The 57,525-nt window shown below is 31.4% G+C and carries 63 protein-coding genes (1 of these 63 running past the window's edge); 41 read left to right on the top strand and 22 right to left on the bottom strand.

Annotated elements, in window-relative coordinates; all coding sequences use genetic code 11:
• The 8 genes from Q9969_RS06125 to Q9969_RS06090 form a co-directional block, all read left to right on the top strand.
• On the top strand, positions 1 to 25 hold the end of the coding sequence (locus tag Q9969_RS06125; RefSeq protein WP_305514920.1) for an NTP transferase domain-containing protein. The gene continues 584 nt to the left of window position 1, outside the view; only the last 25 of its 609 coding nucleotides appear in the window; the start codon falls outside the window, past its left edge; the stop codon is at positions 23 to 25.
• A gap of 55 nt (positions 26 to 80) precedes the next feature.
• Entirely contained in the window at positions 81 to 347 is a 267-nt protein-coding gene (locus tag Q9969_RS06120; protein WP_305514918.1) for a PRC-barrel domain-containing protein, read from the top strand.
• A gap of 118 nt (positions 348 to 465) precedes the next feature.
• On the top strand, positions 466 to 1,221 hold the full coding sequence (gene sufC / locus Q9969_RS06115) for a Fe-S cluster assembly ATPase SufC (RefSeq protein WP_305514916.1): 756 nt from the start codon (positions 466 to 468) through the stop codon (positions 1,219 to 1,221).
• Positions 1,181 to 2,440, top strand: coding sequence for a SufD family Fe-S cluster assembly protein (locus Q9969_RS06110; protein WP_305514915.1), 1,260 nt, complete (start codon positions 1,181 to 1,183; stop codon positions 2,438 to 2,440). Before sufC ends, Q9969_RS06110 begins: the two co-directional genes overlap by 41 nt.
• Before the next feature lie 309 nt (positions 2,441 to 2,749).
• On the top strand, positions 2,750 to 3,175 hold the full coding sequence (locus Q9969_RS06105; RefSeq protein ID WP_305514913.1) for a hydrogenase iron-sulfur subunit: 426 nt from the start codon (positions 2,750 to 2,752) through the stop codon (positions 3,173 to 3,175).
• A 15-nt stretch (positions 3,176 to 3,190) separates the two neighbouring features.
• Positions 3,191 to 4,117: a F420-nonreducing hydrogenase gene (locus tag Q9969_RS06100; RefSeq protein ID WP_305514911.1), complete on the top strand. Its 927-nt coding sequence runs from the start codon at positions 3,191 to 3,193 to the stop codon at positions 4,115 to 4,117.
• Between the two features lies 1 nt (position 4,118).
• Positions 4,119 to 5,546, top strand: a complete 1,428-nt coding sequence (locus Q9969_RS06095; protein ID WP_305514909.1) for a Ni/Fe hydrogenase subunit alpha — start codon at positions 4,119 to 4,121, stop codon at positions 5,544 to 5,546.
• A 19-nt stretch (positions 5,547 to 5,565) separates the two neighbouring features.
• Positions 5,566 to 6,801, top strand: a complete 1,236-nt coding sequence (locus tag Q9969_RS06090) for a 4Fe-4S binding protein (RefSeq protein ID WP_305514908.1) — start codon at positions 5,566 to 5,568, stop codon at positions 6,799 to 6,801.
• A gap of 41 nt (positions 6,802 to 6,842) precedes the next feature.
• Here Q9969_RS06090 and Q9969_RS06085 read toward each other — a convergent pair whose 3' ends face one another.
• On the bottom strand, positions 6,843 to 8,099 hold the full coding sequence (locus tag Q9969_RS06085) for a dihydroorotase family protein (protein WP_305555506.1): 1,257 nt from the start codon (positions 8,097 to 8,099) through the stop codon (positions 6,843 to 6,845).
• Positions 8,100 to 8,180: 81 nt separating this feature from the next.
• Here Q9969_RS06085 and Q9969_RS06080 point away from each other — a divergent pair, with 81 nt between their 5' ends.
• A complete protein-coding gene (locus Q9969_RS06080) occupies positions 8,181 to 9,263 on the top strand; it encodes a nucleotidyltransferase family protein (RefSeq protein ID WP_305514904.1) in 1,083 nt (360 codons plus the stop codon).
• Here Q9969_RS06080 and Q9969_RS06075 read toward each other — a convergent pair.
• Positions 9,257 to 10,276 (bottom strand): ATPase, encoded by a 1,020-nt coding sequence (locus Q9969_RS06075; RefSeq protein ID WP_305555503.1) that lies wholly within the window; start codon positions 10,274 to 10,276, stop codon positions 9,257 to 9,259. The two genes, Q9969_RS06080 and Q9969_RS06075, sit on opposite strands and share 7 nt — an antisense overlap.
• A 72-nt stretch (positions 10,277 to 10,348) precedes the next feature.
• A complete protein-coding gene (locus Q9969_RS06070; protein ID WP_305555500.1) occupies positions 10,349 to 10,576 on the bottom strand; it encodes a KEOPS complex subunit Pcc1 in 228 nt (75 codons plus the stop codon).
• 204 nt (positions 10,577 to 10,780) lie between these two features.
• Between Q9969_RS06070 and rplJ the strand changes: the two genes are divergently transcribed.
• The 3 genes from rplJ to mfnA all read left to right on the top strand — a co-directional run bounded on the left by rplJ (position 10,781) and on the right by mfnA (position 14,923).
• Positions 10,781 to 11,263 carry a 50S ribosomal protein L16 gene (rplJ, locus tag Q9969_RS06065; protein WP_305555497.1) on the top strand — a complete coding sequence of 161 codons (483 nt, stop codon included), beginning with the start codon at positions 10,781 to 10,783 and terminating at the stop codon, positions 11,261 to 11,263.
• 165 nt (positions 11,264 to 11,428) lie between these two features.
• Positions 11,429 to 13,711, top strand: a complete 2,283-nt coding sequence (gene ppsA, locus Q9969_RS06060; protein WP_305555494.1) for a phosphoenolpyruvate synthase — start codon at positions 11,429 to 11,431, stop codon at positions 13,709 to 13,711.
• Between the two features lie 54 nt (positions 13,712 to 13,765).
• Positions 13,766 to 14,923 carry a tyrosine decarboxylase MfnA gene (gene mfnA, locus Q9969_RS06055; RefSeq protein ID WP_305513453.1) on the top strand — a complete coding sequence of 386 codons (1,158 nt, stop codon included), beginning with the start codon at positions 13,766 to 13,768 and terminating at the stop codon, positions 14,921 to 14,923.
• Here the strand turns inward: mfnA and Q9969_RS06050 are convergent.
• The 4 genes from Q9969_RS06050 to Q9969_RS06035 are packed head-to-tail and all read right to left on the bottom strand — an operon-like array spanning position 14,920 to position 17,976.
• A complete protein-coding gene (locus Q9969_RS06050; protein ID WP_305513709.1) occupies positions 14,920 to 15,291 on the bottom strand; it encodes a dihydroneopterin aldolase family protein in 372 nt (123 codons plus the stop codon). The genes mfnA and Q9969_RS06050 overlap by 4 nt on opposite strands.
• Positions 15,291 to 16,010: a sortase gene (locus tag Q9969_RS06045; protein ID WP_305513455.1), complete on the bottom strand. Its 720-nt coding sequence runs from the start codon at positions 16,008 to 16,010 to the stop codon at positions 15,291 to 15,293. The genes Q9969_RS06050 and Q9969_RS06045 overlap by 1 nt, the downstream gene beginning before the upstream one ends.
• A 36-nt stretch (positions 16,011 to 16,046) precedes the next feature.
• Complete coding sequence (locus Q9969_RS06040) at positions 16,047 to 17,222, bottom strand: DUF515 domain-containing protein (RefSeq protein ID WP_305555491.1); 1,176 nt, start codon at positions 17,220 to 17,222, stop codon at positions 16,047 to 16,049.
• Between the two features lie 58 nt (positions 17,223 to 17,280).
• Positions 17,281 to 17,976: an archaetidylserine synthase gene (locus tag Q9969_RS06035; protein ID WP_305555488.1), complete on the bottom strand. Its 696-nt coding sequence runs from the start codon at positions 17,974 to 17,976 to the stop codon at positions 17,281 to 17,283.
• A 385-nt stretch (positions 17,977 to 18,361) separates the two neighbouring features.
• Between Q9969_RS06035 and Q9969_RS06030 the strand changes: the two genes are divergently transcribed.
• From Q9969_RS06030 to atwA, 11 genes are all read left to right on the top strand, one after another.
• Positions 18,362 to 19,000, top strand: a complete 639-nt coding sequence (locus tag Q9969_RS06030; RefSeq protein WP_305513461.1) for a hypothetical protein — start codon at positions 18,362 to 18,364, stop codon at positions 18,998 to 19,000.
• A gap of 2 nt (positions 19,001 to 19,002) precedes the next feature.
• Positions 19,003 to 20,076, top strand: coding sequence for a rod shape-determining protein (locus tag Q9969_RS06025; protein ID WP_305513463.1), 1,074 nt, complete (start codon positions 19,003 to 19,005; stop codon positions 20,074 to 20,076).
• Positions 20,077 to 20,122: 46 nt separating this feature from the next.
• Positions 20,123 to 20,737 carry a ribonuclease HII gene (gene rnhB / locus Q9969_RS06020; protein WP_305513711.1) on the top strand — a complete coding sequence of 205 codons (615 nt, stop codon included), beginning with the start codon at positions 20,123 to 20,125 and terminating at the stop codon, positions 20,735 to 20,737.
• A 136-nt stretch (positions 20,738 to 20,873) separates the two neighbouring features.
• On the top strand, positions 20,874 to 21,713 hold the full coding sequence (locus Q9969_RS06015) for a MotA/TolQ/ExbB proton channel family protein (protein WP_305513465.1): 840 nt from the start codon (positions 20,874 to 20,876) through the stop codon (positions 21,711 to 21,713).
• An 8-nt stretch (positions 21,714 to 21,721) separates the two neighbouring features.
• On the top strand, positions 21,722 to 22,135 hold the full coding sequence (locus Q9969_RS06010; RefSeq protein WP_305513467.1) for a biopolymer transporter ExbD: 414 nt from the start codon (positions 21,722 to 21,724) through the stop codon (positions 22,133 to 22,135).
• A gap of 13 nt (positions 22,136 to 22,148) precedes the next feature.
• Positions 22,149 to 22,775: an IMP cyclohydrolase gene (locus tag Q9969_RS06005; RefSeq protein WP_305513469.1), complete on the top strand. Its 627-nt coding sequence runs from the start codon at positions 22,149 to 22,151 to the stop codon at positions 22,773 to 22,775.
• 26 nt (positions 22,776 to 22,801) lie between these two features.
• Positions 22,802 to 23,575, top strand: coding sequence for a coenzyme F420-0:L-glutamate ligase (locus tag Q9969_RS06000; protein ID WP_305513474.1), 774 nt, complete (start codon positions 22,802 to 22,804; stop codon positions 23,573 to 23,575).
• Between the two features lie 8 nt (positions 23,576 to 23,583).
• On the top strand, positions 23,584 to 24,489 hold the full coding sequence (cofD, locus tag Q9969_RS05995) for a 2-phospho-L-lactate transferase (protein ID WP_305513476.1): 906 nt from the start codon (positions 23,584 to 23,586) through the stop codon (positions 24,487 to 24,489).
• A gap of 17 nt (positions 24,490 to 24,506) precedes the next feature.
• Positions 24,507 to 25,268 carry a GTP cyclohydrolase III gene (locus Q9969_RS05990; protein ID WP_305513478.1) on the top strand — a complete coding sequence of 254 codons (762 nt, stop codon included), beginning with the start codon at positions 24,507 to 24,509 and terminating at the stop codon, positions 25,266 to 25,268.
• Positions 25,269 to 25,299: 31 nt separating this feature from the next.
• Entirely contained in the window at positions 25,300 to 26,010 is a 711-nt protein-coding gene (locus Q9969_RS05985; protein WP_342765943.1) for a tRNA-dihydrouridine synthase, read from the top strand.
• Positions 26,011 to 26,083: 73 nt separating this feature from the next.
• The gene (gene atwA / locus Q9969_RS05980) at positions 26,084 to 27,682 is read left to right on the top strand and encodes a methyl coenzyme M reductase system, component A2 (protein WP_305555485.1); all 1,599 of its coding nucleotides are present in this window, start codon (positions 26,084 to 26,086) and stop codon (positions 27,680 to 27,682) included.
• Positions 27,683 to 27,687: 5 nt separating this feature from the next.
• On the opposite strand, the gene Q9969_RS05975 is transcribed toward atwA, so the two are convergent.
• A complete protein-coding gene (locus Q9969_RS05975; RefSeq protein ID WP_305555482.1) occupies positions 27,688 to 28,362 on the bottom strand; it encodes a SprT family zinc-dependent metalloprotease in 675 nt (224 codons plus the stop codon).
• A 231-nt stretch (positions 28,363 to 28,593) separates the two neighbouring features.
• Here Q9969_RS05975 and Q9969_RS05970 point away from each other — a divergent pair, with 231 nt between their 5' ends.
• The 5 genes from Q9969_RS05970 to Q9969_RS05950 all read left to right on the top strand — a co-directional run bounded on the left by Q9969_RS05970 (position 28,594) and on the right by Q9969_RS05950 (position 33,728).
• The gene (locus Q9969_RS05970) at positions 28,594 to 30,192 is read left to right on the top strand and encodes an ABC transporter substrate-binding protein (protein WP_305555479.1); all 1,599 of its coding nucleotides are present in this window, start codon (positions 28,594 to 28,596) and stop codon (positions 30,190 to 30,192) included.
• 108 nt (positions 30,193 to 30,300) lie between these two features.
• Positions 30,301 to 31,293, top strand: a complete 993-nt coding sequence (locus Q9969_RS05965) for an ABC transporter permease (protein ID WP_305555476.1) — start codon at positions 30,301 to 30,303, stop codon at positions 31,291 to 31,293.
• Entirely contained in the window at positions 31,283 to 32,128 is an 846-nt protein-coding gene (locus Q9969_RS05960; RefSeq protein WP_305514455.1) for an ABC transporter permease, read from the top strand. The genes Q9969_RS05965 and Q9969_RS05960 overlap by 11 nt, the downstream gene beginning before the upstream one ends.
• 10 nt (positions 32,129 to 32,138) lie before the next feature.
• Positions 32,139 to 33,095: an ABC transporter ATP-binding protein gene (locus Q9969_RS05955; RefSeq protein WP_305555473.1), complete on the top strand. Its 957-nt coding sequence runs from the start codon at positions 32,139 to 32,141 to the stop codon at positions 33,093 to 33,095.
• Between the two features lie 12 nt (positions 33,096 to 33,107).
• Complete coding sequence (locus Q9969_RS05950; RefSeq protein ID WP_305555470.1) at positions 33,108 to 33,728, top strand: ATP-binding cassette domain-containing protein; 621 nt, start codon at positions 33,108 to 33,110, stop codon at positions 33,726 to 33,728.
• A gap of 197 nt (positions 33,729 to 33,925) precedes the next feature.
• On the opposite strand, the gene Q9969_RS05945 is transcribed toward Q9969_RS05950, so the two are convergent.
• Complete coding sequence (locus tag Q9969_RS05945) at positions 33,926 to 34,231, bottom strand: hypothetical protein (RefSeq protein ID WP_305555467.1); 306 nt, start codon at positions 34,229 to 34,231, stop codon at positions 33,926 to 33,928.
• Positions 34,232 to 34,437: 206 nt separating this feature from the next.
• Between Q9969_RS05945 and Q9969_RS05940 the strand changes: the two genes are divergently transcribed.
• The 3 genes from Q9969_RS05940 to hemA are packed head-to-tail and all read left to right on the top strand — an operon-like array spanning position 34,438 to position 36,741.
• Positions 34,438 to 34,923 carry a methanogenesis marker 9 domain-containing protein gene (locus Q9969_RS05940; RefSeq protein WP_305555464.1) on the top strand — a complete coding sequence of 162 codons (486 nt, stop codon included), beginning with the start codon at positions 34,438 to 34,440 and terminating at the stop codon, positions 34,921 to 34,923.
• A 1-nt stretch (position 34,924) separates the two neighbouring features.
• Positions 34,925 to 35,545: a bifunctional precorrin-2 dehydrogenase/sirohydrochlorin ferrochelatase gene (locus tag Q9969_RS05935; protein WP_305555461.1), complete on the top strand. Its 621-nt coding sequence runs from the start codon at positions 34,925 to 34,927 to the stop codon at positions 35,543 to 35,545.
• Positions 35,542 to 36,741, top strand: coding sequence for a glutamyl-tRNA reductase (gene hemA, locus Q9969_RS05930; RefSeq protein WP_305555458.1), 1,200 nt, complete (start codon positions 35,542 to 35,544; stop codon positions 36,739 to 36,741). Before Q9969_RS05935 ends, hemA begins: the two co-directional genes overlap by 4 nt.
• A 4-nt stretch (positions 36,742 to 36,745) precedes the next feature.
• On the opposite strand, the gene Q9969_RS05925 is transcribed toward hemA, so the two are convergent.
• Positions 36,746 to 37,867 (bottom strand): AAA family ATPase, encoded by a 1,122-nt coding sequence (locus Q9969_RS05925; RefSeq protein ID WP_305555455.1) that lies wholly within the window; start codon positions 37,865 to 37,867, stop codon positions 36,746 to 36,748.
• A 79-nt stretch (positions 37,868 to 37,946) separates the two neighbouring features.
• On the opposite strand from Q9969_RS05925, the gene Q9969_RS05920 reads away from it, so the two are divergent.
• From Q9969_RS05920 to Q9969_RS05905, 4 genes are all read left to right on the top strand, one after another.
• Positions 37,947 to 38,447, top strand: coding sequence for a hypothetical protein (locus Q9969_RS05920; RefSeq protein ID WP_305514580.1), 501 nt, complete (start codon positions 37,947 to 37,949; stop codon positions 38,445 to 38,447).
• The gene (locus Q9969_RS05915) at positions 38,414 to 38,710 is read left to right on the top strand and encodes a hypothetical protein (protein ID WP_305555452.1); all 297 of its coding nucleotides are present in this window, start codon (positions 38,414 to 38,416) and stop codon (positions 38,708 to 38,710) included. The genes Q9969_RS05920 and Q9969_RS05915 overlap by 34 nt, the downstream gene beginning before the upstream one ends.
• A gap of 105 nt (positions 38,711 to 38,815) precedes the next feature.
• A complete protein-coding gene (locus tag Q9969_RS05910; RefSeq protein ID WP_305514583.1) occupies positions 38,816 to 39,082 on the top strand; it encodes a transcriptional regulator in 267 nt (88 codons plus the stop codon).
• 62 nt (positions 39,083 to 39,144) lie between these two features.
• The gene (locus Q9969_RS05905; protein WP_305514585.1) at positions 39,145 to 39,654 is read left to right on the top strand and encodes a zinc ribbon domain-containing protein; all 510 of its coding nucleotides are present in this window, start codon (positions 39,145 to 39,147) and stop codon (positions 39,652 to 39,654) included.
• On the opposite strand, the gene Q9969_RS05900 is transcribed toward Q9969_RS05905, so the two are convergent.
• From Q9969_RS05900 to Q9969_RS05865, 8 genes are all read right to left on the bottom strand, one after another.
• Entirely contained in the window at positions 39,651 to 40,487 is an 837-nt protein-coding gene (locus tag Q9969_RS05900; RefSeq protein ID WP_305555450.1) for a TIM barrel protein, read from the bottom strand. The two genes, Q9969_RS05905 and Q9969_RS05900, sit on opposite strands and share 4 nt — an antisense overlap.
• Positions 40,488 to 40,522: 35 nt before the next feature.
• Positions 40,523 to 41,539 carry a phosphorylating glyceraldehyde-3-phosphate dehydrogenase gene (locus Q9969_RS05895; RefSeq protein ID WP_305555448.1) on the bottom strand — a complete coding sequence of 339 codons (1,017 nt, stop codon included), beginning with the start codon at positions 41,537 to 41,539 and terminating at the stop codon, positions 40,523 to 40,525.
• Positions 41,540 to 42,186: 647 nt separating this feature from the next.
• The gene (locus Q9969_RS05890) at positions 42,187 to 42,390 is read right to left on the bottom strand and encodes a heavy metal-associated domain-containing protein (RefSeq protein ID WP_305514591.1); all 204 of its coding nucleotides are present in this window, start codon (positions 42,388 to 42,390) and stop codon (positions 42,187 to 42,189) included.
• A 32-nt stretch (positions 42,391 to 42,422) separates the two neighbouring features.
• Positions 42,423 to 44,096, bottom strand: a complete 1,674-nt coding sequence (locus tag Q9969_RS05885; protein ID WP_305555445.1) for a cation-translocating P-type ATPase — start codon at positions 44,094 to 44,096, stop codon at positions 42,423 to 42,425.
• Positions 44,097 to 44,344: 248 nt separating this feature from the next.
• On the bottom strand, positions 44,345 to 44,617 hold the full coding sequence (locus Q9969_RS05880; protein WP_305514595.1) for a metal-sensing transcriptional repressor: 273 nt from the start codon (positions 44,615 to 44,617) through the stop codon (positions 44,345 to 44,347).
• A gap of 223 nt (positions 44,618 to 44,840) precedes the next feature.
• The gene (locus tag Q9969_RS05875) at positions 44,841 to 45,938 is read right to left on the bottom strand and encodes a DNA topoisomerase IV subunit A (RefSeq protein WP_305514597.1); all 1,098 of its coding nucleotides are present in this window, start codon (positions 45,936 to 45,938) and stop codon (positions 44,841 to 44,843) included.
• A gap of 9 nt (positions 45,939 to 45,947) precedes the next feature.
• Positions 45,948 to 47,654, bottom strand: coding sequence for a DNA topoisomerase VI subunit B (top6B, locus tag Q9969_RS05870; RefSeq protein WP_305555442.1), 1,707 nt, complete (start codon positions 47,652 to 47,654; stop codon positions 45,948 to 45,950).
• Positions 47,655 to 47,991: 337 nt separating this feature from the next.
• On the bottom strand, positions 47,992 to 48,609 hold the full coding sequence (locus Q9969_RS05865; RefSeq protein WP_305514599.1) for a KH domain-containing protein: 618 nt from the start codon (positions 48,607 to 48,609) through the stop codon (positions 47,992 to 47,994).
• 482 nt (positions 48,610 to 49,091) lie between these two features.
• On the opposite strand from Q9969_RS05865, the gene Q9969_RS05860 reads away from it, so the two are divergent.
• Positions 49,092 to 49,574: a helix-turn-helix domain-containing protein gene (locus tag Q9969_RS05860; RefSeq protein WP_305555439.1), complete on the top strand. Its 483-nt coding sequence runs from the start codon at positions 49,092 to 49,094 to the stop codon at positions 49,572 to 49,574.
• Between the two features lie 73 nt (positions 49,575 to 49,647).
• Here the strand turns inward: Q9969_RS05860 and Q9969_RS05855 are convergent, their stop codons facing one another.
• Positions 49,648 to 49,833, bottom strand: a complete 186-nt coding sequence (locus Q9969_RS05855) for a hypothetical protein (protein WP_305555436.1) — start codon at positions 49,831 to 49,833, stop codon at positions 49,648 to 49,650.
• A gap of 73 nt (positions 49,834 to 49,906) precedes the next feature.
• On the opposite strand from Q9969_RS05855, the gene Q9969_RS05850 reads away from it, so the two are divergent.
• Complete coding sequence (locus Q9969_RS05850) at positions 49,907 to 50,335, top strand: hypothetical protein (RefSeq protein WP_305555433.1); 429 nt, start codon at positions 49,907 to 49,909, stop codon at positions 50,333 to 50,335.
• A gap of 260 nt (positions 50,336 to 50,595) precedes the next feature.
• Here the strand turns inward: Q9969_RS05850 and Q9969_RS05845 are convergent, their stop codons facing one another.
• Together Q9969_RS05845 and eif1A are read right to left on the bottom strand one after the other, a co-directional pair.
• Positions 50,596 to 51,366, bottom strand: a complete 771-nt coding sequence (locus Q9969_RS05845; RefSeq protein ID WP_305514448.1) for a serine protein kinase RIO — start codon at positions 51,364 to 51,366, stop codon at positions 50,596 to 50,598.
• Positions 51,367 to 51,392: 26 nt separating this feature from the next.
• On the bottom strand, positions 51,393 to 51,698 hold the full coding sequence (gene eif1A / locus Q9969_RS05840) for a translation initiation factor eIF-1A (RefSeq protein WP_305514446.1): 306 nt from the start codon (positions 51,696 to 51,698) through the stop codon (positions 51,393 to 51,395).
• A 114-nt stretch (positions 51,699 to 51,812) separates the two neighbouring features.
• On the opposite strand from eif1A, the gene glp reads away from it, so the two are divergent.
• Both glp and Q9969_RS05830 read left to right on the top strand, forming a co-directional pair.
• Positions 51,813 to 53,036 carry a gephyrin-like molybdotransferase Glp gene (glp, locus tag Q9969_RS05835; protein ID WP_305555430.1) on the top strand — a complete coding sequence of 408 codons (1,224 nt, stop codon included), beginning with the start codon at positions 51,813 to 51,815 and terminating at the stop codon, positions 53,034 to 53,036.
• Between the two features lie 71 nt (positions 53,037 to 53,107).
• Positions 53,108 to 54,481 carry a hypothetical protein gene (locus Q9969_RS05830; RefSeq protein WP_305555427.1) on the top strand — a complete coding sequence of 458 codons (1,374 nt, stop codon included), beginning with the start codon at positions 53,108 to 53,110 and terminating at the stop codon, positions 54,479 to 54,481.
• 27 nt (positions 54,482 to 54,508) lie between these two features.
• On the opposite strand, the gene Q9969_RS05825 is transcribed toward Q9969_RS05830, so the two are convergent.
• Entirely contained in the window at positions 54,509 to 55,126 is a 618-nt protein-coding gene (locus Q9969_RS05825) for a hypothetical protein (protein ID WP_305555424.1), read from the bottom strand.
• Between the two features lie 494 nt (positions 55,127 to 55,620).
• Here Q9969_RS05825 and Q9969_RS05820 point away from each other — a divergent pair, with 494 nt between their 5' ends.
• Complete coding sequence (locus Q9969_RS05820; protein ID WP_305555421.1) at positions 55,621 to 56,775, top strand: ImmA/IrrE family metallo-endopeptidase; 1,155 nt, start codon at positions 55,621 to 55,623, stop codon at positions 56,773 to 56,775.
• Between the two features lie 6 nt (positions 56,776 to 56,781).
• Positions 56,782 to 57,273 carry a DUF4411 family protein gene (locus Q9969_RS05815; protein ID WP_305555419.1) on the top strand — a complete coding sequence of 164 codons (492 nt, stop codon included), beginning with the start codon at positions 56,782 to 56,784 and terminating at the stop codon, positions 57,271 to 57,273.
• Positions 57,274 to 57,525: the final 252 nt, after the last annotated feature.

Genomic DNA, 57,525 nt, shown 5'->3' with positions numbered 1-57,525 from the left:
ATTATATTATGAATATTATATTTAAATATAATGAAGTTTAATAGTTTATATAACTAGAATTATTTTAATCAGGTGATTTAATGGATAATAAACAAATTCCTAAAAGAGAAGAAAAATTATGGAGCGAAATTAAGAACTACCAAGTAGCTACTAACAATGCACGTATCCTTGGCGTATTGGATGAGTTAATCATTAATGAAAAAACTGGTAAAATTGTCGATATTGCTATTAGGATTGAAAATGATCGTAATATCCATGTTAAAGGTGCTAAAAGAAACGGTGACTTGCTATTAGTTCCTTTCGCTAAAGTTGAAAAAGTTGGCGAATTCATTATTGTAACTGAATAATTTCAGTTATCTTCTTTTTTTATTTTTATTTTATAAATTGTGATAACTATTTATATTTAGTAAATTAATAGTTACTATTGTGTAAAACAAATTCATATTTATTCATAAAGGTGATTATATGTTACTTGAAATTGAAAATTTGGCTGTTGAAGTAGCTGGAAAAGAAGTTTTAAAGAACATCAATCTTTCAATTGAGGAAGGGGAAACCCATGTTCTTTTAGGACCTAATGGTGCAGGTAAAAGTACTTTATTTTTAACAATTTTAGGTTTTCCACAGTATGACATTGTTCAGGGTTCTATTAAATTCAAAGGTCAGGATATTACTGATTTGGATACTGCAGATAGAGTAAAACTAGGTATTGGGGTAAGTTTCCAATCTCCACCTTCTATTAGGGGGGTGTCTGTTAGAGATTTAATTAAGATAATTTCTAATCAAGATATAAAAGAGGATTTAAATCCAAGAATGCAAGAATTGGCTGAACAATTAAAATTCAGTGACGAATTTTTAAGTAGGGATGTTAATTATGGGTTCTCAGGAGGGGAAGTAAAGCGTTCCGAAATATTACAATTACTTGCACAAATGCCGGATTTCACAATGTTTGATGAACCTGATTCTGGTGTGGATATTGAAAATGTAGAATTATTAGCTTCAGAAATTAGAACTTTACTTGATAAAGAGAAACCACAAGGTACAAGAAAAAGAAGCGGTCTTTTAATTACTCATTTAGGTTATATTTTAAACTTTGTAAATGCTGATAAAGCCCATGTTTTAATGAATGGTGTTATTGCTTGTTCAGGTAATCCTCTAGAAATTCTCGAAGATATTAGGCAAAATGGTTTTGAAGGATGTGTTGAGTGTGCGCAATGTTTATGAGGATGCTGCAAGGGCAAAAGATAAAAAAGCAGCTATTGGTGTGGATATTAATATTGAAAATTTCACTGAAGAAACAGTTAATGCTATTGATATGATAGATGCATTAGACGATGTTAATAAAAGCACTAAAAATGATTTATTGAAAGTTGGTGTAGATACCGAGGAGGAGAACAGGGCAGGTTCTTATTTCCAGGTGGATCAAAGTAATGTATTTACAAATAATTCCATGTCTAAATCAATCGAACTTATGAACATTGGAATTGCTTTAGAAAAGTATAATTGGTTGGAGGATTATCTCTGGCAAGTTGTAAAACCTGATGCTGATAAATATACTGCAAAAACTGCTTTGGTTGAACAGGAAAAAGGAGTTAATAGCGGATACTTTATTAGATCACTTCCAGGAACCAAAGAGGTCATGCCTGTTCAAGCATGCATGTTTATTAGTGACCAGGATGTTATGCAAACTGTTCATAATGTAATTATTGCTGAAGAAAATTCTGAATTGCATTTAATCACTGGCTGTGCTACTAGTCATGATGTAAGTTCCGCATTGCATATAGGTATTTCTGAAATTTATTTAAAACCTGGGTCTAAAATTACTTTCACCATGGTTCATGATTGGGCTGAGGATGTTGAAGTTAGACCTAGAACTGGTATAAACTTAGCAGATAATTCAACTTATATTAACAACTATATTCTAACAAGTCCTGTTAGAACTATCCAGTCTTATCCTACTGCATACTGTAATGGTGAAAATTCAAGAGCCATTTTCCAAAGTATTCAGGGGGGCAAAAAGAATTCTATTATTGACGTAGGTTCCAGAGCACTTTTAAATGCTAAAGGAGCTCGTGCTGAAGTTATTTCAAGGGCCGTGTCCCAAGATCAATCTCATATTTATTCAAGAGGTCACCTAGCAGGTTTTGTTCCTGATGTTAGAGGACACTTAGAATGCCATGGATTAGTTTTAGATGATGAAAGTTTCATTTATGCGGTTCCTGAGCTTGAAGCCAGTTCTGCAAATCTTGAAATGTCTCATGAAGCTGCGGTTGGTAAAATTTCTGAAGATGAAATTAACTATCTAACTTCCAGAGGTATTACAGAAGAAGATGCTGAATCAATGATTGTTCGAGGATTTTTAAACATGGATATTACTGGCCTTCCTGATGAATTAGCTGAGCAAACTCAAAAAATGATTGATATGAGTGTTGAGGGAATGTAATTTCCCTTTTATTTTCTTTTTTTATCTTAATTTTCTTTTTTTTCAAAATTTTGTTTTATAGTATATAAACTTTTTGACTTTAATTTCTAAGTAACCTTTATATTAATTATTAATATAATATATTAACCAGTACATAATGTATTGCTGAGCTAGCTCATTACGTACGCAAAATTGTGTTTTTAAGGTGTACCTAAACGGTATTTCTTAAAAGAATTTTAAAATATTTTAAAAAACTTTAAAATTAGATTTTTGAAAGACATAAGTTTTCATAAAATCGGAAATAAATATTTGTAGAGGAGGAGAAACTCTATGGCTGATGATGTAAAAATTGTAATGTTTTGTTGCAACTGGTGTTCCTATGGAGGAGCAGACACAGCAGGTACTGCACGTATGCAATACCCACCGAATATTAGAGTTATTCGTGTAATGTGTTCTGGAAGAATTGACCCACAATTTGTTTTAAAAGCATTTAAAGAAGGTGCTGACGGTGTATTTGTAGCTGGGTGTCACATGGGTGACTGCCACTATGATGCAGGTAACTACAAATTAGATCGTAGGATGAGATTAATCTATAAATTAGTTGAAGATATGGGAATTGGAAAAGAAAGAGTTCACCATGATTGGATTTCCGCATCTGAAGGTGAAAAATTCTCTGAAGCTGTTAAAATGATGGTTAACAGAATCAAGGAATTAGGTCCAGCTCCATTAAAACAACAATTAGATGCTGAAAGATAAATTGGAGGAATGAATATGGCAGATAAAGTAAAAATAGGAACTATGTGGTTTGGCGGATGTTCCGGTTGCCACTTATCCATTGCGGATTTCCATGAATCCTTAATTGATATTATGGAATTTGCGGATTTCGAATTTTCCCCTGTACTCATGGATACTAAATATGATGAAGTGCCAGAGTTGGATATTATTATCGTAGAAGGTGGAGTAAGAAACGATGAAAACAGAGAATTAGCTGAAATGTTAAATGAAAAAGCTAAAATGGTAATTGCTTACGGAACTTGTTCTTGTTACGGCGGTATTCCAGGTCTTGGAAACTTATGGACTGTAGAAGAATTAGAAGAAGAAGCATACATTAATTCCGTATCCACTGTAAACCCTGAAGGCATTATTCCTAATGAAGATGTACCTCATCTCGAAAGCAGAGTAAGACCTATCAGTGAATCTATGGATATTGATTTAATGATTCCAGGTTGCCCACCTCGTTCTGATGTTGTAGCAGAAGCTATTTTAACATTATTAAGAGGAGAAACCATCGAATTACCTTCAACTAACCTTTGTGAAGTATGTCCTAGAGAAAAACCACCTGCTGGTTTAGCTATGGACTTCATTAAAAGACAATTTGAATTAGGAGCTCCTGAACCTGATTTATGTTTAATTACTCAAGGTTTAGTATGTATGGGTCCTGCTACCGTATCCTTATGTGGTGCAGAATGCCCTGCTATCGGTATCCAATGTAGAGGATGTTACGGTCCTACTGCTAAAGTATTAGATCAAGGAGCTAAAATGATTAGTGCGATTGCATCTGACTATGGTGTACAAGAAGATAAAACTGTTGATCCAGAAACAGTTGCTGATCAGTTAGATGATATTGTAGGTACTTTCTATACTTACACATTGCCTGCTGCTTTAGTACCAATGAAAATGCAGAAAGGAGGAGAATAAAATGGTTAAACTTACTATGGAGCCTGTCACTCGTATTGAAGGACACGCAAAAATTACTGTGCATCTTGACGATGCAGGAAATGTTGAGGAAACAAGATTACATGTTATGGAATTCAGAGGATTCGAAAAATTTTTACAAGGTCGTCCTGTTGAAGAATTAGCAAGAATCGTACCAAGAATCTGTGGTATCTGTGATGTACAACATCATTTAGCAGCTGCAAAAGCAGTTGACCAAATTTTCGGCTTCGATGATAATGAAATCTTACCTGCTGCATACAGAATGAGAGAAATTATGAACTGGGGTTCATACATGCACTCTCACGCACTTCATTTCTACTTCTTAGCTGCACCAGATTTAATTATTCCTGACGGAACTAGAAAAACTAGAAATGTTTTCCAAGTAATTAAAGACATGCCAGAAGTTGCACTTCAAGCAATTAATATCAGAAGAAACGGTTTAGAAATAGTTAGAAAAATAGGAGGCCGTCCTATTCACCCTACATCTTCCACTCCTGGTGGTATTTCTACCGAATTAGATGCTGATACTCAAAAAGAATTACTCGAAAGAGCAAAACAAAACGTGGAATTAGCACAAGCTACTTTAGATTTAGCTATTCCAATTTTCGAAGAAAAAATTGACTTAGTTTCTTCATTAGGTTACTTTGGCGACACTAGACACTGTGGTCTCGTAAAACCTGATGGAACTTGGGACGTATATAATGGTAACGTTAGATTCAGAGATAAAGATGGCAGTGACATGTTCGAATACAAAAATGAAGAATATGTTGACCATGTTGCTGAACATGTAAAACCTTACTCATGGTTAAAGTTCCCATACCTTAAAGAATTGGGATACCCAGAAGGTATTTACAGAGTAGCACCTTTATCCAGAATTAATGTTTGTGATCAAATGCCTAAAGAAGCACCTCTTGCACAAGAAGCTTTCAAACAATTCCATAAAGACTTTGGATATGCTCAAGCACCATTATTATTCAACTATGCTAGGATTATCGAAATTTTAGCATCTGCTGAATGTGCTGCTGCTGCATTAGAAGAAGACTTATCTGGTCAAAAATTCCCAGATGAATTAGAAAGAACTGAAGGTAAAGGTGTAGGTATTGTAGAAGCACCTCGTGGTACTTTGATCCATCATTACGAATCTGATGATAATGGTTTAACCTCTTATGCTAATATTGTAGTAGCTACAATCCAAAACAACCCTGCTATGGAAATGGGTATTCATCAAGTTGCTAAAGACTATATCAAACCTGGTATGGAAGTTGATGATAGTATCTTTAACTTAATGGAAATGGTTATCAGAGCTTACGACCCATGTTTATCATGTGCTACCCACTCAATGGATAGTCAAATGAGATTAGCTGAAGTAGATATTGTAGACAGTGAAGGAAACCTCATTAAAAAATTCTAAGTTTAAGGGGGTTTTATAAATGATTGTATTTAACGAAGATGGCTGTATTAAATGCGGAGCATGTGAAGGTACTTGCCCTACATCAGCTATTGATGTAACACCAAATGCTATTATTCACTGTGACACTTGTGGTGGAGAACCTAAATGTGCGGATGTTTGCCCTAACGGAGCATTAAAAGTTGAAATGTACGAAATTGCTGAAGGCGTTGAACAAGCAAGATTAGTATTCAACTCAATATTATGCGATTCCTGTGGTAAATGTGAAGAAGTTTGCCCACAAGAAACTATTAAAGTCACTGGTGCTAAATTAAAAGAAGTTGAAGGATTCTGTGTAATGTGTCAAAAATGTGTTGACATTTGCCCAGTAGATGTAATTGGAATTCCTGGTGTTGTTGAACCTAAAGAGTATGAACTTGATCTTAAAGGAAAAGGACCTGTTTACATCAACAATTGTGTCGGATGTGGAACTTGTGTAGATCCTTGTCCTGTACATGCTATTACTCTTGAGGAAGTGGGAAGTCCTATTACTGTAAATGATGATTGTATTAGATGTGGTTTATGTTCACAAACATGTCCTTGGAATGCAATTTTCATTTCCGAGAAAAAACCTGTTAAACGTTCAAAAGAAATCAAATCATTTACCTTTAATTCAGCTAAATGTATTGGATGTAACACTTGTGTTGAAGCATGTCCTGGAGATTTCATTAAAGCTAATGGCGGAAATTTAACTGTAATGATTCCAGAAATTTGTGCTGCATGTAGTTTATGTGTAAAACTTTGTCCTGTTGACGCATTAGATATTGATGTTGAATGGGGTGAAGGTTCTCCTGTCGATGCTGAAGGTCTTGGTTGGGATTCAGAAAAATGTGAATTCATTGGTGCATGTGCTAATAAATGTCCTACTGAAGCTATCCGTGTAATTACCAAAACTGGTATGTCATGCCCAGCTTTAGTCGAAACTGATTCAGATCCATCATTTACTAGTTGTATAAGATGTGGTGCTTGTGCTTCTATTTGTCCTAATGATGCATTATCTGTTGGTTCTATTGAATTGGAAATCAATGGTGAAACTGTATCTAGAGACAGAATAGAATTCAACCCATCTAAATGTGATCAATGTGGTGACTGTATAGAGACTTGTCCATATGATATGTTACATAAGTCAGAAAATCCTAAATTACCAATTGCTGGATTTTGTACTTTATGTGGTCAATGTATGGAAGCTTGCCCAGAAAATGCTTTATGTTATAAATAGGTGGAAACACACACCTATTTATTATTTTTTTTAAAAATTAGTTATATTTTATCCATTACTATTTTACCCTTGACTATTGTCATTATTGGCAATCCTTGATATTCCCATCCATCAAATGGAGAGTATTCTGCTTTTGTTTTAAATTCACTGATGTTAAATTTACCTTTTCTCTTCAAATCAATTATTGTAAAGTCGGCATCGTAACCTATGGCTAGTTTTCCTTTTGTGTTTAATTCATAGATTTTAGATGCATTTTCACTAAAAATTTTCGGTATTGTTTTGAAATCTATATTTCCCTTGTTCACTTCCGTTAAAAGAAGTGGGACTACAGTTTCAAGATTCGGTATTCCTGGAGAGGATTCCCAGATTCCTTTTGTTTTATCTTCAATTGTGTGGGGCGCATGGTCAGTTCCGATTATTGAATTTTCGTCTAAATCATTAATGTTTACACTATCTTTTTCTGGTCTAAGTGGAGGATTGGTTTTTGTGAAGGTATCATATAGATTATATGCGGCATTGTCTAGTAATAGGTGGTGGGGAGTAAATTCCCAACTTATAGGTATGGTTTTGCTTACACTTTTTGCTAAGTTTAGGGCTTTACGTGAGCTTAGATGGCAAATATGCAATCTTAAATCATTATCCTTTGCAAGTTCGATTGCTTGTTTTACAGATTCATCTTCAGCTTGTGAAGGTCTTCCATATGAATAATCAATAGCTTTATTTTCTCCTTTTTCTTGTAATTTTCGAGTTTCTACATCAACAATGGATTTTTTCTCACAATGTGTTGCAACTAAACCGTTATAATCGGTAGTTTCTTTTAATATGGATAAATCATGGAATATTTTTCCTAAGCTTTCATCGCTTTCCAAATCCATAAATACTTTTACCGAAATCGGATTTAACTCCATCATCTTTTTCATTTCTTTTAATGAATTTGGACCTATCTGAAGTTCAAAATTAACTACAGATTTACTTTGGGCAATCTTAATTTTTTCTTTTAATGCGGCGTATGTATTTGTTTTAGGAATTGTATTTGGCATGTCAATAACTGTTGTAAATCCGCCATTTGCTGCAGCTAAACTTCCAGTTTTAAAATTTTCTTTTTGAGTTAATCCAGGATCTCTAAAATGTATATGGGGATCTATAAATCCCGGAAGGACATAATTGTTTTTAACATCAAGTACATCATCCCCTTTTATGGGTGTTTTTGAAATGCCGGTTATTTTTCCATCTTCAACTTTAATAAAACATTCCCCATTTTCATCAACTAATCTGCAATTCTTTAAAATTAAATCCATGTTGGTCACCTTATTGTTTCTATTTGTTGTTCTTATTTTTAAAACATAACTTTTTTTAAATTTAAAAATAAATTTTCTATTATGTCTCAAGTTTCCAGTATTCTCAAACGTGATATGGAATTATTTTATAATGATTTGGAATGCGATTGTAAAATTTCAGATAGCACTTGTGATACGATTTTAGTTTCAGATTTCACAGAGTATAATCCTTTACATAATGGTCATTTTCATTGTATGAAAACTGCTAAAAGCATGTTTCCTAAATCATTATTTGTAGCTATTGTTCCAGGTCTCTTTGAGAGAAGTGGTAGAGGAATCCCATATATATTGCCTAGGGAAATTAGGGCAGAAATTGCAATTTCAGTTGGTGCAGATATTGTAGTTGAAGGTCCTCCCATGGGGATTATGGGGTCAGGTCAATATTCATTATGTCTTTGTAAAATGTTTCAAGCCTTAAACACGGATTATATTCCAAGAGGATATAAGGCAGTGGAAGGAATGGATGAAATATTAGATAGAATTAATATGGGGCATCACATCGCTTCAAAACCCTATAAAATTGTAGATAAAACCACTAAAGAAACCCTTATGGAGGGTAAACTTGAGGAAGATAATTATGTAATAACCTCTTTTTCAAATTCATTATCTAAAATAGGATTTGATTATGCTGATAAATTCATTTTTGTTAAAAGAATTGAAGGGGTAAGTGGCACTTTAATTCGTGAAAGCATCCTTCAAGATAATTTTGAGGGGGTGGTTGATATGATGCCTCAAAAAACAATTGAAGTGCTTAAAAGAGAAATTAGGAAAGGTTCCATAATTTACGGTATTCGTGATGTGGAAAAAATTCTAGATACTGCAAACAATTATTCCTTTGAAGAGTTAAGCAATCTAAATTTATTCAATGATAAATTAGCAGGAAAGATTATTGAAAATAGGCATCATGACAATTTAGAAAGTTTGGAAAACTCCATATTACAAGGATTTTCATCTCATTTCCACCAAAGAGTTTTAAGTATTTTGGAAAATCCGATTCCTAAAAAAACAATATCCACATACATTGACAGATATCCGGCAAATATCAGAGTATTAGATTATAAAAATGAAGATAGTTTAGAAAAATTTAAAGAAAAAGTCAATAATGAAAATATCATCCATTATTGAGGGCTTAAAATATTATTGATTACATTTTGAGGGTTTGAAAGTGCATATATTGCATCTATAAATGTTGAATAATATGTACTTAATGTAAATATGTAAATTAAATAGTAAATAACAATTAACACAACGAGAATCAATATAATTGTTAAAAGAATGTCAACAATGCCCATTGGCTCTTTTTCTTCTTGATAATTTAGATTATGGATATTGTCCTTACCTTTTTTATCTCTTTTAGATTTTTTGCCGCCTTGTTGTTCAGCTAAAATTTCAGCTCTAATCCTTGCTTCCATTTCTTCTGGAGTTTCTGGTCTGTTAGGTTTTTTTGCTGTTTTTTCTTTTAGAATTGGTTCTTCAGATTTAGGCCTGTACTGTCTTCTAGTTAAAGAACCGTATTCTTCCTCATCCTTAGCTAATTGTTCCCCTAAAGGCACATCATTTTCATCGAAGTATAAATCATCTAAATATTTTTCATATTTATCTTCTAATTCTATTCTTGCACTAGTTGGCTGAGGTTTGTAAGAGTGATCCGGATAAATAAATTCTTGCGAATTTGTATTTGGTGCAATATATTCGTTTTGAGTTATTTTAGGAGTTTCTTCTATCATCTGAGGAATAGGTTCATTTTCTTGTATATAAGATGATTCAAGACCTCCTGAATAAGCAATATCCTTTTTAATATTGTATGGAGAATCTTCAGGAATTTGTTTAATCTCATGGGTTGGTTGAACTTCTTTTTGAGGAGCATAAATTTCTTCTTCAGCCGGTGGTTGATATATATTTTCTTCAACTGGTTTTTTATTTAATCTTGCAGGTTCAGTTTTCACAGGTTCTTGACTGACAACTGATTGAGGTTGCTCTTTAGATTTGTTTTCAATTCCAAGACCTACAATTTTTTCTAAACATTCTTTACAGTATTCTTTTCCTGCAATTTCTAAACCACATTCTTTACAAATTGATTTTCCACATATAGCACAAGTATCTGTGCCCTCTCTGTCTGGATGATAATAACATTCCATAAATTTCACTCCCATAACGAATTAGTCATATTAAATCTAATATCTGTTAATCTATTTATATAAAAGTTTTTATTATTTGCTTTTTTCAACGATTTTTTCCACAACAATTTCAGAAGAAATTAAATCATCAACAGTTGCAAGAAAGCTACCTAATTTTTCACTTGTAATTTTATATTCAATTGAATTTCCAGTTAATTTTGATTCTAGATAGTCTTCATTGTCTACTTCCAGTGAATCAAATACTAATTTGGAATTGTCCGCATTGTTATATGTAAAAACAATATTTCCCTCTATTTTCATAATATATTTATATATCATTTCTTATAATAAAATATTTTTTGTAGTTGAATTCTTAAAAATGGGGTAACCTTTATTAATAACTTAATTAATATATTTAAATATTCTATTATATTGTGATATAATTTTTATATAGCTATTTGGAAAATTCATTATTTTTAGCTATTTTTAATTAAAACATTTTATGTTTAACTCGGAGGAAGAATTATGGTTCGTGCTTATACAAGAAGAGATTATATTAGAAAAACCCCAAATTCAAGAATTGTACAATATGATATGGGAAATTTAAAAGATGAATTTCCAGTATCTGTAAGTTTAGCTGTTAAAAAACCGGTTCAAATTAGACACAACTCTTTAGAAGCTGCAAGGATTGCTTCTAACAGATTAATGCAAAGGGCTGCAGGAAGAATGGGATACCACTTAAAATTAAGAGTATATCCTCATCAAATTGTAAGAGAAAACCCAATGGCAACTGGTGCAGGAGCAGATAGGGTACAAAGTGGTATGAGAAACGCTTTCGGTAAACCAATTTCTGTTGAAGCTATTGTTAAAAAGAATCAAAAAATTGTCACAATAGACTGTCAGGAAAAAAACTTTGAACAAGCTAAAATTGCGCTCAAGAGAGCAGGAATGAAATTGCCGGTTCCTTGTAAAATTGTCGTTGACAAAGGCGCAGATTTAGTTAAATAGATTAATTTAATTAATCTTTTCTACTCTTTTTTTATTAACTTATTTCATGATTAAAATACTTTTTTTTTCATTAAATATTTAAACTTTAAAAATCATATTTAATATTAATATTGACTGATTCTTATGGTCAATGTAATATATTTTTAATCTGAGAGGTTATATTTCATGTATGTTGTAAAATTTGAGGATTTATCCAAATCCGATATTAGAATTGCAGGCGGAAAAGGTGCTAATTTGGGTGAATTAACCCAAGCGGGTATTCCAGTTCCACCAGGTTTTGTAGTAACTGCGCAAGCTTATGAAAAATTTATGGATGAGGCAGGAATCAACGATAAAGTTATGAGCATTCTTGAAGAAATTGATATCAATGATACTAAAGCTCTTCAAGCCGCTTCCAAGGAAATCAAAGAACTTATTATTGAAGCACCTATTCCAGAAGATTTAGTTTTATTTATTCGTGAATATTATAATGAACTTTGTCAAAGAGTTGGGGAAGATGACGTTGATGTGGCAATCAGATCATCTGCAACCGCAGAAGATTTGCCTGAAGCGTCATTTGCAGGTCAACAGGATACTTTCTTACATGTTTCTGGGGATGATGAAGTAATTGAATACATTAGAAAATGTTGGGCTTCCTTATTTGAAGCAAGAGCAATCTTTTACAGGGAGGAAAACAACTTTGAACATTCAAAAGTTTTCATCGCTGTTGTTGTTCAGAAAATGGCACATGCAGATAAAGCAGGAGTAATGTTTACTGTAAATCCATCCACCGGTGAAGAAATAGCTTTAATAGAAGGGTCATGGGGTCTTGGAGAAGCTGTTGTATCTGGTGATGTAACTCCTGATAATTACCAGGTTGATAAAAAAGCTAATGAAATTATTAATGTTACAATTAGTGATAAAAAAATAATGTACACTAATGATGATAAAGGCACCAGTATAAAAGTTGATGTTCCTGAAGATTTAAGAAATAAAAGGGTATTGTCAGATGAAGAGCTCATTGAATTAACTGAAATGGGTAAAAGAGTTCAAGCTCATTATGGTGAGCCAATGGATACTGAATGGGCTTTTGAAAATGATAGTTTATTCTTATTGCAAGCTAGGCCAATTACAACTTTAGGTGATGTTGGATCTGAAGGAAATGATGATGCATCTTCTGAGTTAGGTGATGTTCTTGTAAGGGGTCTTGGAGCAAGTCCTGGTATGGCATCTGGTAATGTTAAAGTTGTTTTCGACATTGATGAACTAGATAAAATTAAAGATGGTGACATCATGGTTACAACAATGACCACACCGGATATGGTTCCTGCCATGAGAAGGGCAAGCGGCATTGTAACTGATGAAGGTGGAGTAACATGTCATGCATCAATTATTTCTCGTGAACTTGGAATTCCTTGTGTTGTAGGAACTGCTGATGCTACAACAAAATTAGAAGAAAATTTTGGTGTTACAATAGATGGTAAAAAAGGATTGGTATTTGACGGAATCTTTGAGATTAAAGAGGAATCTGCAAATATTGTTACAGGTACTGTTGAATCAGCTCCTATTATTACTGTAACTGAAGTTAAGGCTAATGTTAGTATGCCTGAAGCTGCACAGAAAGCTGCAGCTACCGGTGCTGATGGTGTTGGACTTTTAAGAACTGAACATTTGATGTTGACTTCCGGTGTTCACCCAGGTAAATTTATTGCTGAGAACAGGGAAGATGAGTTAATTGATACAATTGCTGATAATGTTCAAATCGTAGCAGATGCATTTTATCCAAAACCTGTATGGTATAGAACTTTAGATGCGCCTACTGACGAATTCATCACTTTGGAAGGTGGGGAAAACGAACCTATGGAGCATAATCCAATGCTTGGTTGGAGAGGAATTAGAAGAGAACTTGACCAACCTGAAATTCTTGAATGCGAATTTAAAGCTATTAAAAAATTGCATGAAAAAGGATACACAAATATTGGTATTATGATTCCATTGTCACAAAGTCCTGAAGAGCTTATACAAGCCAAAGCGATCTGTTCTGATGTGGGTCTTGAACCTCACAGGGATGTTGACTTTGGAATGATGGTTGAAATTCCAGCAGCTGCGATAATGATTGATGAATATATTAATGTTGGAATAGACTTTGTAAGTTTAGGAACCAACGATTTAACTCAATACACTCTTGCAGTAGATAGAAACAACGAATTTGTTGCAAAACACTACTCTGAAGAACACCCTGCAGTAATGAAATTAATTGAAAGAACAATTAGGAAATGTGCTGAAGCAGGTGTGACCTGCAGTATTTGTGGTCAAGCAGGCAGTGTCCCTCACATTGTTGAAAAACTTGTTGAATTTGGAATTAGTAGTGTTTCTTCCAATACTGACGCTATTGCTGATGTGAGAAAAACTGTTGCTCGTGCTGAACAAAAAATTATTCTTGACGCTGCTCGTAAACGTTTAGAATAATATCTTTTATTTTCTTTTTTTATTTTTATTTTTAACAATAAATTAGGTTATTTTATGGATGATAAACCAGCAGATAAGCAAGTTATTTTAAAGGAATTAGAGGAAATTCATAGTTTGGATCATGATTATGCAGACGGCAGAATTTTAGGCTCAATGTGTACTGAAGCCCATCCTTTTGCTAAAAAAGTTTATTGTGAATTTCTAGACACCAATTTGGGTGATCCTGGATTATTTAAAGGAACTAAACAAATTGAAAATGAGGTTATTAAATCTATTGGGGATTTATTGTCTCTTGACAATGCTTATGGCAATATTGTCACAGGGGGGACTGAAGCTAATTTAATGGCGATAAGGGCTGCAAGAAATCATGCAAGAAAATATAAGGGGATAACTGATGGTGAAATAATTATTCCCGATTCTGCTCATTTTTCATTTAAAAAAGCTGCTGACATGTTAAATCTGGAGATAGTTGAAGCTAAATTAGATGACAATTATAAAATAGATGTTGAATCTGTTAGGGAGGCAATATCTGATAAAACAGTAGCTATTGTTGCTATTGCAGGCACTACTGAATTAGGTTTAATAGATCCAATTGAGGAAATTTCAAAAATCGCTTTGGAAAATAATATTTATTTCCATGTTGACGCGGCATTTGGCGGATTTTCAATTCCATTTTTAAAAGAACTTGGTTATGACTTACCTAATTTTGATTTTTCACTTGAAGGAGTTTGTTCTATAACTGTTGATCCTCATAAAATGGGTTTGGCTCCGATTCCTGCTGGAGGAATTATTTTTAGACACAGTGAATATTTGGATGTAATGGCTGTTGATTCACCATATTTAACTGTTAAAACACAATCCACCATTGTAGGAACTCGTTTAGGAGCTTCATCAGCTGCGACTTATGCAATTATGAAATACTTTGGAAAAGAAGGTTATTTTAAATTAGCTGAAAATTTAATGGAAAATACTAAATTTTTAGCTGGAAATCTAAAAGAGTTAGGTTATGAACTAATTTGTGAACCTGAATTAAACATAATAGCTTTTAATCATCCGGATATGGCCACTAATGATTTAGCTCAAAAATTAGAAGATTTGGGATGGAAAGTGTCTGTTGCTAAATGTCCTGTTGCAATCAGGGTCGTTTTAATGAATCATGTTAAAAAGAATCATTTAAAAGAATTATTGAAAGATTTAAAAGATATTTATTAATCTTTTATGCTTTCAACATACATTAAAGGATAATTCAGTTCTTCATTAAATTCAATTCTAATAATTGCTTTGACATTCTCCACTTTTGTATGGATTTTAACATCTAACATATCGCCGGTTAGGGAGGTGTATTCAAATTCGGTCATTGATTCTTCAAGTTTATCAAATCTTATTTTAGCTTCCACTTTCTCAATTGCAGGTTGCAGGCTTACAGACTCTTCAATAGCTTTTTCTAAACTTTCTTTAGATTTTTTATTTATGGGTGTTCCTACAAACTGATGAAATAATGCGCCCATACTAATAGCACCTTCAAATATGGCTCTTTCTCGGGCAGTTATATTTGAAAAGTATTCCTTATCTACATCCATCATGCTCCTCCATTTAAAAATATTATTTTATCATAAATTTGTTCGGAAGGGATTGGATTTATGAAACAGTAAAATAAAATCGCTGAAATGATTATTACTGTGATTAAAATGTATATTCTGTTGTCTTTAGGATAAAAGAAACTAAATGCCAATCCGACTATTAGAAATATTGACGAAATCATTAACGCATTAAACTCTTGGGGATTGTTTTTAATAATCTTCTCGTTTATGGAACTTATATTATTTAACTCGCCGTAAACTAATAGTCTATTTTCAGTTGACCCAATAGGATCACAGGTGACTAATATTGTACTGTTTGCACCGCCATATTTTAGGTTATATGATGCAGGCACAATTGTTGTATTTGTTACAGTATAGTTTAGCTCACCTACTCCAGGCCATTCTAGTAAGAATGAATCTCCAATTTCAAGTTCATTTAACCTTAAAAATGGTGATCCTTGAAGGGTTCTGTGTCCATACAGTACAACCGTATCATTGGGCGGAACATTTTCACCAGGATCACTTAATACGCCCTGATTTAAGGATTTGTTGTTAATTTTTTCATCAACCCCAATTGAAGGGATTATAATTTTAGGAGAATCAATGTTTTTTTCAATTACTAGTTTTGCTGAATAGTAATTCACTTCTCCCATTGCATATAATCCGATAATAAGCAAACAAATTATCACAATCATTGTTGAAATTTTAGGTTTGTCCATGATATCAATTTTGTAGTATCTCATATAATACTTTTTTTAATTATTATATGTTGAGTTGATTTCAGATACCATCCAATCAGGTGCTTCTGATGTAGGTATCGTCAATATTATATTGTCCATATTTTTCAGGACATAATTAACTTTATCTTGCGGTGTTTCTATTAAAAGCATATATTGGGCATTCAAATCACCTAAATTAATTTCTCGCTCGTAATTAGATAATTTAACCCCATAATCTTTAAGCATTTTAAGGGTCTGTTTTTCATCATAACCTTTGACAATTGCACCTTTTATCATTTCCAACACATCTGATGAGAAACGTTTAGTATTTTCTTTTGGATTGGTATTGTTTCCTTCAACATTCATATTTGATTTTGAGTATTCAGCATCAATTTCCCCATTTTCCTCATATCTCATTATAGATAAAACAGTGCATCCGCTTATTTCAGGAGTGGTGTTGGTGCTTGTGTAATTTTCATCAGTTGAATTGTTACTTGTATAGATGTCTACAACACTGCCTTCTCTAACAAGTCCGGCTCCTGCCTGAAGTCTTGAAACTAAAATGGGGACGGATACAGTATTCGGTTCTTCAAATTTAATTCTTGAAAGAATTGTTGCATCATTTTCGCTAATGATTTCCATAGCTTCTGATGCTGGAATAATTGTGCTTTTACTTTCATTTTCATAAATGGCCATTGTTCTGTTATATTTGTCCATGTTCGAGTTAACTGATTTTTCATGATAGGATTGCCAGTCTTTTGTTGCTGGAGTCAGTATATTTATTACTTGAATTTCCTCGGCTGTGTTAGCGTCGTTTATTTTTTCTTCTAGCATCATGGCATTTGGAGATGTGGTCAAAGCCCCTGAATACAAATCATGGAGTTCATTTAGTTTTGTTGTTTTTGCGATAGATAACTCTTCTTGGGCAGGTTCATATATTATGAAATAATAAGCCGAAATAATCAATGTTAAAAAAATCATCGTTGTTATGATTATTCCAATTTTCCTTTTTCTTTCATTATCACTTATGTCAACGGAATTTGGGGTCAAATAAACTCCTAGCTTATGATTTAATTTTTTTAAAGGAGATAACTCATCTTTTTCTTCTTTTTCTTCAGGCTTTGGAAACTCTTGTGAAATTTGGGTTTTTAATTCTTGAGTTTGTCTAAAACCTTTGGGATATAATGGATCTCTTGGTTTTTCATCTTTCATTTTAGATACTCCTTTTAATTGTTAGATGGTTAATTTAATTATTAGGAGTACTGTGGTATTATCTTTTAATTAAATTAATTATTAGGTAATGTAGACAAAATAGGAGTAACAATAATCCTGCCATGTTAATGTTATATATTGTTAGGTTAATTGGAAGAATTAATAATATAATTAATATAACCGATATTCCAATTAATGGGATATTGTCAAATTTAGGATATCTGATATTACTAATCATTAGTAATGAGACAAGAATACTTAAAATTAATGCTGAAACAGGATTAAATATTCCACTAAGGTATAATGTAGCTATTATAAAGGACATACATGGTATTGGCAAACCAATGAAATCATCAGTTTCAATTTTTCCTGCAATTACATTATATCTTGTTAATCTTAAAACTCCGCAGACAACTATTAATAAACTAACAAGTATTACAATTGTTTGAAAAATGCCATGGGCAGGGTTAATGCAGCTAAAAATAAATATTGCCGGAGCAACTCCAAAGGAAATTACATCTGATAGTGAATCAATATTCTTTCCGAAGTCTAGGTCATCTTGCCTATTTCTTTTTCTTGCTACCCAACCATCTACTGAGTCAAACATGATAGCAATTATCATAAGGATTGCGGATAATTCAAAATTATTGTTAATTGAGCAGATAATTGATAGAAATCCTGAACTCATATTTAACAATGAGATTATATCCGACATTGCTATGAAACTTTCAATTTCTGTGTTTATGCTATCCATATTTTAACTCCAATAATACTTTTATTTTTATTTCTTATTAATCTATTCTTGGATTCAATCTCAATTTTACTTAAATTTTATTATAATTATTTCAACAAGTTATTTCATAGTGATAATATGGTATTGTTGGTTATATTTTTATTTTGCATTGTTAAATAATTTGTTTTTAAATTTTAGATTTTCTTTTAAAATTTCAATGACTTAAAGATAAAATATATATAATAATATTTTTAATAAATATTAATTGTTAGACTTTAAATAATAGCAATAAATTTCATTATTTACGCATTGGATTAGGATATTATTTTTCAAATTTAATAGTTATAAGTTAAATTTATTGTTTATTTTAATAAAGAAGTTATATTAATGAATTGTGAGTAGTTAAATGATTGAAGATAATATACGTGTTCTCAGGCAAGCCGCAAGAATTTCGTCAGACGGAAACTCAAAAATTGAAAAAGACTGGTGTGTTATTGCAGGTAATGTTGGATTGATTGATGATATGGCATATAAAGCCATAGCTTCTAATCATAAAGTTAAAATATTATTCAGAGAACATGTAATTCTTAATGAAGGCAAGCTTGATAAAAAATTTGATTTTATCATGCTTTATGGAAATTCTTTAATCCTTAACGATTTTAAGAATGACACTCAAAAATGTGGTGGGGCGTTTATTCATATTGCAAGAGATTATTTGTCTCAAGAACCAAACTTGATGGTGCTTGTCGGGCCTGATGATGTAATTAGGGACTCTGTATCCAAAATTGAAAAATCAAAGATTCCTGTTGCAATAATTAAAGAATCTCAAACTACCAGTTTCATTGATATTGATTTTAACAGTGATGTTAAATTGCCAAACTTTATTAAGTCTGCTCTTAAACCATTTTATAATGCAAATGAAATTGTTCTATCAACAATTTTGCTTTCTGTTGAAAAAGATGGTGATGTTGGGAAAGTTCAAAGTATAGCTACATCTAATAGAATTTTCGTTATAGATTTCAGAGACATTGTAACGGAGGATTAATCATGAATATTTTTGGAAATGAAGATGAAGAACCACAAACTGAAAACACTAAAGTCATTAGTAACAGTTTAGGAATTGATTTAGGAACTTTAAATACTGTAATTGCAAAACCGTCAGGGGATAAATTTGATTTATACCAGATTCCTTCTGTTGTTGCAGTAAAAAAAGATGATCCTGCTGAAGTTTTAGCTGTCGGTGAAGAAGCTAAAAAAATGTTGGGAAGAACTCCTGAAGATATTCTTGCAGTAAGACCATTAAAAAAAGGAGTCATTGAAAACGTTGTACAGGCACAGGCATTACTCATTAAAGCAATGCAGATAGGTATTAATGAAGGTGAAACTATAGGAAGAATCGTCATTGGCATTCCTGGTGATGCATCTGAAGTAGAAAAAAACGCTGCTGAAGAGATTGGAAGAAAAGCAGGTGCACAAAATATCTTAGTAATCAGTGAAGGATTGGCTGCGGCCATTGGTGCAGGTTTGCCTATAGCAGAACCAAATGGTACTATGGTTGTGGATATTGGTGCTGGTTCAACTGATATTGTAATTATTTCTCTTGGCGGAATTAATGATATTGAAACCGTAAGATGTGGTGGAGACGATATTGATAATAAAATCGTTGAACTTGTAGCAGAAAAATACGATGTAGCAATTGGTATTCATGATGCGGAATCTGCTAAAATGGAAGTTGGCATGGTGCATTGTTCCGAACAACTTGAAAACTTAAGTGTGGAAATAATTGGTAAATCATTAGAAACCAATCGTCCTAAAAAAGTAGTCATTGATTCTATGCTTGTTGCAGATGCAGTAGAACCTTTCATGCAACAAATTGTTGATGGTTTAAATGTTATTTTAGAAAGGCTGTCTCCTGAATTGATGATGGGTGTTTATAACAATTCTGTTGCTGTTGGTGGAAGTTCAAGACTTCGTGGATTAAAAGAAAGAATCTTTGATGAAATTGCCATACCTATAGAAATTTCCGAAGATCCAATGACTGTTGTAGCAAAAGGAACTGCAATCGTAGCAGCCGAACCTTTAGCGTTAGAACCTGAAGTCCGTCTTAGGGCTATGAAATAAATTTATTTTATTTCACTTCTTTTTTTATTATTTTTTTTTGATTTATATGGATATTTTAGGTATTGATGAAGCTGGAAGGGGGTCTGTTTTAGGTCCTATGGTTATTGCGGGAGTTATTGTTCCTGAAAAAATGGAAAAAGTCCTTGAAAGAATGGGGGTTAAAGATTCAAAAAAACTAGCTCCTCATCGCCGCACTATTTTGTCCCGTAAATTAAAGAAAATGTTTGAATATGACATTATTGTAATTACTGCTAGTGAAATTGATGAAATGCGAGCAGAAGGTATTAATCTTAATGAAATTGAAAAGAATGCAATGGAAGACTTGATTCTAAGATTAAAACCTGAAAAAGCTATTGTTGATGCTGTTGATGTAAAAGCTGAGAGATTTCAAGAAAATTTATGCAAAGATACGGGATTCAATGTCATTGCTGAACATAAAGCTGATGATAATTATATTCAGGTAAGTGCAGCATCCATTATTGCAAAAGCTGAAAGGGATGACCAGATAGCTGAGATTAATGAGGAATTTATTAAATCTGGAGGAATCGGTTCCGGGTATCCATCTGACCCAACTACAAAAAAATTCTTAACTAACTATACTTATGATGAAATGCCTGACTTTGTTAGGTTGTCCTGGAATACCGTCGCTAAAATGAAATGATTTAAGTGCACAACTTAATCGGAAAATAATTTACCACACAAGTTTTCGAGAAGTCCTTTTTTAAATAATTTTAAGTATGTGTATTAATAAAAGTATTTTCATAAATAATTTTAATAGATAATTTATAGGGATAAAAATGATTGTTGAATATATTATGCCTTTTATTGATGGGATAATGGATATTTTCGCTCAGGGAGGAATTATCACTTATATAATTCTTTTTGTGGGCATTTATGGTTTTCTTATTTCATTGAGAAAAATTGCATATCTTAGAAAAATAAGTAAAGTTGATACAACTGAAATTTTCGGTGTTGTAACAGCATCTATGGAAAGAGGAGGTGCTGTTGAAGCTTTAAAACAAATTAACGGTTTTAAAAATCCTATTTCTAGAATTATTTCTGAAACTTTAAAGATTGGTTATAAAAATAAAACTGAAGTTGAAGAAAGTATGGAGCAAATATTCATTGTTGAATTAGCTAAAATGACTAAAGGTTTAAGCACAATTAAAACAATTACTGAACTCGCTCCGTTTTTAGGTTTGATCGGTACAGTTATTGGTATTTGGATGACCTTTAAATCTTTAGGCGTTCATCCTGATTCTGCAGCGATGGCGGAAGGTATTTATGTAGCTTTAACGACTACTATCATGGGTCTTTTAGTGGCTATTGTGTTATTGCCATTATATACCTATATTCAAGGTCTTATTGAATCTGAAATGGATAAAATTGAACTTGCTACAAAAATGACCAACTGGGGATATGCAGTAGTAAAAGTTAGAGTGGATTCTAATGTGGAATGTGCACTTGAAGCACTACAGGAAGCTGATGGTGTTGTAAATACCAGACTGATTTCAGACCCTTATGCCAATATTAAAGTTTCTTTTAAACCAAGCATGTTGGATAAAAGTATTGTGAATATTATTTTAGAGAAATGTAATGTCACTGCTGAAATTACTGAAAGTAAACTAAGACAATAGGTGATTAGATGGCTCTTGATGTAAGAAAACATAAAAAGAAATTTTTAGAACAAAAGCCAAGTATCAATTTAGTTCCATTTATTGATATTCTATTTACTATAATGATTTTTTTAGTAGTTACTAGTAATTTTTCAGCTACAGGTGTTCAAGCAGATGTCACTGACCAAGCTGATGATAGTGGGGGGAAGCTTAATGTCACTGATGTTTCTGGAGATCAGGAATATTATGTTATGCCAGTGGCCAATCTACATAAAGTGACTGTTAATGGTCAGGACCGTTCTGATGCGATTGCTGGAAGTTCGGTAGGTGTGCATGCTAATGTCATTGACAAAGGACAAGTTATTATTAAACCTGGTGAAATTGTCATTAAGACACCGCCTGGAGTATCAGCAAATCAGGCTGTTCAACGTCCTGAACTTTAAATGGAGAGAAAAAATGTATAATGGGAGAATTTTATCAATAGGGATGAATGGTGATGGCAAACCTTTTGCAGCATACAGGGTATCAAGTAGGTCATTTCCAAATAGGAAATGTTTAAAATCTGATGATAGGGTAGCTGTTGTCCCGATAGAAGGTTTTGAAAAGGATATCTATAAGAATACTTATATTTCATATAATAGTATTCGTATAGTGGGAGATATGGCTGTTGTGTCTAATGGTTCTCATACTGATGTTATTGCAGATAAGATTGCTTTAGGAATGGGAATTAAGGATGCATTGGCTTATTCCTTACTAACTATGGATTATGAAAAAGATGATTATAATACTCCAAGGATAGCAGCTGTTGTTACCTCAACTACTGAAAAAGAGGATTATGCATGTTATGTTGGTATTGTTAGTGATAAAAAACTATTAGTTGAAGAAGTATCATATGGTGAGGCGGTATTCATTTCAACTTATGGCAATCAATTGCCTGACAAGGTTGATTTTGAAGAGGGTACTTCTAGTGGCGCTGCAAAGTATATTTTTGATGAAGGTGCTTTTGCAAATTATGAGAAACCGGTCACTTCTTGTGCTACCGTTTTTGATGGAGAATGGACTCTGGATGTCTATAATCCATAATTTTTCTTTTTTTAATTTTTTTTTAGATGATTATTATGAGTATTGAATTATTTGGCTTAGAAAATATTCCTATTATTGATGGGGAATGTAACATTTCTCAGATTATTAAAGAGGCTATTGAAAAACAGGGATGTAGGTTAAATCATGGAGATATTGTTTTAATTGCTGAAACATTAATCTCTAAAGCTGAAGAAAACTTCATCAGACTGGATGATTTAATCCCATCCGAATTTGCAATTAGACTTGCAAACGATTCTGGTAAAGATCCACGTTTGGTTGAAGCTATTTTAAATGAATCTAAAGAAGTTGTCCGTATCGGGCATAATTTCATTATAACTGAAACAAAACACGGTTTTGTATGTGCAAATGCAGGCATTGATGAGTCTAATGTCGGAATTGGATTGGCCACTCCAATGCCAAAGGATGCGGATAAATCTGCACAAGCAATTCGTGAATTTTTAGAAAATGAATTCGATGAAGAAATTGCAGTTATAATCACTGATACTCAAGGAAGAGCATTTAGATTTGGAGCCATTGGTACTACAGTAGGTTGTTCTGGAATTTCACCTATTTGGAAACGTGTTGGTGAAAAGGATTTATATGGCAGGGAACTGGAAACAACTGAAATCGCTATCTGTGATGAATTGGCATCTGCCGCTTCTCTTATTATGGGGCAGGCTGATGAAGGACTTCCAGTTGTTATTATACGGGGATTTAGTAGTTTTGATACTTTGAGGAATACTGACTCAAATGTTAAGTCTGTTTTAATGCCTAAAAAAGCAGATGTTTTTAGAAAATAGGGATTGTTATGATTACTGTTTTATCTGGAGGAACTGGAACTCCTAAATTATTACAAGGTCTAAAAGAAATTGTTGACCCAAGGGAGCTAACAATTATTGTAAATACTTTGGAAAACAATTATTTTTCCGGTGTTTATGTTTCTGCCGATATTGACACGGTTTTATACACTATGGCTGACATGATTAATGAAGAAGTTTGGTATGGTGTTAAAGATGATACCTTCATTACTCATGAAAGGCTCAAAGAGCTAGGTCATGATGAATTGCTTAGAATTGGAGATATAGACCGTGCAACCAAAATACAAAAGACTCAGTTGATGAATGAATATGGTCTTTGTAAAGCATGTGAAATTCAGGCTAAAAATATGGGCATTAAATCCAAAATCATTCCTATGAGTGAACAGCATTCCAATATTAAAATTATTTCAGATATCGGGGACTTGGAATTTCATGATTTTTTAATCAAGCATCAGTCAAACCCGGAGGTTTTGGATATCCAATTTTCCGAGGTCGCACCAAGTGAAGGGGTTGTAGATGCAATTAAAAATTCTGATGCAGTAATCATCGGACCGTCTAATCCAATCACTTCAATTTTACCAATATTATCTCTTGAAGGTGTTCGTGACGCTTTAAAAGACACTTACGTTGTTGCGGTTTCACCAATTATCGGTTATGGAGCAGTTTCAGGTCCAGCCAGTAAATTCATGAGGGCTTTAAACATTGAAGTTTCAGCTATGGGTGTAGTATCATTATATAAAAATTTTTTAGACAATATTGTGATTGATAATGAAGATGAACAATTATTATTACAATTAAATCAAATAGTTAATAAGGTAACAATTACAAATACAGTAATGAATAATTTAGGCGTTAAGAAAAATCTGGCACAAATTATTATAGATAGTATTCCTTAATAAGAGGCGATTATCAAATGATACAAATGACTTTAATACAAATAGACAATTATGGGCCTTGGACTGTAACTCCAAAGCCAAGAACTGAATCCGATCTACAAATGCTACAAGCAAATTTGTTTGCAGACTTGAATAGTCATTTTGGAAACAAAAAAGGTTTAGTTTTCTTTACAAGATTTGATAACTTACTTGCGGTTTCAAACGGTTTGGATGAAGAAGACCATTTAAGAATTCAAAGGTCTATTAGAAACAGATATCCAATTACTATAAGTATGGGTGTTGGATCTGCTGAAACTCCTCATGAAGCCCAAAAATTAGCTACTATTGCTCTTCAAAATGCAGGCAGTGCCCAATCAGGAAAAAGAAAAGAAATTTTAGCTATTGATAGTTTAGTTGATGAAAAGGATAGTTTTGTTCAAGCAGCTCATATTGATATTAATAGTGTCACAGAAACCTTAACTGATATTGAATCTGCTTTTGATACAAGTTTCATTGTTAATAAAGCTCAACATTATTTAATGACTAAATTGATTAAAAAAGGAGCATTATTATTCTTCATTGGAGGAGATAACTTCATGGCTCCGTGTAATGGATTATCTGAAAAAGATATAGAAGAGATAATGATTGAAATCGATGAAGAAATTGGCATTAAACTTAAAGCTGGAATAGGCAGAGGTAAAAATGCTGAAGATGCCGCTTATATGGCGGACATTGGTCTTGAAGAAATAAGGGCTCATAATAATGGAATGTGGACTTGGGTAGTCGAAAAAGAATATTGAGGAAATTGTCATGATGAAAGTAGTTGCTCCGATGGCGGGAATAACTGATTCAGAATTTTTAAATAAGGTTATTCCATATGGTTTTGATGTGGCTACTTTAGGGGGGTATAGTTTAGATACGCCCACCATCGAAGCAAGTAGAAAAATCATCGAAAGGGGACGGAATGAATTTTATTTCCCTTTAAATGAAATTTTTACCCATATTGAAAATGAGGTCAAATCAATTAAAAAAGCGCATGCTAATGTAAAAGTCTCAGCTAATGTACGATCAACAACTCCGCAACCGATTATTGATGTTGGAAATATTAAGAATTTGGATATTATTGAAATCAATTGTCATTGTCGTCAAAATGAAATTTTAGCCATTGGTTGTGGTCAAGAAATGTTATTTCGCCCAGATTTGTCTGATTTTATTTCCAATGTTGTTGATAATGTAAAAAGTGAGGTTTCAGTTAAAATCAGAGCTAATGTTGAAGGAACTGATACAATAAGGTTAGCCAATATCATTGAAGAGAGTGGCGTTAATTATTTGCATATTGATGCAATGAAAAAAGGATTTTTCGAAGCTGACTGGGAACTTTTACAAGAAATTTGTAATGCTGTTAATATTAAGGTTATTGGAAATAATTCTGTAAATTCAAATGAAAATCTTTTAAAGATGGTTGATACTGGAGTTGATGGCTTTTCAATAGCTCGTTCACTTATTTCTGGAAATTTAGATTTTAATATTGCTGATTTTTAAAATATTTAAAACAATTGTTATTAGAAAGTGTTATTAATAATTTAGAATAAAAATTAATACAATAGGTGATTTAATGGATTTTATAACTCTTAAGAATATTACAAAAAGTTTTGACGGAGTGGATGTTCTTAAAGATATCAATTTAAAGATTAATGAAGGAGAGACTTTAGGTATATTGGGACGTAGTGGAAGTGGAAAATCAGTTTTAATTAATATGCTTCGGGGAACCAAGGAATACAAGCCAGATGCAGGTGATATTATAATAAATATTGCCGTTTGTCCAGAATGTCTGGCGGTTGAATCACCGGTTCATGTAGGTGAAAAATGTAGTTGTGGAGCTACATATGAAGCTAAAGAAGTTGATTTTTTCAATGCTGAAAGGAAATTATTCGCAAGTATTAAAAGAAGAATTTCAATCATGTTACAACGTAACTTTGCATTATATGATGAGGAATCTGTTATTGAAAATGTTATGAGGGCAATGCCTGATGATGTTGAGTATGAAGAATCGTTATATGCTGCTTTAGAATTGTTAGAAATGGTTCAAATGAACCATAGAATTACTCATATTGCTCGTGATTTAAGTGGGGGGGAAAAACAGAGAGTTGTACTTGCAAGACAATTAGCTAAAAATCCAATGATGTTTTTAGCAGATGAACCGACAGGTACACTGGATCCTCAAACTGCAGTTAAACTTCATAACACTTTGAAAACCGGTGTTAAAGACAAGGGAATTACAATGTTAATTACTTCCCATTGGCCTGAAGTAATGACAGAACTTGCAGATAATGTTATCTGGTTGGAAGCAGGTCAAATCAAAGAAGAAGGTGAACCTGAAGTTGTTGTGAATCACTTTCTGGAAACTGTTCCGATTCCTAAAAAACCAGAAATTCCAGAGTTCGGTGAACCAGAAGTGGTTCTGGAAGATGTTAAAAAACATTATTACTCTATTGAACGTGGAGTTGTTAAAGCCGTTGATGGTGTTAGTTTAACCATTAATAAAGAAGAAATCTACGGAATTGTTGGTTTAAGTGGTTCTGGTAAAACCACCACTACTAGAATGTTAATGGGTTTAACTGAACCAAGCAGTGGTGAAATCAAAATCAAACTTGGTGATGAATGGATTGACATGACAAAAGTAGGTCCTCTTAACCGTGGACGTATCATGCCTTATATTGGTTTATTGCATCAGGAATATTCATTATATCCTCACAGAACAATTTTAGGTAACTTGACTGATGCTATTAGTTTAGATTTGCCTGCTGAGTTCGGTAAGATTAAAGCTATTCATGCATTGACTACAGTTGGCTTTACAGATGATGTTGCTGTAAATATTTTAGACAAATATCCTGACCAACTAAGTGTGGGTGAAAGACATAGGGTTGCTCTTGCACAAGTTTTAATTAAAGAACCTAAACTCATTGTTTTAGATGAACCAACAGGCACTATGGATCCTGTTACAAGAGTCATTGTCACAGATTCTATCTTAAAAGCACGTACTGAATTAGAACAAACATTCATCATCATTTCTCACGATATGGATTTTGTTTTAGATGTTTGTGATAGGGCTTCTTTAATGAGGGGTGGAAAGCTTCTTGATGAAGGAACTCCTGAAGAAATCGTTGAACAATTAACTCCTGATGAAAAAGAGGATATGCTTAAAGATAAATAATCTTCTTATTCATTTAATCTTTTTTTTATTACTTTCCAATTTGGACAATTTTTGTCCATTAATTTTTTAAAATTTTGGCCATGATTGAATTCTATCAGGTGGCATAATTCATGTATCATTACATATTCTAAACATTCAGGGTCTTTTTTTGCAAGATTTAAACTTAATGTAATTCCACCATCTTGTTTACAGTTTCCCCAGTTTTTCATTTTGCGAACACCAACATCTTTAGGTTTTCTTCCAACAATTTTTGTGCATTTAGTTAACACATTCGGAATAGCTGATTTCAGCTCTTTTCGATAAAATTCATCTAAGATATTTTTCCTTTTCTCAATAGTGCTTTTTTTTGAAATTGGAAGGTAAAGAATTGATTTTTCTCTGTCAATTAATACTTGTTTAACAGCAGAGTTTGAAATTAACTGCAAGTTAAATTCCTCGCCCCAAACATAATGTTTTTCACCATTATCGTATTTTAAGGGAGGTTCAATATCATTTTCAAGAATGTACTTTTGCTTTTTCAAAATCCATTCCTTTTTCGAATTAATAAACTTAACTATTTCTTCATCTGGGATAGATAATGGTGCAGATACTTTAACTTCTCCATTTGGAGGTAAAATACGTATGTACATGTGTTTTATATTCTTTTTTTTAACAGTGATGGGAATATTTTCGATTTTCATTTAATTAAAAAATAAGATCAATAATATATTTAAACCTTGTTGTGATGTAGAATCAAATTTGAAGTCTGCTGGATAAAATGCAGTTGACTAAAAATCAACCATAAAGTATTTATATTAGGATAATTAACAATATAACATTTAATATTTTATAAATATTAAGTATTACTTTTTTATTAATTATTTACATAAAATGTAATACTTTTTACATTAAATTATATGGAGTAATTTAGTATGGATAAAAAGAAATTGGCAATTATTGCAGTTGTTATAATAATTGCAGTTATTGGTGTAGCAACGTTATTTAACGGACCATCCACTACAAGAAATCCTGATGAATTAGTTGTTGCTGCTACTGGACATGGTGGAGAACTTGAAAGCGGGTTTGATCCTATGTATGGTTGGGCTTATAATGGTGAGCCTTTAATTCAAAGTTCTTTATTTAAATTTGATAACAATAGAAGTATAGTAAATGATTTGGGAACTGGATACACAACAGAAGATAGTAAAACATGGGTAGCTACAATAAGGGATGATGCTAAGTTTAGTGATGGTAAAAAAGTTACTGCTGAAGATGTAGCATTCAGTTTTAACACAGCCGCTAAATCAGAAGGATATTTATTTTATGATGAATTTGAAAAAGCTGAAGCTATGAATGATACTGCGGTTAAAGTAACATTAAAACAACCAAAAGCAGAGTTTTTATTTACTCTTGCAAGGCAACCTATTGTTCCTCATTATTACTATGATAATACTACATACGGTACAAAACCAATTGGTTCTGGTCCGTATAAATTAGTTCAATGGGATAAAGGTCAACAAGCTATTTTTGAACTAAATGAACATTATTATGGTAAAAAACCAGCATTTAAGAAATTAACAATATTATACTATGAAAATGATGCTGCATTTGCAGCTGCAAAAAGAGGGGAAGTGGATATAGCTGCAGTACCTACAATTTATGGTAATCAATCTGTTGATGGGATGGAACTAAAAGGTTTACCTTCATATGATTCTAGATATATAACCCTGCCATTTAATAATGATAGTGGTGAAAAAACAGATGAAGGATTTGCAAAGGGAAATAATGTCACGTCTGATATTGCCATTAGAAAAGCAATGTATACAGGTTTAAATAGACAAAAATTAGTTGATGAAGTGTTTTCAGGTTATGGAGATCCTGATTTTACAGGTGTAGATAAATTGCCTTGGTTTAATGAAGAAGCTAAATTGCCTGATTCTAATCCTGAAAAAGCAAAAGAAATATTAAAAGATGGGGGGTGGATAGATACTGATAATGATGGAATTGTTGAGAAAAATGGGACAAAAGCTTCTTTTACTTTATTATATGGTGCTTCTAATCCTGATTCACAACAATTAGCTATTGGATTCGCTGATCAGATGAAAGAAATAGGAATTGAAGTAATTCCTGAAGGTAAAAGTGGTGATGCAATGATGCCATTAAAATTCTCTAATGCAGCAATTAATGGATATGGAACTAATGATATAGATCCAGTACATAAAGCATATCTTAGTAGTGTAGCAGGACAATCATATGCTAATCCTAACTTTTATAAAAATCCAACTGTTGATAAATATTTAAACCAATCAAATTGTGCAACTTCCCTTGATGAAACATATAACTTTATTAAATTAGCAGCATGGGATGGAACTACTGGCTTTGGTCCTAAAGGTGATTGTGTAAATATATATATTTATGATCAAGAATATCTTCTTTTTGTAGATAAAAGTTTGGACATTGGAACTCCTTTAATCCAACCTCATGGATGTGGAGATATATATGGAAATATATACGATTGGAAACGGGTTTAATTAATTAAATAAAAATTTAATTAAATCTTTTTTTTCTTTTTTTTTAAAATATTTGTACTATTTTCATAAATTTCAGAGTTTTCTTATGTTTTCTATTATGGTGGATGTATGAATCATCAAAAATTATTCAAATATTTATCTTATAAACTAATAAGATTAATAATATTATTAATTGCTGTTGCGTTAATAAGCTTTATTTTAGTAGATATGTCTCCTATAGATCCGGTTAAATCATATATTGGAGAAATAAGTGCTAGTCCTGAACATATTGTTAAGCTTGAGGCTTATTGGGGGGTGAATGAACCCATAACTATAAAAATGTTTAATTGGTTAGGAAATTTAGCAAAAGGGGATTTTGGAACTTCATTGATATTTAGAATGCCAGTATTAAATGTTATTTCTGAAAAATTCACTGCATCACTAGCTTTAATGATTACTTCCTGGTCTATTTCTGGAATTTTAGGTTTTGGATTAGGTGTTGTTGCTGCAATGTATAGAGGTAAATGGGTTGATAAGATTATTAAAACATATTGTTATGTTCTAATATCTGCTCCAACATTTTGGATTGCTCTACTTTTACTAATGATTTTTGCAGTTCAATTAGGGTGGTTTCCTACTGGTTTAGGTGTGCCTGTTGGTGAATTATCAGAAAATGTTTCATTCTTTGATTGGGTTTATCGGTTAATTTTACCTGCAATTACATTAAGTGTTATAGGAATTGCTCAAATAGCCATGTTTACGAGGGATAAATTAATAAATGTCATGTCATCTGATTTTATTTTATTCGCAAAAGCTAGAGGGGAATCCGGTTGGAATTTAATAAGAAGGCACGGTATTAAAAATATTTTACTGCCTGCAATAACCCTACAGTTTTTATCTTTCAATGAACTCTTTGGTGGAACTGTATTAGTAGAACAAGTATTTTCTTATCCTGGTATTGGTAGAGCTACAGTAGCTGCAGGTTTAAGATCGGATGTTCCATTATTATTAGGTATTGTTTTATTTAGTACAATTTTTGTCTTTTTTGGCAACATGATTGCAGACATAATATACAATTTTGTAGATCCTAGGATAAAAGAAGGGGAATTTAATGAAAAATGAAAAGCTAAATTTATCTTTTAAATTAAACTTAAGAACAAAAACTATTTTAATCATTCTTTTAACAGTTTTAGCTTTAGTTATTATAATTATTAATAGTCTTTTCATTGATGCAAGTTCAATTTCGACTAAATTTACTTTAAGAAATTTACCTCCTTCTTTTGAACACCTTTTTGGTACTGATTGGATGGGTAGGGACATGTTAACAAGAACTTTAAAAGGTTTGGGTCTTAGTATTCAAGTTGGTGCTTTTTCTTCAATAATCAGTACTTTGTTGGGGGTCATAATTGGATTTTTATCTAGTTTCAATAAATATTTAGATAGCTTTGTTAATTGGTTAATTGATTTATTTTCATCTATCCCACATATACTTCTCATTATTCTAATTTCAATTTCATTAGGAGGTGGGGCTTTTGGAGTAATTGTTGGAGTTGGTGTTACTCATTGGACAGCACTTGCAAGAGTTTTAAGAGCAGAATTAAAACAAATTAAAACATCTGAATATATAAATATTTCTAAACATTTTGGAAAGTCCAATTTTTGGATTGCTAAAAATCATTTCTTACCTTTAGTGCTTACTCAAATTGTTTTAGGTACAATATTGATATTTCCACATGCAATAATGCATGAAGCCGGCGTGACCTTTTTAGGTTTTGGAATATCTCCTCATGAACCTGCTATAGGCATTATATTGTCTGAATCAATGAAATATTTGGCTATTGGAGCTTGGTGGTTAGCATTTTTCCCAGGAATATCATTATTAATCATTGTTTTAACATTTGATATAATCGGTGAAAATATACAAAAAATGATTGATCCAACACATGCAAATGAATAAAGGTTAAACCATGTCAGAAAGTTTATTAAATGTAAGTAATATTTCTATTTCTTTTACTCAATATGTCCAAGGTCTTAATCAACGAAATTTAAAGGTTATTTCTGATTTATCTATTGATATTTCTAAAGGCGAAATTGTTGCTGTTTTAGGTTCAAGCGGTTCAGGTAAAAGTTTACTAGCACATGGGGTTCTTGGTATTTTACCTAGAAATGCAAATCTTGAAGGAAAAATGAAATACAAAGGCAAAATTCTAAATAAAGAATTAAAAGAAAAGTTAAGGGGGGATGAAATTACTTTAATTCCTCAGTCAGTTAACTTTTTAGACCCATTAATGAAAGTTGCAGATCAGTCAATAGGTCAATATAAAGATAATGAAGATAAGAAAATTAAAAAACAAAAGCAAAGAAAAGTTTTTGAAAAATATGGATTAGGTGAAGAAGTGGACAATATGTATCCTTTCCAATTATCTGGGGGAATGGCAAGAAGGGTTCTCGTATCAACGGCATTACTTTCAAACCCAGAATTAGTCATAGCAGATGAACCTACTCCAGGTTTAGATGAAAAAGCAGTACAAGAAACATTAGACTATTTAAAAGAAATGGCTGATGATGGAGTAGGAATATTATTAATAACTCATGATATTAGTGCTGCTTTAAAAATTGCTGATAAAATAGCTGTTTTTTATGCAGGGTATGTAATTGAAATAGCTAATGTTTCAGACTTTACAGGTAGAGGTGAAAAACTAAATCATCCATATACTCGTGCTTTATACAGAGCTTTACCCGAAAATGAATTTAAATTAACTGAAGGTCATCAACCTTTACAAGGTGATGAAATTGAATGTTGTCCTTATCTTAAGCGCTGTGAATATTCAATTGAAAAATGCCATAAATCAATTCCAGAATTAAAAGACTTTAATGATAGGAAAGTTAGATGCTTTAAATGTGGGGAACTTGATGAAGATTAATGAGGTTATTTCATGGAGATTAAAGGAGAAAATATTAGTTTTAGATACAATATTGATTCAGATTGGATTTTAAAGGATGTTAATATTTTTCTTAAAACTAACCAAATTATAGGTTTAATGGGCAGTAGTGGAAGTGGAAAATCTACATTGTGTAAAATTTTAACTGGCTATATTAACAACTATGAAGGAGATGTTTATTTGGATGGAGAAAAAGTTAATAATAACGGGTTTAATCCCATCCAATTAGTTTTTCAACATCCTGAAAAAACTATAAATCCTAAATGGAAGATGAATAAAGCTTTAAATGAATCTTGGAATCCTCCAAAAGAATTATTAGACAAATTTGGTATTCAACAAAGTTGGTTGAATCGTTGGCCTAATGAACTTTCTGGTGGGGAACTTCAAAGATTTGCAGTTATTCGTGCCCTTAGTCCTAAAACAAAATTTTTAATTGCTGATGAAATGACTACTATGTTGGATGCAGTTACTCAAGTTCAAATTTGGCAAAATGTGATTAATATTGCTAAAGAAAGAAAAATAGGCGTTTTAGTAGTTAGTCATGATAAAAAATTATTAAATCGTCTTTGTGATGAAACAATTCATTTAAATGATATTAATAATGTAATATTGTAGAAACCATCTGTAATATTTGGTTTGCTCTGTAAAATGTTATATAATACCTCTTTAAGTTTTGTTTCTTTATTTTGAAGTGTTGTGCTTCTACTATAGTTTCCTCTACTGTATTATTTTATATATTATGGTTTTCATGTTCATTCTTTGTGCATATATGTCGTGTCAGAATATTGCAACAATATTTGGTCTGTAATGCTCTATTTTCTCATATTTTTTAATCGTATCTTGTCGAATAGTCTCAATTCTTGATTTATACATTTTTTCATGAATTTTGAATCATAAGCTTTATTTGCTAATATATAATTGGGGAAGTATGGTTTTAATTGTCTTATTGATGGCATTGCTAATTGTGTGTTGTATTTTGAATCTCGATTTGCCGAGCAATTTAAGATTATTCTTGTGTCGATATCAATTGCAATATGGTTTTTAATGTAGTTTTTTCTGCATCTTCCCTTATTTTGCGTAATAATGGTCTGGTCTGTCAATTGTATGTCCTGTTTCATCTATTACTGTTAATTCACAATTTATTGTATGTTAAACTGTCAAATACTTAGTTGGTAGAATTTTTTTCAATTTATTTTGGATCTTTTTATTTCATGTTTTTGAAAGAGCATCCTTCATAAAAAAGATTATATATTCAGAGCTCAAATAATTTATATTAATATTTTAATTATTTAATGAGAAACGAAAATTATTTTGGAGGATTATTATGACTTGGGAAGATGCACCATCTCACATTTGTAGAGGAGGAGATGTAAGGGGACTTGCTTTTTGTTGTCCGCCAGTTAAGCCATGTCCAATTTTAAATGCGTTGCAGGAAGTTAATTTAACTCCGCAGGAGTATGTTGATATTAAAATTCAATTTGGAAAAGAAACTAGATTAGGTGAAGGTGCAGGAACTTGTTTTGGATCACTTGTTTGGTGTTGTAAACCATCTAAACCTTGTCCATTAAGGGACATGACTTTAAGGAATATGGGAATGTCTCATGATGAGTATCTGGACTTGAAAAAAGAATTGTCTGAAAGATTAATTGGTGTTCAAAAACCCAATCCAGATGAAAGAGCTGAAGTTTTAGCTGAAACATTTAATGTGTCTAAACTTGAAGCGATGAATGTTTTAACTGACTGTAATAATGATTTAAGAGCTGCTGTAAAAGTATTGCATGCGAAATCTCTTGAGGATGTTGCTGATTGAAATGGATTGGACTGCTCTTTATTTAAAAACTGATGCCTTAAATGTTTTTATTTTAGGGACTGGTGAAGTTGCAACAAGGAGGGCAAATAAATTTTTAGACCATGGGGCTAATGTTAAATTAGCTGGAAACAATTTAGCTGATGATTTGGAAAGTAAGGGAGCTATTTTATGTTCAACTGATGAAGTTGATGAATTGGTTCAATGGGCAGATTTAGTTGTTGTTGCAAGTGGGGATAAAGAGTTATCTAATTATGTTTCAAAAATTTCACAGGATAAATTAATTAATCGTGCTGATTATCCATATGGCGGAAATATTATTGTTCCTACAAGCTTCAGTATTGGTAATGTTGAAATATCTATTTTTACTAATGGAAAAAGTCCATTAATGGCTCGTCAATTGCGGAAAAAGATTCAGTCAATTATTAGTGAAGAGGATCTTTTAGAGATTGAACTTCAAGATTATGTTCGATTAAAATTAAAGGATGTAGTTGAAAATCAAAAAGAGAGAAGAAAATATATTTACCGGATTTTTGAAGATGATGAGGTAAATGATTTTATTAAAAATCGCCAAATTGATGAGGCAAAGGATTATATTGATAATTTAATAAGGGGATTATATTGATACTTAATTTGAGAGTTGACCATAAAATTGCAGATATTCAATCAATGGAAAATATTGCAAAAGATATTGACGAGTTATTTTGGCAATTACAAGAAAAATATTTAATTAGCGAGTATATTGAAATTTCTACATGTAACAGGAAGGAATATTATATTAATAGTGATTTCATACCTGAAGATGAAAAATTATTGTCTCATAAAAATCAGAATATTATAATTGATTATGGCCAATCTGCTGTAATGCATTTGCTTAGAATGACTTCTGGTTTGGAATCAATGATTGTTGGTGAAGACCAAATTTTAGGCCAAGTTAAAGATGCAAAGCACAAAGCTTGTAAAAATCACCATTGTGGAAAGTCTCTTGATGCCATTTTTACAAAAGCCATTCATGTGGGGCAAGTTGTTAGGAATAAAACCAATATTAATAAAGGCGCTGTTTCAATAGGTTCTGCTGCAATCAATTTGGCTGAAAAGCATATTGGCAACTTGGATGACAAGTCTGTTCTGGTTATTGGCGCAGGTAAAATGGGTAAATTAGTTGCAAAGGCATTGGCAGAAAAAAATTTACAGGCTATTTTTGTTGCTAACCGTACATTTTATGTTGCAGTCAATCTGGCAAGGGATTTGGGTGGACAAGCTATTCTTTTCACCGATTTAGAAAAGTATTTAGCTAGTGCGGATTTGGTAATTAGTGCCACTAGTGCTCCACACCCAATTATCACTAAAAAACGTCTTTTAGACATTGATATGGATTATGAGAATTTGATGATTGTGGATATTGCAAATCCGAGGGATATTTCTGAGGATGTTTGTGAATTAGGTGTTAAATTGTTCAATATTGATGATTTACGTGAAATTGCCGATGAAAATACTCAACTCAGAATTAATGAATTTGGAGAAGCTGAAAACATCATCAATGATGAGTTCATTTTACTTCAAGAATCGTTTAAAATGATGGAAGTTGATGAAATGCTTGGTACTTTAAGAGCATCTATGGAAGATATAAGACAACGTGAAACTCAAAAAGCATCTGCGAAGTTGGTCGATATAGAGGGTAGTGTCAAAATACTTGATAATTTAACAAATTCTATAGTCAATAAAATATTTTTTGATATTTCTAAAAATATTAAACAAGCTGCAAAAGATGATAATCAAGATATTTTGGATGTGGCACAATATATTTTTAAGAATGATTGAACTTTCATTCAAACATTCCTTTAACATCATTATTTTTAATTTTAGAAGAATTCAAAGCATAATTTATATTTTCAATGGTGATTGTTTCCGAATCATTTGAGATGGCATTGTGCATTGCTGTTTTTAATATTCTTTCTTTTATATCTCTGCCAGATAATCCTTTGGTAAGTTTGACAATTTTATCTAAATCTAAATCATGTTTTAATGGCATTGTTTTAAGGTTATTTTCTATAATGCTTAGTCTTTCGTTGTCTTCTGGAAGTTTGAATTCAATTTCTTCTTCAAATCTACTGCGCACTGCTAAATCTAAGCTATTCTGATTATTTGTGGCGCCGATAGTTATAACTGCTTTATTTTCCTCAATTCCATCCATTTCTGTTAAAAGAGAGTTGACAATTTCACTAACGTCTCCTCTCAAAGCTTGAAATGATCTATGAAGTGCAATAGCATCAATTTCATCAATAAATATTATTGCAGGTGCATTTTCCGATGCCTTTTTAAATAATTCTTGGATTTTTGATGCTGCATCTCCAACATGTTCGCCGATTAATGAAGTAGCTTTAACTAAATATAGCGGAATGTCAAGCTCATTGGCAAGTGCTTTGACAAGCATTGTTTTGCCGGTACCTGGAAGTCCGTAAAATAAAATATTTTTTGGAGCCCAAGGTCCAAAACTTTCAGGATTTTCCAAATATTTTGTTATAACTTTAACTTTTGATTTCGCATTGTCCTGACCAACAATATCATCAAGTGCGATATTCGAGTTAACTTTATTGTCAGTAGTCTTTTCTATTTCATCAGTAATGATTTTAATTTTAGTTTTTTCTGAAATTATGGAATTGTCAGGTTTTGCACTTATAATTTCAAAACCGTAATCAGGAATTATTTTTTGATCAAATAAAAAAGCGTTTTCTTTAACAACTAAACCCAGCCATTGCTCTCGAGCATATTCTTCAAATAGGCCGGTGTTTGTAATTTCTATATTTTCATCCATTAATGTAAAATCAAAGGGATATCCTACAGGTTTAATAACAACTAATTCTGCACAATCTTTATTTTCATTTTCTATTTTCGATGTTTTTTGGTTATTTGTTTTAATTTCTAGTTGTTTACTGTCACTTTTCAAATAATCACCTCCAAGTTTTTTATATATAATCAAAGATTAGCTTTAATTATTTAAATAGTTGTTGTAATATATTAATTTAATGAGTTTTAGAACAAAAAGAGTATTGGTTATAACTCAATTTTACATGTTATTTGAGTTTTTCTTACTTAAATATGTATTTTTATTAATTGGAGGGCTAAATGATATTTATTCATTGGCAATGACAATTTTAATTGGATTGAATCATTTCATGCCTATGTTATTTGAAACTAGAAAATCAAGAAAAATAACTAGGTTTCTAACAACATTAGATGGAATTTGGATGTGGGTGTCTTTAATGTTTTTTATGGATATTTTGATAATTTATTTCATTGGAAGTTTTATAACGTTGTCTGTAAGTTTAATTATAAGTTTATTGTCTATTGTACCTATCTTAGGGGTTTATACTTATTGGAAAGCTCATAATTTGGTCATCCATGAAAAAACTATAAAATTAGATAATTTGAAAAGAGACATTGACATTGTACATTTGTCAGATGTAGTTTCACTGATAAATCCGTTCCAAAAATGGATAAATCATGGATTAATCCCAATAAGGTGAATATTCTCAATTATCATGTTCCTTATTATTGGAAGGAATTTTCTTCATTAGGATTTGATATTCAATTATCTGGTCATACTCATGGAGGGCAATTCTATCCTGTAGTTTGGTTTGGAAATTTAATGTTTAAATATACTAAGGGATTATTTGAAAATAGATTGGGCAAATATCTCCATGTGACTACTGGGGTAGGTTCTATGGATGCTCCAATGAGGTGGGAAACTGAATCCGAAATTGTTGTTTTACATTTAAAAAAGGTATAGTATCTGGCACATGTTAATGGATGTTACTTAATTGTTATTGTGTTTATTTATATTGTATATAACTTTAAATATTGTTTAATTTAAACATTATTTATTGGTGTTATTATGGATGACGAAATATTAAAATTAGTTGCTTTTATAAGAATTTCATCATACAGAACTAAAGCATTAAAAGAATTAATGGATGAAAATAAAACTCCCACTCAAATAGCAAAAGATTCTGGCATTCGAATAACACATATTTCTAATATTTTAAGAGATTTAAAAGATAGGGATATTGCAGAATGCATAAACGAGGAAAAGCGTAGAAATAGAATATATAGATTAACTAGTAAAGGTCAAATAATTGCTAGTTATTTTAAAGAGGATTAAACCTCTATCACATATTTTTTTTAGTTAAAATATATTAAATACAATCATACAAATATTAATTTATGAGTTTTGAAGATAATCATAATCATTTCTGTATTTACTGTGGAGCTAGATTAGTTCCAAATCAACATTTTTGTTCCCAATGCGGTAAAAAAGTTTATCAATACTATAAACCCCATGCTGTTAAAGCTCTTTCTAAATACAAATCCAGAATTGATGAAATTGAAAATGATTATAATTCAAAACAATCTAAAGCCAGCGAATTAGTTGAAAAATTATTTGATCCTACACATATGTCTTATTCTAAATTCACATCTTCCATTACCAAATCTAATCAACTTTTTACAAATCAAGTAATCATTGCCCATAGAATGATGGAATTGGATGAAAACAGTTTTGTTGATGGTGAAATTGAAAATAAAATAAAAACATTAAATGCTTTTGTTGATAAAATGGAAGATTTAATAAATGAACTTGTAATTCAATTAAGTTCCAATAAAAAAGATAATGAGGATATAAATAATTTATTTAATGAAATGGATGATTTAATTGATTCTGTAAAGGATTATTAAATCATATTTTCGTACAATTTTTTCATTTTTAAAGCATCAAGGTCTCTTTCAGGGGTTTCACAAATAATATTTGCTCTCCAACCATTATCAATTAAATTAGAAAGTAAATCTTCGATATTCGGACCATATTCATCACTTTCAGCTAATGTGTGATGTTTCACTTCCCCTCCATGACCATATTCAATTGTTGTGAAGTGGCAATGCAATATGTCAATATCCAAGTTGTCTTCAATTGTTGAGAAAATGCAATTGTAATCTTCTTTTTTATTTAAAAATCCACGACCACGTGCATGAACATGTGCAAAATCAATTGTTGGTTCAAAATTGTCAAATGTTGCACATAATTCAACCACTTCTGAAACATTTCCAAGCTGTGTACGCTTGCCTGTAGTTTCGGGAGCGAATGTAAATTCTTTAATGCCTTCGCTTTCAAGTTCTTCGAATAATCTATTAACAGTATTTTTGGATATTTCCATAGCTTTTTGAGGTTTTCTATTCAAATAAGCTCCTGGGTGAAATACTAAACGATATGCGCCCATCCATTCTCCCACACGGGCAGCTGCGATTAAATGCCCAATACTTTTTTCAAGTTTCGATTCTTCTTTTGCACATAAATTAATGTAATATGGTGCGTGCATGGAAACTAAAATATCATGTTTTTTAGATTCTTTTTTAAGAGTATTTGCAGAGTCTTCACCAATCCTAACGCCGTATGGTGATTGGTATTCATAAGAATCTAGGCCTTCTTCTTGAATGTAGCTTGGAGCTTTATATCCTGCTCCTTTATAATTTATAGGACTTCCCGCAGGTCCAAAAAGCACTTCATGTTTCATTTAAATCGATTAAAAAATAATAAAAAAGAGGAGAATTAGAAGATTCCCATAGTTTTGTTAGTTTTATCAATTGATTTTTCGTTATTGCTTTCAATTTCTAAAAGTGCACGAATTGCATCAATATTTTCAGGTATTACATCGGATTCTTGATGTACTGCTTGCATGTAGAACAATTCGTTATCCACTACATTAACAGATTCTCTCCAAACCGGAATTTCATATAAATCGTTTCTATTTCTTCCGAATTCTTTAGCGTATTCCATTAACTCAGCGGTTGAGCCTAAACCTTCTTCAGCAGATACAACTATTACTCTAGAACGTTTTTCTAATGCTTCAACAACATCTTCAGTTTCAACATCATTGTTAATTTCAACCATAATGTTGTGCTGGTGCATTAAAGTAGTTGGCACGAGTAATGCCATAGTTGTTACATCAATACCTTTCATGACGGTTTTTACATCAGGGCCGTGGTGTGAAGGCACTTTCGGTGGATTTGGAACAATTGAATTGATAGGTCCTTTTTTGATTTCAGAAGGATCCGATCCTCTTCTCACCATTACTGCTCTTACTTTTTTGATATCTGCAATAGGATCAATTGTAGATAATGTACGAGTTAATCCTGTGGTGTTACATGAAACTACTCGGGTGTAATCTGCACCATAGGAATCATCATAATTAGAAATAGCATTAAATGAAAGGCCTGTTAGCTCATGGTCTTCTCCACCTTGATAAATCGCTTTAACACCTGCTTTTTTATACATTTCAAGGTTTTGCGGTCCAATACTTCCAGGGGTACAATCAACAACTACATCTGCTTCTTGAATCATATCTTCAACGGTACCGGCTATTTCAATTCCAGCATCTTTAAACAATTGTTCTCTTTCTGGAATTCCGATGTATAGTGGATATCCTTTTTCTTCAACAGCAGTTCTTGCTTCATAGTTTGGTCTAGTTTTACTTACACCAATTACTTTCATGTCGTCTTGAGCAGCTACAGCATCAGCCACTCTTTTACCGATGGTTCCATAACCATTAATTGCAACAGTTTTCATTTTCATCCCTTTTTCTTTTATAATATTAAATTTATTATATGGGTTATATTTTGTTATTTGACTTATTTAAAATTTGATATTTGACTTAATAGGATTAATTATTAAAGTTCAACAAATGATAGGAATTTGGTGTGTAGGTTATGTGGGGGTTATCTAAATTTAAAACTATTGTTAAATGTCGGAATTTTAAAAATTTTATTAATGGTCTGATAAGTTGGAGTGATTACTCACTCATCCTCCAGAACTGTCCGTATCTGTTTTCAAACAAGTCGGCTCAAGTATATTAGTTATCTGAAGCAGATAATATATGAATCTATCAATATAAACACTTCAAACAGCTTTGAACTTTATTTTCTAAATATGGTCCCAATACTCACGATTATACGGAGCAGTTACATACTTCAATGGTAATTTAGCAAAACCAGCTCATCCTAAGTAACTGAGAACCAGTTTCCGGATTAGTAAACAAATAATTAGGGACAATTCTAGACTTATCAGGTTTATCCTCTGTCAGATGCGACCTGAGTTTAGGTTCTCCCATTGCACCGACACGTCTAACATAAGACTCTCAAAAAAAGAAAATGAGTCCATATGACAAAATTTAAAAGATAATTGTTTGTCGCACAAAAAGAAAAAGTAAGTAGAGATTATTCTACTTTGAAACCTGCCTCTTCAACAGCATCGCTAATTTCTGAATCACTCACATCATCAGACATTGTAATTGTGGTAATGCCGGAATCTAAATCTGCTTTAGCATCTTCAATTCCATCAACATCTTTTAAAGATAATTCAACAGCATTTACACATGATGGGCAGTGCATGCCCACTACTTTAATTTCTTTTTCACTCATATGAAATTCACCTTATTATTTATAGTTAACATTTAAGTATTTGATTTATTTAAATGTTTAGTTGTGCCTAATTTTTTAACTTTATAATCTTTATATGATAATTCATAGTTGGTTAATGTAGATGAATAAATAATTACAATAACCGAACCAATGTTGTGAATTAATGCTCCTTCAATCGGATTTAACCATCCTAAAATAGCCAGTGCCATTGCAATAATGTTCAATGTTAGAGCAAAACCGATACTTAGATTAATGGTTTTTATTGTTTTGCGAGCAATTCCAATTAAATGGGGGATATCATCAATATTGTCATTAATCAGTGCAATATTTGCAGTTTCAATACTAACATCACTTCCGATTTTCCCCATGGCTATTCCAACATTTGCTTTTTTAAGTGATGGCGCATCATTAACTCCATCTCCAATCATAGCAACTTTATTTCCTTTTAATTGTTCCTGTTTAATATATTCTGTTTTGTCTTCAGGTAAACAGTTCACTTTTACATTTCTGAGTTTAACTTGATTTGCAATCTCTTTTGCAGTTGTTTCATTATCTCCTGTAAGTAATGTTGTTCTGACTTTCAATCTTTTAAGCTTTTTAATTGTTTGTTTTGAAGTTTCGCGAAGTGTATCTGCAAGAAGTACTTTTCCAATAATTTCTCTATCTTTGGCTACAAATATTTCTATTTCGCTGTTTTCTGGCTCTTTGTCATATTTTAATGGAATATTTTCGCTACTGAGAAGTTTTCTATTTCCTGCAGTTATTTTTGAGTTGTTGATTGTTCCGGTGACTCCCATTCCAATATGCATTTTAAAGTCATTAACTTCTGCTGATCCAGAACTATTGTACTGTTTAACAATAGCTCTTGCTAGTGGATGTTCTGATTTTGATTCAAGGGAAGTCAAAAGATACATCATTTCATTGGGATTATCGGATATGATATCTATAACTTCAGGAGTGCCATGTGTTAAAGTTCCGGTTTTGTCAAATATTAACTCATCTACACAGGATAATTCTTCTATTGATTGACCATCTTTTACTAAAATGCCGTATTTTGTTAAATTTCCAATAGAAGCCATAATGGCAGTCGGTGTTGCAAGAACTAATGCACATGGACAGAATACTACTAATATTGTCACTGATCTGATTATTTCAAATGTGGATAAATAAGTCAAGATCGCTGCTGAAAAAGCTATTACAACAATCATCGTTGCCCATTTGTCTGCTTGTCTTACGATTTTTGAATTCTCGGGAGAGGATGATTCAACTAATTTAATTAATTTTTGAAGTGAACTATCTTCACTTACTTTAGTGGTTTTCATTGTAAATGATCCATAAAGGTTGATACATCCACTGTAAACTTCATCATTTGCTTTTTTATCAACAGGCAATGATTCTCCTGTTAATGTTGATTGATCGATTGATGTTTCACCACTTATGATGATTCCATCAGTTGGGATACTTTCTCCTGGAAGCACTTTAAGAATATCTCCAATTTCTACTTCTTTTACATCAATTTTTTCTTCAATTCCATTTCTAATTCTTGTTGCAACTTGAGGAGTCATTTTTACAAGTTTTTTAATTCTTCCTTGTGCTTTTGATACTGTATACTCTTCTAAAAATTCTCCAATAGTCATAATTGTCGCAATTTCTCCTGCTGCAAATATTTCACCAATTATTATTGATGCAATAATGGCTATATTCACAAGCAAATCTGCTTTTATGTCAAATTCAGCGATTAATCCTTCAATGCAGTCTTTAAATAGGGGTATTCCACATAATATAACTGCAATCCATGAAATATAATCGAGAGATAGTATGAAACTTGCAATTACACTAATTGTGGATATTATTATGATTAATATCTCTTTTTTTTATCTTCTGTAAGGTTCATATTAAACAGCTCCATTAGTATAGGTATACCCCGTAGGGTATATATTTATTTTAAAAAAAATTAAATTCGGGAGTAGTATTCTAAAATTGAAGAAATATCTCCAATGGCTTCATCTGAATCTTTATCTTCAATAGCTTGTTTAACACAATTTTCAAGGTGTCCTTCAACAATGATGTATCCTACTTTATGTAATGCTGATTTTGATGCATTTATTTGCATTAAAATTTGTTCACATGGAATATCTTCTTCAATCATACGATCAATAGCATTTAACTGGCCAATGATTTTTTTAATTCTTCTATGTAAATTGTCAATATCCATACATTGTTTCAAAATATCACATCCTATACTTATTGGGGTATAAGATTTTTTTAGTATATAAATATTTTGTTCGCCTAAAGTTTGCATTATGATTTTTCCATTTTCTTTAATTTTAATGTTCTTAATTTGATTTATGGATGAAATGATTAATAGAAATAGTATAAAATTAAATTTAGAGGATATTCGTCTTTGGAAAAAATTATTTAAAAAAATTAAAAAGGAGGAAAATTTCAGCTTAAGCCTGATTTTCCATTTCCTCAAATTTAGCCGGGAAATATGTATCTACTACATATTCAAGACCATATTTTGAGAAAGATTGCTGTTCTGCTTTTTTACCAATTTTAAGCATCTTTTTGATTTCTGTTTGCCAGAAGTCACCTTTATACCTTGGGTCTTTAGCAAGCTCTTTGAGTCTCATAACATCAACATCTTTGAGTTTATCGGTTGGTAAGTCATAATTGATAATATCAGATGCAGTTACTCCAATGAATTTAGCATCAGGAGTTGCGAGGTCATGATTAACGTGAGCTAATTTTGCACTTCCAGAAATAATAACCTGTGCAATGTGGAATCCCCAAGGGTCTCCGTCGTTACAGATATATACAGGTAAACCTAACTCAGTATTTACTCTTTTAATAAATCTTCTTGTAGCACGGGCAGCTTGTCCTTTAAGCCCTACAATCAATGTATTAAATCTTTTATGAGCATTTTCTTGCACTAATCTGTGAAACATTCCCATGGTTTCCACGGCCAATACTTTATCTACATTACAATCTAAGAATTCTACTTGGTCAATTGTCGGTGATATTGTATAGCCGGATTTTCCAACATTTGCGGCATTAAGCTCTACTTCATCAAAGAGAGTTATGTCTCCATAAACAGATGCACCGTCTTCTTCTGGCATTAAACCTAAATCTTCACGGGTAGTACCGAGAGTTACTTCTAAGTCTTCTCCTACAATGTTGGATTCCTGTTGTGTTTTAAAACTTATTCCCCAACCTTCGGAAACATAATACATCTCCCTGATTGTTGCGGTTTTTTCTCTTGCTACTAAATCTTTACAGAAATTAGCTACATAAACCATTTGTCCTAATTTTCTGATTTGTTTTACATTACCAAGTGATCTTCTACCGTATCTGTCACCTAATACGTAATATCTTTTAGCATCATCATAAACAATATTTCCAGTACCTCTGGATGGAACTCTGAGATTAGGGACTTTATTCTTCTCAATTTCTTCAATAATTTCCTGACCTAACCCTTTTAATTTGTTATAGGTGTATTCTTTTCTTTTTTCCCTATGGGATTTTCCTTTTTCTTCAACTTCAGTCATTTAAATCACCTAATCTTCAAAACCATCTTCAACATCATCTTCTTGGAAGCCATCTAATGTGGATTCTCCTTCACTAACTACATGGCCTCTTTCATCAAGCTCTTCCATGATGATTGCATCAAGTTCTTCTTCTTCATCTTCTTCTTCAACTTTTTCACCAAACAACTCTGCAAGAGCTCTTTTGGTTACTTTTGCAAGTACTTCGTGGTATTCAGGCACTCCAGTTTCACCAAGTTTTGCGGCTTCTTCAATAATAACTGGCACGTATTCTTCAAATACTTTTGAACGTTTTTCTTTTTCTTTAGCGGCTCTTTTAGCTCTTAAGTGTTTTTGTAATTTACGAGCTAATTTCATAGTTGCCTGTCGGATTTCGTGAACGATTTCAGGTTCAGGTGATACGCTTTGTTTACCTGTTGAAAGGTAAGGTACTTGAGTTGAAATAATATTGACAAATAAGGTTAATGGAGTGTTATCCATATCTTTTAAACCGTAACGTTTCCAATCAATACTTTTAAGAGCTTCTGTAATGGCACAGCTTCCTGCATCAAAGGTTAATGGAACTCTGTTAGCGAATCTCATAATTTCAGATTTTCTTTTTTCATTAACCACTCTTCCAGCATCTCCACCATAAGCCAAACCCGCTTCAATAATAAATGAAACACCGCCTGCATATGTGACTGGTTTTCGGGTTATGGTTGTTACAAATTCAGGTTTAAGAATTTGCTTCATACCTTTTTCAATCTGTTCAGATCCGATTGGTATAAGTCCGTCTGTTGGAGGAGCCATGAATTTCATTTTCTTAAAGCAGTGAACAATGGCTTCTGCCTCTTGGAATGTCATTGCTTTCGGACGTTTGTTCATGTCAATTCTAGTTATCTCAGCAATTTCATCTACTCTTTTATTGGACATTCTTGACATTGAAGAAGTTAGCATGCTTTTATATCTTCTACTGTCTGTATTTTGAGCCATTTCCACTAAATCATCAGCACTTACGCCTTTAGGGTGAGGTAATACTTCTTTTGGTTGCACCGGCACAACATCCGCTGCTCTTTTAAAGATGTATTTGTGTCCAGAAGGATCTCTGAATGTGATTTTCGCATGAGGGTTACCAATCATGGTTCTTCGGATATATTCAAAAGCACCTTGTTCTGCAAGTGAGTATGAAACATCTTTAAATTGTAATTCGATACATACTCCAGTTGATTCTGCAGGGAAATCTTCTCTTTCCATTAAAATTCCACGGTTGTTTTTAACATCCATTTGGAATTTCATTTTCACTCCTTTAATTTCATCTCCATCTTTGTAACATGAAATTACATGAGCAGGTTTACCTGTTGTCATTTGGGATAAGAGTACACAACCACTACAACCTAAACCTTGCTGTCCTCTAGATTGTATGTTTCTGAATTTGGATCCTGCAAACATCATACAATACACTTGCATTACATAGTCTTCAGGAATTCCGGGTCCATTATCTTTATGTCTCAAAACATAATGTTCCTTATCAATGCGTTTTAATTCGATGTCAATATCGGGCAATATTTCAGATTCTTCACATGCATCAAAACTGTTTGTAATCAATTCGTGGAATACAATGGTTAATGAACGGATTTTACCAGTAAATCCCAGCATCTGTTTGTTTTTTCTAAAGAATTCAGATGGAGTCAATCTTTGAAAGTCTTCTTCCCAATCTAATCCTAATTGTTGTTGAGCCAAAATTTTTCCTCCTTATAAATTACATGTTTAAAGTTATTAGCTTACTATATTTAAATAAAGTGAGAGAGCATTTGAAAAGTAATATTTATTCATTGCCCTATCTAGATTGCTTAAATTTCTGGTAAAATAATAATTTAAAAACATGTGGAAAATATAGTATTTGTACTATGTTATCTATATATGTCGGTTAAAGTATATAAAATCTTTTAAGTATTGAAATAATTTTTATATAGATATGTTATTAAAATTGATGTGATGTTGTAATATTTATTTGATAAGAAACAATTAGCTTCTAATTTTTGTTAAATTATAAAAATGAGTTAGGAGAATAAAACTCCTAAAAATCTTTTTCATCAAAGTCAATGTTGTCTTTAAATTCAATTTTGTCATCTTCAATTCCAACAAGATCTTTGAACTCTTTCATTTTTAATGTTTCTTTTTTGTGCTCTAAAAATCCATAAACGGTTTTATGTCTAGAACCATTCAAAATCATTTCAACAGCTTCTTTTGCAACCATGATATTGTCCATTTCTCCAATAAGTGAAACGGTTTTACCCTGAATTGCCATATCGACCTCGGTCATTTCCATGATTATTTCACGTGTTTTTCCATCTTTTCCAATAATTCTACCTTTATGTCTTGCAAGGGCTTTTTTAGATTTGCCAATATACAATGGCAGACTAAGTACTTCTAAATATACCTCATCGCTAACAAGTTTAAGCGCCACTTCTGGATTAAATCCACGTCCTACTGCTTTAACGATATGGTTTGCATTCCAAACTCCTAATGGATCTTCTATATCCTCTTTTGGCGTAATATGAACTGTGCCTTCATCACTATCAATATCTAGGATGGTTCCAGTTGCTTTTTCAATGGATTTTTTAATATTGCCATTGCTTCCTATTAATGCCCCTATTCTGTTTTGTGGTATTTTTAAATAATCAGTTTCTGGCATATTTTTCACCTTTTTTAATTAGAATTAGTAATATTTATTGCATTTTAAATGTTTAAATCTTTTGTTAAAATAGTGTTCTCACCATATCTATTATGCTTTTTTCTATTTTTATAGTTAATTAATGCAAGAACTGTTATTGATTTTATGCTTTTTCATGATGCATCATTATTTGGAGTAATAGAAATTACAGCTTCTCACTTAAAGTCAATACTAACTGGATAGTGGACATATATTTATGGAAAAATTCAATAGTATAATTGAAAGACATTTGGAGCTTAATATTTCGTAGTAAAATATTTGCAATATTATATTAAATGCTTTTGAAAGTAATTTAAAAATTATTTTAAATCAAGAATAGACTCTTTCAAAAACTTGTGTGATAACTAATTTTTTCGATTAATCTATTCATTTAAATTTTTCAAAATAACTGATTATAGTTACTAACCAAACTTTTATTATAGATGACTGACAAATTATAAAATATGTCTGGAAAATCTAAAATTGATGTTTTTAATAAAATGACTAAAACCGCATTAGATGAGGAAATCAGCAATTATGTGGCTTATCATAGGTATTATCAAAGATTGATTGCTGTTAAAATTGTTAGTGAAGGCAATACAATAACTGATGCTGCGAATATTCTAGGAAAATCCTATCAAACAGTTCACAGATGGATTAAAACATGTGAATCTGAAGGATTGGAAGGTTTAAAACCTTCTTTTGGTGGTGGAAGGCCATCAAAATTAACTTATGATCAACTAATTGAATTAGACAAAATCATTGAAAAAACACCAAATATGTCAATGAAAGATGTACATCTTCTTGTTAATGAAAAATTTAATGTAGATTACAGTTTAAAACAAATAGGAAAAATTGTAAAGAAATTAGGATACAATTACAGCAAAGCATATCCTAAATTTTCAAAATCCCCTGAAGATGCTGAAGAACAGTTAAAAAAAACTTAGAAGAACATAACGTAACAACAAACGATATTATAGTCTTATTTGATGAAGCATCATTCCAAAATGAACCCTACACTCAAAAATCACTATATAAAAAAGGAACCAAACACACACAAACTGTAAATCCATACAAATTCAAAATCAACGCCATTGGATCACTAACAATAAATGGAAATTCGACCATCACAATCACAAATTCATCAACAGCACCAGAAATTACAATAGCACTTCTAGAATTAAGAATAGCAAATACAAACAACAAAAATACAGTAAAAATATTAAATAAAATAATATTCGATGTTAATCTAACTGATGAAGATATAGATAAAATATTAATGAAAAACAACAAAGATAATGAAGTTTTCGCAGAAAAAATTTTAAAAACATTAGAAAAATATAAGGACAATACCACCTCAACAATCGCTAGAATCATTGAAAAACACTGCAATAGAGAATCACTCAACAATGTGAAAAAAAGAAGAGAAATAAGACGAAAAATAACTTTAAATCTGTTACAAAAAGAAGACATAATAACAAAAATGCAAACCGAACAAAGAATATGTTTAATTCTAGATAATTATAGCGTCCACAAGTCTGCATTCATCAAAAAAATATGGAGACAAATAAAAAGAAAAATAAAACATTATTATCTTGAATCAAAAGAATTTCTGCGAGATTTAACAATAGAAACGTATAATGAATCGATTTCTGAAACAAAAGTTCATGACAAATGGCTCGAAACATTTATACCAAAAATTTGGTAATTAACTATAATTATCTTTAAATTATAAAAATAACTCCAAATATTAAGAAAAAGTTTTTAATAAAAAACTTGCAAATATTTAAATCAAACAAGTTTTTGAAAGTGCCCAAGAATAAAATCAAATTATAAATCATTAAATTCCCTCAAAATGAAATTTAACTCTAAAAAAAGAAAAATAAGAAAAAATTAAAAATCAGTACCAAATCGGACACTCCCGAGAGAGCAGTTGAAAAGTATTTTTCATTCTAAGTAAAACATCTTTCAGTAAGGGTTAACATATTCCCAAACTTCCTCAAAACTAGTTTCAACACCAATCTTCTTATATTCTCTTACAAGTGTTTTAATGTCTCTTTCAAGTAATTCTTTTGAAATTGGGTTATCTAACACTACTGATTGTGAAACATCAATGATTACAGGTTTTTCATCTAAATTTAAGATATTATAATTTGATAAATCACCATGTACTAGTTTTGCATCATTTACAAATCGTTTTAATTCAACAAGTAAAATATTCCAAAATTCGTCTGGATTTTGTGGGGGTTGGTTTTTAACAGGTTGGGCGGGATTGCCTTTTTTATCTCCAATAAATTCAATTAATAAAACATTATTTGCACAGGTTATTGGTTTTGGAACATTAACTCCTGCATTATATAATCTTGTTAAGTTTTTAAACTCTTTTGTAACCCAAGAATAGATGATTTTTCTTTTATTTTTAGTTTTGACATTAAATCTCGGATCGCATTTAAGATAATAATCCATTTTTTTAAAATCAGAGGTTGCAATTCTATAAATTTTAACTGCAACAAATTTTTCATCATCAGTTATGCCCGTAAGCACATTAGCTTCTTTACCCGTACTTATAGCACCATTTAAAATATCAATATGGCCTTGATTAGCTAATTTGTATAGTGTTTCTAATGTAATTTTATCAAAAATTTCATTTCCGGTTTTTCTCTCAGAATTATCCTTTCTTCTTTTTTCGGAATGAATTTTTTCATGTTTTGCATCTGCTTTAGCTATTTTTGAATCCATTAAAATCAAAAAAATAGGTGAAAAGACTACATTTTTAAGTAGCCTTTTCTTTCAAGCCAGTTGGACTCGGTTTTTGTGTATCTCCAGATAACATCTGCTTTTTCATCAGATTGGAAATCCCACGGTTTAACTAGAATAACATCTCCTTCACGAATCCAAATACGTTTCTTCATTTTTCCAGGAATTCTGGTCATTCTAATATTTCCATCAGAACAACGGACTTTTAATTTTCCGTGTCCCATGATTTGCTCAACTATTCCAGGTATTTCACCTTTTTTAGGAGTTCTTACTCTTCTATATTCTTGTTGTTGGTTATTATTCGGTTTTGACAAATACTCTCCTCCAATATTATAATAATGTACTTCTATCGATAAGATTAAGTTATTTATATTTATATTAATATACTATATATTAATTTATTGGATTTTACTATTTTAGTGGTTATTATGGGAACGGAATTTTTAAAAATTAAAGAATGTGATGAAGCTATTGACATTATTCAAAAATTATTTGATGAGAATTTAAAAGCAGAAAGTGAGGAAGTCTCTGTTGATGAAACTTATGGCAGGATATTATTTGAAGACGTTTATTCTAAAATGGATTTCCCTCCATTTGACAAAGCTTTGAAGGATGGTTTTGCAATCATTTCCAGTGACAGTTTTGGCGCATCTGAAGAATCACCAAATACTTTGGAAGTTATTGACTTTTTAGAAGCTGGGGCGACAACTGATAAGAAAGTCGAAAAAGGCAAATGTATTGAAATCAGCACTGGTGCTGCAATGCCTGAAGGTGCCGATGCAGTTGTTATGGTAGAATATGCGGAAAAAATGGATGGTAAAGTTAATTTATTGACCACTGCGACTCCTAGCCAAGAGGTTGCTAAAAAAGGATCTGATATTGGGGAATCTAAATTAATCCTTGAGAAAGGGGATTTCTTAAATCCGGGCAAAATCGGAGTTTTACTTTCACAAGGATTTGAAACAATTGAAGTTTATAAAAAACCTAGTGTGGGCATACTTTCATCTGGAAACGAAATTACTCTTCAAGGAGAGAGACTGGAATATGGTAAAATTTATGATGTAAATGGCGGAATGATTAAAAACGATGCAATTTCCTGCGGTTCCGATGCACATTTTTTAGGAGTTATGAGGGACAACTATGATGAAGTAAAAGAAAAGATAGTGGAGTCTCTAAAAGAAGTTGATATTTTGTTCTGTTCTGGAGGAACTTCTGCTGGTTTAGGTGATGTTTTAAAACATGTGCTTGATGAATTAGGTGAAGTTTACATTCATGGAATATCTGTTCAACCGGGAAAACCAACTATTGTAGGGGTTATTGACGGCAAAATTGTTATGGGGCTACCGGGCAATCCAGTTTCAGCATTGATGATCTTTAATGCATTTGTAGCTGAACCTTTAACAAAATTGGCTGGAATTGATAAGGACTTTGAATTAAATGTTGTTAAAGGTAAAATCACTAAAAGAATCCACTCACAAGTTGGAAGGATGCAATACCAATTAGTTAAAGTCGATGGAGATAATATACAACCAATATTTAAAGATTCGGGTGCAATATTTTCATTGTCCACAGCTGATGGGTATGTGAAAATTCCAAAACTGGTTGAACTTGTTGATGAAGGAGAAGAAGTAGAAGTTTATTTATTTAAATAACACTACAAAGTCGAAGTTAGTTAAAATTTAAATATCTTAACCACCTAAAATATAATATAGGTGAAACCATCATGACATATAAAATAACCGAAGATATTTACTACACTAACTTCATAAATTCTAAAGACTTCAGCAAGTCAAGTAAAGCAAACTATTACAAAACATTACGGAAATTTACACAGGCATTAAACACCACATTAGAAGATATAGTGAACAACTGTAAAAATCAACAATCAATAGTAACTGAAAAAATCATCAGTCACGGAACCGATGAAGAAGGGAATCAAATAATAGAAAAAAGAATAACCAAATTCGACATAAACAGTCCAAATTCCTTAATAAAAAAATACTTCGATGGCTACATTGATTTCTGCAGAAATAGAGGAAACACTACTAACACTATTGTTGCAGATTTGGATCATATCAAAACTTTTCTAAAATATTACTCAGTACAATATCCAAAAACAAATATGAAAAGAACTCCTTCAAAATGGAATTTGCTAGAAAAGGAAGATATTAAATTTGTAATGGAGGATTCATTCATTGTACATAAAACATTAATCAGCACATTAAAAGATAGCGGATTAAGATTAACAGACGCATTACAACTTGATATAGGTATGTTTATGCAAGGAACAATAGATTATCATAACTTTGTTGATGTGGATGAATTTATTGACAATGCACCTGAAGATATGATATGCATCCTGGAACTAACTCCACATAAAACAAAAAGATTTAATGTATCCTGTATAACCGGTATTGGACCTGAAACATGTAATTTAATCATTCAAAACTTACGTAAAATAAAAAATGAATACCTGCCATATATCAATAAGAAAAAAGGATTGGATTTAAAAATGTCTAAATCTGATTCATTATTTGGGAATAAAAGGAAATATTTCAAAGGCCCTATGCAAGTCCAATCTGTAGCTGATGTATTTACTAGGAAGAATAGGAAATTGAGAAAATGGCGTATTGCTAAAATTGATGAAGTTATTAAGAATGGTGAAATCTCCTCTGAAGATAGAGAAAAAGAAATAGAAAAAATCCCAAAATTCCATGCTCATGCTTTACGGAAATTTTTCCAAACAACAATTGCTAGAAACTGTGGAAATTTGCGGATATGTACTTTGATGGAAGGTCATACTTCACCTTTAAAAACTGATGATAGTTATATAAAGCTTGATGTTGCGGAAATAAAAGAAGCATATTTATCCGCAATTGAAGATTTAAGTCTTGAAAATACTGAAGTCAAAGTTTACACAAGTGAAATCCGTAAAGAAATGGAGGAAAAGATCACTACTTTAGAAAAAGAAGTTAAAGAAAAAGAAGCTCAAGCAGAGAACATGGAAGAAAGACTATCAAAAATTGAAAGTTTATTTAATGATGTTGACAAATTAAGTGATGATGATATCTTTAATTTATTTGCAAGAAAAAAATGAAAATTTTAATCAAAAAAATAACTAAAATTATGTCTTTGAAATATTCCCTATAGTGAATGTTCGTTTGTCTTCTTCAAGTTCTAATTCTAGTTTAATATCATCTGCAGGGAAATCAATATTTTTCATCAATTCTTTTGATGAATTTTCATCATTTGAAAATATTTTTTTAAGGAATTCTTGATGCTTTTTGGATTTTCCTTTTTTAATACTTACAATATATTCCGCATATCCTTCATCAGGTTCATAATCATCAAAAATTTTAAGAGAATCTTTAGGTAACTGATAAGATAAATAACGTATCTTTCTAACATGACCTTCTTCGCTAAATTTATCTAGCATTTCTTTAGGAATAAATGATTCAATTTTAAATTTAAAATGAATACATCCAATTTCAGTTAAAAAGTGATTTAACCATTTTTCAAAAATGACCTTGATTCCAGAAGCACTTTTTGTTTCCAAGATTAGTAATGCATCTTTCCTATTTTCAAATAATTGAAAATAGAAGTAATATGGCGTTAATACACTATCATTTAAAGTAATTTTCTTTTCAGTTAATTCATTCGTTGTTGCATCCACCACATTATGTTCTGTTCCAAAAGGACCATAATTTAATTGCCCGTAATAAACCTTATTTTCAGGGAGCATATTGAAATCAATATTCAAAAATTTATTTTTATAACTGAAGTAATGAACTTTATTGAGAAAATGGTCAAGAATACTAATGTATTATATTCTCCCTCATGATCATGTCCAAAAACTGTGTGTTCATTTAAATTATCTAATAAGTTAATATTTAATTGTATTGATATGATTATTAACAGTTTAGAAAATTTATTATTTATTTAAAGTTGATTGATTCTATTTTTTTTTGTTTATGAGTGTCCACCAAAAGTAATTTTTTTTTGATGCAAATTTTTCTTTGTTTTTGAATTGAAGTATTTTTAATCAGTTTCAAAAATTAATTTTAGATTTTTGGCGGACACCATATATTAATAGGTCATTTGAAAAGTACTATAATTTTATATATGTCTGAAAACATAAAAACTAACTAAATAAACATATAAACTAATATGATGATTTCTAATTTAATAATTATAAACTATAATCCAGATTAATATGAAAAATATGTGATGATCAAAATGGCTGCTAAAGTTGATGCAAATCCTATAATGATTAAGTGGGCAAGAGAGAATGCAGGATTTACATTAGATGAATTGCCAGATTATTTAAAAGATGCTGAAAAGTGGGAATCTGGTCAGGATAAACCTACATGGGCAGATTTAAGAAATATGGCGAGGAAATACAAAAGACCTTCTTTCTTTTATTTTCTTTCACAACCTCCGAAAGAAGATGAAGATTTAATTGAATTTAGATCAGATGCAAAAATTGAAGAATATAGTCCTGCATTAAGATTAGAGATAAGAAAAGCAAAATCTAGGCGTGATGCATATATTAAAATCCATGAGGATATGAATATGGAGATTCCAAATTTCAGCCAATATGTTTCTAATGAACAAAATTACATTAAATTAGGTCAGTATATTAGAAATTTATTAAATGTAAGTTTTGAAACTCAAAAAAAATGGATTTTTAATAGTAATGGGAATAGAGATAGTACTCATAATAGTTTTTTGAACCATTGGAAAGAAATATTTTTTAATATGGGAATTTTAGTCTTTGAAACTAAAGATATTCCTGAATCAGAAATTAGTGGTTGCTCTTTATATTATCATACTTGTCCAATAATTTTATTAAATGGTAAAAATTATCATAATCGGAGGATTTTTACATTAATGCATGAATTGGCTCATCTAATCAGAGGGGAAAGTGCTATTTGTGATGTTGATAAGTATAATATGAAGGAAATATTTTGCAATAAAGTAGCTGCGGAAATACTAATTCCTAAAGAAACATTAAAAAGTTTAGAATTATTTACTAAAAACAAGCACGTTTTAAAAGTTGCTAATCTTTCTAATTTTTATGGTGTTAGTAAACAAAGCATTGTTTATAAGTTATATGATAGTGAACTAATTAATAATGAATTAAAAAATGATTGGATTAATCAACTTGAAATAGATAATCAACAAAAAAGAAAAAATGATTTAGAGAAAAAAAAGAAAAACAAACCTCATATTCCGATACCTATACTAAAAAGAAAACAAGATGGCACTCCGTTCACTAAATTAATTTTAAATGCATATGAAAATAATGTTATTACTGCAACTCAAGCAATGAGGTATTTGGATACTTCATTAGATAATATTAATAAACTTGATTTGGATATTCATGGGTGATTTTCAATGGTGTATGTTATTGATACTAACTATTTAATTATTGCTCATGACCATTATTTTCCAGAAGTTTTTGATAGTTTTTGGGATAAAATTGATGAGTTAATTGAAGAGGGAGTTCTTGTTTCAATTAATGAAGTTAAAGAAGAATTAAAGGCTAAAAGAATTAGGGAACATTGGTTGGATATTGATTCAAGAGCTAATGGAATATTTTTCAAAGAATTAATTAATGGAGAACATGAATGTATTCAATTAATTGAAAAACTATCAATTTATAAAGAAGAATTTGGCAATGGTAGAACCCTTGAAAATGAATGGGGGAATTATGCAAGTACTGTTGCAGATCCATGGTTAATTGCATATGGGTGGAAACATGATGCAATTGTAATTACAAATGAATCTGTAGATAAAGATCATAATATTCCTCATGTTTGTGATGAATTAGGGGTAAAACATGTTACTTTAAAAGAATTTTTTGTAGAAAATAATATTCGGTTATAATCCATATTTTTTGTACACTTTTCTAATTTTATACAGTTTTTGTTGTGTGATTGTTTATAGAAATTTTGAAAAATACATGGTTTACTTTCAAATTTTTAATTAAAAAAACTAAACAATGTTTAAAATAAATAAATAAAAACCTTTAAATATTTAATTAGACTAATAATAAAACAACACCTACATATTTTGGATTAATGATCCATATATGAAAAAAATAGGATAGGGAGTAATATATAAAATATTATAAATATC

It is taken from the genome of Methanobrevibacter sp. V74 (genome assembly GCF_963082495.1).
GTDB lineage: Archaea > Methanobacteriota > Methanobacteria > Methanobacteriales > Methanobacteriaceae > Methanocatella.
This window is presented reverse-complemented; position numbering and strand designations above follow the sequence as displayed.

Bases quoted from the DNA above. Each gene is read 5' to 3' on its own strand.
- Q9969_RS06095 (WP_305514909.1), top strand. From the start codon at position 4,119: ATGGTTAAACTTACTATGGAGCCTGTCACTCGTATTGAAGGACACGCA.
- Q9969_RS05950 (WP_305555470.1), top strand. From the start codon at position 33,108: ATGGAGATTAAAGGAGAAAATATTAGTTTTAGATACAATATTGATTCA.
- rnhB (WP_305513711.1), top strand. From the start codon at position 20,123: ATGGATATTTTAGGTATTGATGAAGCTGGAAGGGGGTCTGTTTTAGGT.
- Q9969_RS05845 (WP_305514448.1), bottom strand. From the start codon at position 51,366: ATGGATTCAAAAATAGCTAAAGCAGATGCAAAACATGAAAAAATTCAT.
- Q9969_RS06030 (WP_305513461.1), top strand. From the start codon at position 18,362: ATGATTGAAGATAATATACGTGTTCTCAGGCAAGCCGCAAGAATTTCG.
- Q9969_RS05895 (WP_305555448.1), bottom strand. From the start codon at position 41,539: ATGAAAACTGTTGCAATTAATGGTTATGGAACCATCGGTAAAAGAGTG.
- Q9969_RS05920 (WP_305514580.1), top strand. From the start codon at position 37,947: ATGAGTTTTAGAACAAAAAGAGTATTGGTTATAACTCAATTTTACATG.
- Q9969_RS05825 (WP_305555424.1), bottom strand. From the start codon at position 55,126: ATGCTCCCTGAAAATAAGGTTTATTACGGGCAATTAAATTATGGTCCT.
- Q9969_RS05965 (WP_305555476.1), top strand. From the start codon at position 30,301: ATGAATCATCAAAAATTATTCAAATATTTATCTTATAAACTAATAAGA.
- Q9969_RS06110 (WP_305514915.1), top strand. From the start codon at position 1,181: ATGGTTTTGAAGGATGTGTTGAGTGTGCGCAATGTTTATGAGGATGCT.
- Q9969_RS06080 (WP_305514904.1), top strand. From the start codon at position 8,181: ATGTCTCAAGTTTCCAGTATTCTCAAACGTGATATGGAATTATTTTAT.
- Q9969_RS05955 (WP_305555473.1), top strand. From the start codon at position 32,139: ATGTCAGAAAGTTTATTAAATGTAAGTAATATTTCTATTTCTTTTACT.
- Q9969_RS06015 (WP_305513465.1), top strand. From the start codon at position 20,874: ATGATTGTTGAATATATTATGCCTTTTATTGATGGGATAATGGATATT.
- Q9969_RS06010 (WP_305513467.1), top strand. From the start codon at position 21,722: ATGGCTCTTGATGTAAGAAAACATAAAAAGAAATTTTTAGAACAAAAG.
- Q9969_RS05890 (WP_305514591.1), bottom strand. From the start codon at position 42,390: ATGAGTGAAAAAGAAATTAAAGTAGTGGGCATGCACTGCCCATCATGT.
- rplJ (WP_305555497.1), top strand. From the start codon at position 10,781: ATGGTTCGTGCTTATACAAGAAGAGATTATATTAGAAAAACCCCAAAT.
- Q9969_RS05820 (WP_305555421.1), top strand. From the start codon at position 55,621: ATGGCTGCTAAAGTTGATGCAAATCCTATAATGATTAAGTGGGCAAGA.
- Q9969_RS05910 (WP_305514583.1), top strand. From the start codon at position 38,816: ATGGATGACGAAATATTAAAATTAGTTGCTTTTATAAGAATTTCATCA.
- mfnA (WP_305513453.1), top strand. From the start codon at position 13,766: ATGGATGATAAACCAGCAGATAAGCAAGTTATTTTAAAGGAATTAGAG.
- cofD (WP_305513476.1), top strand. From the start codon at position 23,584: ATGATTACTGTTTTATCTGGAGGAACTGGAACTCCTAAATTATTACAA.
- Q9969_RS06025 (WP_305513463.1), top strand. From the start codon at position 19,003: ATGAATATTTTTGGAAATGAAGATGAAGAACCACAAACTGAAAACACT.
- Q9969_RS05860 (WP_305555439.1), top strand. From the start codon at position 49,092: ATGTCTGGAAAATCTAAAATTGATGTTTTTAATAAAATGACTAAAACC.
- Q9969_RS06045 (WP_305513455.1), bottom strand. From the start codon at position 16,010: ATGGACAAACCTAAAATTTCAACAATGATTGTGATAATTTGTTTGCTT.
- Q9969_RS05975 (WP_305555482.1), bottom strand. From the start codon at position 28,362: ATGAAAATCGAAAATATTCCCATCACTGTTAAAAAAAAGAATATAAAA.
- Q9969_RS05905 (WP_305514585.1), top strand. From the start codon at position 39,145: ATGAGTTTTGAAGATAATCATAATCATTTCTGTATTTACTGTGGAGCT.
- Q9969_RS06050 (WP_305513709.1), bottom strand. From the start codon at position 15,291: ATGGATGTAGATAAGGAATACTTTTCAAATATAACTGCCCGAGAAAGA.
- Q9969_RS05990 (WP_305513478.1), top strand. From the start codon at position 24,507: ATGATACAAATGACTTTAATACAAATAGACAATTATGGGCCTTGGACT.
- Q9969_RS05940 (WP_305555464.1), top strand. From the start codon at position 34,438: ATGACTTGGGAAGATGCACCATCTCACATTTGTAGAGGAGGAGATGTA.
- Q9969_RS05915 (WP_305555452.1), top strand. From the start codon at position 38,414: ATGGATAAATCATGGATTAATCCCAATAAGGTGAATATTCTCAATTAT.
- Q9969_RS05830 (WP_305555427.1), top strand. From the start codon at position 53,108: ATGACATATAAAATAACCGAAGATATTTACTACACTAACTTCATAAAT.
- Q9969_RS05970 (WP_305555479.1), top strand. From the start codon at position 28,594: ATGGATAAAAAGAAATTGGCAATTATTGCAGTTGTTATAATAATTGCA.
- Q9969_RS06075 (WP_305555503.1), bottom strand. From the start codon at position 10,276: ATGGAATGTTATTATCATCCAGACAGAGAGGGCACAGATACTTGTGCT.
- Q9969_RS05815 (WP_305555419.1), top strand. From the start codon at position 56,782: ATGGTGTATGTTATTGATACTAACTATTTAATTATTGCTCATGACCAT.
- Q9969_RS05875 (WP_305514597.1), bottom strand. From the start codon at position 45,938: ATGACTGAAGTTGAAGAAAAAGGAAAATCCCATAGGGAAAAAAGAAAA.
- Q9969_RS06090 (WP_305514908.1), top strand. From the start codon at position 5,566: ATGATTGTATTTAACGAAGATGGCTGTATTAAATGCGGAGCATGTGAA.
- ppsA (WP_305555494.1), top strand. From the start codon at position 11,429: ATGTATGTTGTAAAATTTGAGGATTTATCCAAATCCGATATTAGAATT.
- Q9969_RS06005 (WP_305513469.1), top strand. From the start codon at position 22,149: ATGTATAATGGGAGAATTTTATCAATAGGGATGAATGGTGATGGCAAA.
- glp (WP_305555430.1), top strand. From the start codon at position 51,813: ATGGGAACGGAATTTTTAAAAATTAAAGAATGTGATGAAGCTATTGAC.
- Q9969_RS06100 (WP_305514911.1), top strand. From the start codon at position 3,191: ATGGCAGATAAAGTAAAAATAGGAACTATGTGGTTTGGCGGATGTTCC.
- Q9969_RS05960 (WP_305514455.1), top strand. From the start codon at position 31,283: ATGAAAAATGAAAAGCTAAATTTATCTTTTAAATTAAACTTAAGAACA.
- Q9969_RS05865 (WP_305514599.1), bottom strand. From the start codon at position 48,609: ATGCCAGAAACTGATTATTTAAAAATACCACAAAACAGAATAGGGGCA.
- Q9969_RS06035 (WP_305555488.1), bottom strand. From the start codon at position 17,976: ATGGATAGCATAAACACAGAAATTGAAAGTTTCATAGCAATGTCGGAT.
- Q9969_RS06085 (WP_305555506.1), bottom strand. From the start codon at position 8,099: ATGGATTTAATTTTAAAGAATTGCAGATTAGTTGATGAAAATGGGGAA.
- Q9969_RS06105 (WP_305514913.1), top strand. From the start codon at position 2,750: ATGGCTGATGATGTAAAAATTGTAATGTTTTGTTGCAACTGGTGTTCC.
- Q9969_RS06120 (WP_305514918.1), top strand. From the start codon at position 81: ATGGATAATAAACAAATTCCTAAAAGAGAAGAAAAATTATGGAGCGAA.
- Q9969_RS06040 (WP_305555491.1), bottom strand. From the start codon at position 17,222: ATGAAAGATGAAAAACCAAGAGATCCATTATATCCCAAAGGTTTTAGA.
- Q9969_RS05945 (WP_305555467.1), bottom strand. From the start codon at position 34,231: ATGAAACAGGACATACAATTGACAGACCAGACCATTATTACGCAAAAT.
- Q9969_RS05985 (WP_342765943.1), top strand. From the start codon at position 25,300: ATGGCGGGAATAACTGATTCAGAATTTTTAAATAAGGTTATTCCATAT.
- Q9969_RS06000 (WP_305513474.1), top strand. From the start codon at position 22,802: ATGATTATTATGAGTATTGAATTATTTGGCTTAGAAAATATTCCTATT.
- Q9969_RS05900 (WP_305555450.1), bottom strand. From the start codon at position 40,487: ATGAAACATGAAGTGCTTTTTGGACCTGCGGGAAGTCCTATAAATTAT.
- Q9969_RS05935 (WP_305555461.1), top strand. From the start codon at position 34,925: ATGGATTGGACTGCTCTTTATTTAAAAACTGATGCCTTAAATGTTTTT.
- atwA (WP_305555485.1), top strand. From the start codon at position 26,084: ATGGATTTTATAACTCTTAAGAATATTACAAAAAGTTTTGACGGAGTG.
- sufC (WP_305514916.1), top strand. From the start codon at position 466: ATGTTACTTGAAATTGAAAATTTGGCTGTTGAAGTAGCTGGAAAAGAA.
- Q9969_RS06070 (WP_305555500.1), bottom strand. From the start codon at position 10,576: ATGAAAATAGAGGGAAATATTGTTTTTACATATAACAATGCGGACAAT.
- Q9969_RS05850 (WP_305555433.1), top strand. From the start codon at position 49,907: ATGAAAAACAACAAAGATAATGAAGTTTTCGCAGAAAAAATTTTAAAA.